The following is a 57,671-nucleotide window of genomic DNA, read 5'->3' as shown; positions in this document are numbered from 1 at the left end:
AAGTGTTGGGGTTACGTTTTCGTCCACAGCATCCAATTGACATATTTGTCGCAGATTTTTATTGTCATCCTGTAAAATTGGTAATTGAAGTTGATGGTGGAATCCATAAATCAAAAGAGCAAAACGAATACGACATAGGAAGAACTGGAGAATTGAATTATTGGGGAATTGAAGTTATTCGGTTTACGAATGAAGAAATTGAGGAAAACATATACAAAGTAATAGAAATAATAAAACAGAAATGTTTGATACGCCAATCGGAGATACGAACAAGTCCCCTAAAGGGAATTTAGGGGTAAAAAGTAGCTGGCAAAACTGGCGGGCAGCAACCCGCAATCCCGTCGAAGCTCTCCGATACGAATAGGGAGAAAAAAGCTTCTGACCTCTCGTTGATGGAGGAGTAAGACATATTAATTAGTTTAATACTGATTTTGATTATACAATAAAAACCGATGAAACAACTGATCTTAATTTTGGCGTTTATTTGCTGGGGATTTCCTGGTGAAGCTCAGCAACTAATGCCGGTTTGTAAAAACGTTGGAAAGACAAAAATTGAAGTAGACCCTCGTATGGAATTGTTGTGCGTTGTGCAGAATATTGCCGGTTATCCCTATTTGAACCGGGAGTTTGAATACAGCAACGAAGTAATGCAGTTTTTTGAAAAGGATTCAGTAGCAGAAACTGTTCGCCTTACCAGGTATTTGATGAAAGAACACGGTTTTGTACAGGATGCCCCGCTCGATTTGATTTTGCGTTTATCCGAAGTACCTGAATTAGAACAAACACATCCTTTTACTCCCCGAACAGTTGAACGCGCAGGCAGTGAGGAGAACCTGGAGAAATATCGTCTTGCTCTGATGCAATTTGCATCCGACAACAATTTCGCTGAGTTTTGGAAGGATCATTTGTCTTATTATGAAAGAATGGTGGAATACACAGCCAATGATCTGGAGGGCTACGATCCTGTTACCACAATAAATGCCTATTACAACGAATCGAAAAAAAGCTATACGGTTGTTTTATCGCCCATGTTGTACGGCGGTTACGGGATGCGCGTAAGCGATCAGCAAAACAACATGGATATTTTCGGGTGTTTAAGTGCGGATAAAATAAAAGAGGGAATTCCGTATTACAGCAAAGACGGTTTGTCGAATTACCTGTACCACGAGTTCAGTCATTCCTTTATCAATCCGCTAACCGACAATCACCTGCCGGTGGTTGAGGCGACTTCAGCTTTGTTTAGCCCGATTGAAAAAGAAATGAGCGCGATAAGTTACGGACGATGGATCACCTGTATCAACGAACACATTGTAAGGGCTGCTCATATCTGCATGCTTTATTCGATGGGAGAGAAAATAGCTGCTGAAGATCTTTTGGAAATGGAAAAATCGCGTCGTTTTGTTTACATCGAACCAATTCTGAAAAAATTAAAACAGTTTGAGCAGGAGCGGGATACAAAGAATAGTACGTTCACTCAATTCTATCCTGAGCTGATGGCTGTTTTTGACTCACTTTCCCGTTCAAACAACGAAGACCTGATCAATCCTGTTTTTACTGGCCCTATTCAGGAGGTGTTGGGCAAGCGGGATATTGCAATCATTTATCCGACGAGTGGAGCGGATGCGTCTGGCTTGCAAAGTGTTTTTGACTACACATCAAGGATATGTAAAATGAAAGGAGAACTCGCCGTTTTGTATCCTGATACAACGGCTTTAAAAACAGATCTTTCGAATAAATGGATCATGGCTTACGGCACAATGGAGAGTAACTTGTATTTGAAAACGCATCGTACTTTATTTCCCTTTCAAATTGAGGCCGATACGATCTATACCGATCAAAAATTTGTGGGCGAAAATTTGCGTTTGATTACCTGCGTTCCAAATCCGCAAAATAGCCGTCGCGGAATGCTGATCAATACCGCGATTCGCAACCAGAACCTAAAAGGAGTAATGATTCAGGAAAAAGCAGATTACCTGGTTTTTGAAGATATAGACAAACTTCTTCAGGTGGGTTCGTACGTGAAAAATAAAGAACAGTGGGAGTTCCCTGCCAATTAAAACAATAACGAAGGAGAATATGGCCAGAGTGGAAGATTTTGTTCCGATTGGTTTCAGAATAAAGGGAGAACCGCAAAAGAGGTAGGTATCCGGTGCTGATTAAGAGAAACGGGCTCAAAGCCTCTTTAAGGGATTTAGGGGTTAAAACCAGTGGAAGGTTGGTTGTCACAAAGGAACTTTAGACCATATTTTAGAATAAACTTTTAAAACCTAAAAATTATGATCGGCTATAATCTGAAAATGATGCTTCGTAAAATGGTGAAAGAACCTCTTTTCACCTTAGTCACAATTTTAGGGCTGGTGATTGGTATTACTTCGTTTCTGATGCTGTTTTTGTATGTGGCCAACGAAAAAAGCTACGATAAACATTTTGCGAACTATCAAAATATCTACCGGGTGATTTCTGTTCCGGAAGGAACCGGCGATCCCTGGGCGCGAAGCATGGGGATAGTAGGCGAAGCTGTCCGAAATATCCCGGAAGTGGAACAGTCGACACAATTTTCGCACTGCCCGGTAGGTAACATAAAAATAGGGGAAGATGCTTTTCAGCAAAACGATATTTTGGCCGTAGATGACGGCTTTACAAAAATGTTTGAGGTAAAGTGCCTGATCGGTGACTTGGCAGATATCAATCGACCGAACGTTGCTTTTGTTTCAGAAAGCTTTGCTCAAAAGTATTTTAAGGGCGTGAACCCGGTGGGGAAAACGATCGATGTTCAGGCGCTTCAATATATACGCGACCTGGGAGAATACGAGATCAGGGGAGTGGTAAAAGATACGCACCCCAAAACACACTTTAACTATGAAATACTGCTATCTCAGAAAGGAAGTCTCGCAGAGCGCTTTACTTTGTTGCCCCATCGTAAAATTCAGTGGGTGTACAATTATGTCACTTTGAAAGAGGGGGCATCTCCGCAGAAAGTGGCCGAAGAAGTTCTTGCGTTTTTCGATGCCAGTGAACTCAAACAAACGCGTGGACCCAAAGACTACAGTTTCAGTTTGACGCCATTGCAGCATATTCATCTGAAATCGGATTACCGCTTTGAGTTAAAGGAAAACTCCAGTAAAATCAACATCGGACTTTTTATGACCGTCTCGTTTGTTATTCTGTTGGTTTCGATGCTGAATTTTATCAACCTGACAGTTGCACGACTGATAAAACGATCCAAAGAACTGGGCCTGAAACGAACCGCGGGGGCTGCAAAAAGCCAGTTGACGGGACAGGTGTTGGCCGAAGTTTTTTTGTTTAGTAGTGCCGGAATTGTTCTGTCTCTTTTGATGGCTGAGGGTTTAAAACCCTTCATCAACAAGTGGTTCGAAATTGAGTTTGATATTTACTACTCCGAACCTGTTGTAATCCTCAGTGTTATGGGGGTGCTGCTTGTTTGTTTGGTGCTGGCCGCCGTTTTTGTGGGCTTTTTTCTCATCGGAAAATCATCGCCCACCACTTTAATGCAACAAAACGCCCGGTATTCCGAAAGTTTTGTATTAAAAGCGTTATTGGTGGGGCAGATCACTGTGGTAATCGTCTTGCTCTCTTCCTCTTTCCTGGTAAATAAACAGATGAATTTTATTCAGCAGAAACCTCTTGGATTTGATAAAGAAAATGTAGTGGTTCTTCAGATAAAAGATCTGGCTAAAGACCCGTCGGTATTTGCTGCTGAGTTAAAGAAACAGAGTCAGATACAGTCGGTGGGGTTTACCGCCCAGCATTTTGGTTACCCGGCTCAAAGCCATAACCTCGAAGGTTTTGGAATTGACGGTACAGCTGAATTTGTTTTTGCCAACTACGACTATTTGAAGACCATGCACATTCAACTGTTGGAAAACTGGATCAATACCTCGGCAGATACAGTTGAAGGACTGATCGTTAACGAACATCTTTACAGACGCTTGATGGAACGCCACGGAAGCATGGAGGCGCTAAATACCTACACGCATAGCCAGGAGCTGGAGCCCGATCAGACCCGGGTTGAGATTGTGGGTGTGGCCAAAGATTTTAATTACAGCTCGGCACACGAGGCCATTGGCGATTTTATGTTTTTGCTAGGCGAATCAAACACTCGCGCACGTTTTACGCACGTTCGTTTAAACAAGGGCGACATAAAAGAAGCGATGACTGCTATTCGTAAAGTATGGAATAACTACTATCCCGGGCAGGAGTTTACCTACTTTTTTCTGGATGAAAATATTGCCAGTCAGTACAAGGCCGAAGTTATTCTGGGACGGATTTTGTCAACCTTCTCGCTTCTCGGGATCCTGATCAGCATGATCGGGTTGAGCGCGCTTTCACTGTACATCTCGCAGCAACGAACCAAGGAAATTGGAGTGCGAAAAGTAAACGGAGCGAAAGTTTCGGAAGTACTGGCACTTTTGAACAAAGACTTTGTCAAATGGGTGGTCATTTCATTTCTGATCGCTACTCCTCTGGCCTGGTATGCCATGCACCTTTGGCTCGAAAATTTTGCATACAAAACCAACCTAAGCTGGTGGATTTTTGCGCTCGCAGGGTTACTGGCTTTGGGAATTGCCTTGTTAACCGTTAGCTGGCAAAGCTGGCGGACAGCAACACGAAATCCGGTGGAAGCTCTCCGCTACGAATAGAGGAAAGTGAATTTCATATTCGTTTTTCTATTGGGTATTAATTGGAGTGTTACTGGTCAACAAGCACGAGAGAGTTACTCTCCATGCTTTTTTGGAAATTCAGAACAAAAATTGAACGACAAAAATTTATACAGTTCCTGTCCATAATTAGTACAATAAGAAGGAAAGAATCTTTTTATTAGTCTGATTTTATGTAAAGTAATAAAAGGGCATTATTTTTGAACTAAGGCTTTAGTTGAAAAATAAAATTATACCTTCTATGAACTTAATGGATCTAAAACTCGCTTTTCGAAACATTCAGAAAAACAAAACAGAATCCGGAATCAGTATTCTGGGTTTGGGAATTGGACTGGGATGCATAATGATTTTAGGAGTATTGTTTATTCACGAACATTCATTCGATAAGTTTATTCCCAAGCATCAGTCAGCTTATCGGCTGCTTGATGAAACAGACCCGCGGCTGCCTTATCCCATGGCTCCCGCGCTTAAAAACAATATACCAGAGATCGCCGATTTTTTCAGGTTTTACCAAACAAGCAATGTTAAGATAAAGACCGTGGATAACCGGATTATCGCAGAAGACTTTTTTGCATTTGCTGATGCTAATATGTATTCACGCATGGGGATCGGGTTCAGATACGGAGTTCCCGCAGTGTCGAATGCTGAGATTGCTCTTTCGGAAGATATGGCCGAAAAATATTTTGGGTCAAGAAATGCGCTTGGATCAACTCTATTGCTAAAACTACAAGATGAATTTCGGACGCTGACTGTTTGCGGCGTTTACAACAATTTTCCAGGTAATTCTACGCTTCGGCCTGAATTTGTGGGAAACATCGATCTTTCAGAAGAGGTTTTTGGCCTTTCTCAACGTATGTTCGGCGACTATCGTTCCAATCAAGACGATTACCGTAACTGGGACAATCGCTCTTTTTACGTTTATCTTTTTTTACAACCCAATGCCGATCCCGAAGTGCTTGGTGCAAAAATCAAGGGGCACATGGTATCGCTGGATACTGAAAAGTACAAAGACAAAACTTACCGGCTTCAGCCCGTTGCCGATATTTATCTGGAGTCAGCCGGCTTGTCGGGAAATCTTTACAGCCGGGCAGGAAACGCAAACGAACTAAAATACTACATGGCCATTGCTTTTGCCATTTTACTGATAGCCATTACCAATTATGTTTTTCTTACAAAAGCAAAAATCCTGAACCGGCTTACCGAAATGGGAGCTAAAAAAGCCTTGGGAGCATCTAATGCAACCATTCAAAAACAGGTGTTACTCGAATCAAACCTGGTTTCTTTTTTAAGTCTGCTGCCAGCTGCCATTGTGGTAATCGTGGGTATTCCGTTTGTAAATTCAACACTTGGCAAAACAGTGGGGAGCGAAGTTTTTAGTCTATGGCAAACCTGGGCGGTTCTTGCTGTCCTTCTTTTTCTCACCGGAACTATTTCCGGAATATCAATTGGCAGTTCTGTGTCGCGAACATCAGTGGTGGTTTTACTAAAGGGAAAACTAAATCGCAGTCCCGGAAAATACAGCTTGAGCCACTCGTTTCTAAGTTTTCATTTTGCCATCTTCATCATTCTCATTGTAAGTGTCTTCACCTTCAAAAAGCAGATCAATTACGGATTGACCAATTTTAAAGCCATCGATCCAACGAATATTCTGATTTGCGAGCTGAATACACCGGAATTGCAGAAACAAATTAGGATGCTGCAAAATGAGCTGGATAAAAATCCGAATGTGGTAAAAACTGCCGGCTCGTCTTTTATCCCACCTTTTGATTCGTTTCTTCCGGTGAACCTGCGTACAGAAGACGAAAGTGTTCGTTTTGACGGGCTGATAATGGGACAGGGGATGATCGATCTGCTGGGCATGGAATGGATAGACGGGGAATGTTTTGGCGAGTTTCAGGCAGATAACCGGACCAATATTATCATTAACGAATCGGCTGCTTTGCAGTACAAATTAAAAGCAGGGGATTTGCTCAATGGTTTTACCATACGTGGAATTGTGAAGGATTTTAGCGCACATTCCATTCACTCGCTGATTCAGCCAATGGTGATTTTGCAACAGCACCCTGAGAAAATGAGCTTGCTGGCTATAAAAACCAATGGATTACACGATGCTGAAATCATTGGCGAAACGGAACATCTTATCCGGCATATTTCGCCCGAGTCCCTTGTCAGCATCCGTTATTTAACCGACCAGATCAACCAGTTTTACACCGGTGAACAAAACCAGGCAAAGCTGATCACCGGTTTTTCATTTCTTGCCATCGTTTTGGCTGTTATGGGATTGTTTGGTATTGTGTTGATTACGATCTCCAAACGCACCAAGGAAATTGGAATCCGAAAAGTAAACGGAGCCCGCGCAACCGAAGTTATTGAGATGTTGAATAGGGATTTTCTGAAGTGGGTATTTGTGGCGCTTGTACTGGCCACGCCTGTAGCCTGGTATGCCATGCACCTTTGGCTCGAAAATTTTGCATACAAAACCGAACTAAGCTGGTGGATTTTTGTGCTCGCCGGGTTACTGGCTTTGGGAATTGCCTTGTTAACCGTTAGCTGGCAAAGCTGGCGGACAGCAACACGGAATCCGGTGGAAGCTCTCCGCTATGAGTAGAGTCTGGAACTATGATTTAACTGATGAAATGAATACTTTGATTGAAACAAAAATGCCAGGCAATGAAAGTTAGGCTATTGATGAACTTTGGAAGCAAAAACCTGCAATTTAAAAGGGTGATGGACAGCAAACATCAAAGTCTATCATGAAATCATAAAAATCAAAGTTCCGGACCAATGACAGCAGATGGTTTGACAAATAATTATACACGTTTTGTCAAAAAAATGGACACCTTTAAAAACTGTGTCTTTTGTAAGGGGTTGGTAATATGGTTTTTGTAGGAAAGGCACCGCTTTTGATTTAATTTTCCTGGAAAGAATATACCGACAATTTATAGCGCACCGGTCAAAGAAGTCAAAAAGTGCTTTTTTGATAATTTAGGGGTGAATAAAACTAAAAGCAAAAAAAAATATGCTGTTTCAGTTTGTAGTTAGAAATTTTAAAAAGCGGCCGTTTCTGAATTTTATAAAAGTGCTGGGTTTGGCGCTCGGATTAAGTGGCATTCTGTTTATCGCCCTTTTTCTGAAAAACGAACTTACCTATGATGCTTTTCATTCGAAGGCCGACCGTATTTACCGTTTCACGGTGACCAATCCGACGTATTTTGGCAACAATCATTTTGCCCGGGTTTATAACTCGGAGCAAGTACCCGATCTGGCCGATAACTTTTCGGGTATTGAAAATTATGTACGGCTGGCGCCGATGAGGGGAGGCGTGGTGATGCACAACGAACAGTATTACTCCATTAACGAGGCCTTTGTTTGTGACAGCACCTTTTTCGAGGTGTTTGATGCAACGCTGCTGGTGGGTGATAAAAACTCGGTGCTGGAAGAGCCCGGTTCAATGGTGATCACCCGGTCGTTTGCGCAAAAAGTATTTGGAAAGGCCGATCCGGTTGGAAAAACCATTTCGTTGCCCGCCGGACAGTTCTACGCCGATAGAACCGATTTTACGGTAAAAGGCGTAATGAAAGATTTCCCGCAAAACAGCCATTTTCATCCCGAATTGATTACAACTCCTGCGCAGGGCGAAATCACTTGGTGGGCCTTTACATATTTGCTGCTGAAACCCAATGCCAGTCCCGAACCCATTTCTGCCGGTTATGCGGCGTTTTTAGCCAAGGTGAGCGGGCAGAACGAAAACGAAATTAAGTCGACCGCTTTTCTGCAAAACATTACCGACATTCACTTGCACTCGGATAAACTGCGCGAAATAGAGTCCAATGGCAATATGACCAATATTTACGTGTTGGCGATTGCGGCTCTTATTTTATTGCTGATTTCGATGAGTAACTACGCCAGCCTGAACCTCGGGATGTCGGGCTTTAACGCAAATTTTGTGGCGATTAACCGTGTGTTGGGTTCTACTCCCCACATGAACCTGAAGTATTTCTTTGCTGAAAGCCTTTTTATTGTGCTGTCCTCCGTATTCATCGCTTTTCTGCTGGCTGTTCCTGTAAACGCCATAATTTGGAAAAACTTTGGGATGAATCTCTTCCACGGCAATTCAGTGCTGATGGTCGTGGTGGTGGTTCTTTTCAGTGTTCTTGGTGTTTTGGCCGGGCTCCAGCCGATGCTGCGGCAAAGCATCGAAAAAATGTACCGTCCCGACAGGAACCTTTTTCAACGCAACAATATTTCCGTTAGCCGCGGAATTATAATCACCCAATATACCTTTGCCATTGTTTTGATTGTTGCCGTGATTGTGATTGCACGGCAAACCAATTTTGCACTCGACAATTCGATGGGAGCGCAGGACGACAACCTGATCTGTTTTGAATCGGTGCACGCGAGTGTGCAGGAAAAGTTTGAATTGTTTAAAGAAGAACTGCTCAAACATCCGGCGATCGAATCGGTGTCAGCCATGATGGAGCCTCCCGGGGGAGAGGCCAACGATATGTTTGGCTATGAGTTGGAGGGACTGGAACCTTCAGACGATCAGCAGCAAAGCAGGATTGGCGTTTTTCCCTGCGATTATTCGTTTGCTGAAATTTTTAAGCTCGAGTTTCTGGGAGGACAGAATTTCACGGATAACAATGCCGATGTGGAAGGATCGGGTGAATACATTATCAACGAAACGGCCATGCATTTGCTGAAATCGACTTCTGCTGCCGATATTGTTGGTAAAAGTTTCCGGCTGAATTCACCCAATCCGGGTATACAGCTACCTGCCGGAAAAATAACCGGGGTGGTAAAAGACTTTCACCTTTCGAGTATGAAAAAGAAGGTGGGGCCGCTGGTAATGTTTAAGCGCGATAAGCTTTGGCTGCTCAATTTTGTGGTTGCCTACCGGCCCGGCATGCGCGGGGAGGCTTTGGCCGATGTGCAGTCGGTATGGAAAGACCTGTTTCCGGCTTACCCGTTTTCTTACGAGCACGTAGGCGCACTTTACCGGAATGTGTACCGCACAGAATTGTTACAGGCCCGGCTGCTCAGCATTTTTACGATCATTTCCATTTTTATCAGTTCGATGGGATTGCTGGGAATTTCACTGCTGGTAGCACAGCAACGTGTAAAAGAGATCGGTATACGCAAAGTGAACGGTGCACGCGTAAGCGAGATTCTTTCGATGCTGAACCGGAGCTTTGTAAAGTGGGTGATCATTGCGTTTGTAATTGCAACACCGCTTGCCTGGCTGGCGATGGATAAATGGCTCGAAAGTTTTGCCTATAAAACCGGGGTGAGTTGGTGGATTTTTGTGTTGGCAGGGTTGCTGACTTTGGGAATTGCATTGTTAACCGTGTCCGTTCAATCGTGGAAAGCTGCTACCCGAAACCCGGTGGAGGCTTTGCGGTATGAATAAATTGTCTGTACTATGATTTGAATGATGGATTGAAAACTACGACTATTGGGTAAAACAATTAGGGAGAAGGCGAAAATCTTCACGGGAACTTATGAAAACTAAAAAGAAAGCTGATGTTTAGAAATTACATTTTTACGATAATTCGCAATTTTGAGAAAAGCACAAGCATTTCTCTAATAAAAATAGGTGGACTTGCTGTCGCTTTATCGATCGTTTTTCTAATCTATATCTACATTTCTTTTGAAAATAGTTTCGACAATTACCATGAAAAAGGGAAACGCATCTTTAGGGTAGCATATCACATGGATTCGCCACGTTACGGGAAGTTTGATAATGCCCGAACTGGCAATAGTTTAACTGCAATGTTGGAGGAGTCATTTGCCGAAATTGAGAATACTACTCGCATTGCATGGATGGGAAATGTTTCAATTTTACATTGTAACGAACGCATAAAAGAACCAAAGTTTCTTTTCGCCGATCCGGAAATTTTGCAAATGTTTTCATTCGCTATGCTTGCAGGAAATCCAGATGTGGCATTGCATGAAAGTAATTCTGTCGTAATTAGCAGCCGGATTGCCCAAAAATATTTTGGAAACGAAAACCCCTTGGGAAAATTTCTGGATGATAACCACCAATTGATGGTTAGTGGAATTATCGATATCCCGGATAATTCCCATTTTCGTTTTGATATCCTTGCTTCGTATGATGCAATAAACACTTTCTTCCCACATTTTGATGAAAACAATACAGGATTGTTTGATGAAAACATCTATAGCTATATCATGCTTCGGGAAGAAGCAGCCCCTTCAAACACTGAACAGAAGTTGAAACAATTTTCCGAGAAAAATATTCCACTTGGGCCCTATACATCTGTTGAGCTATTTTTAGAACCGCTACAAACAATTCATTTCGAAAGTACCTCGCAAGCCACTATTGGCGAACCTAATTTGTCAAAATTTACAAAGCCGGTTATTGTTTTGTTTAGTATTCTGGGTGTGCTAATCGTTATGATTGCCTGTTTTAACTTTATTAACATTGCTATAGCTCAAATGAGCGAGCGATTTAAAGAAATTGGTGTCAGAAAAATAATTGGGGCTAAACGAAATCAGTTGTTTGCTCAATTTGTATTAGAAAACTGGTTGTATTCATTAACCGCAGTGTTTCTTTCAATTTTGATCGTACAGATATTTCTTCCTTATATAACAACTTTGCTTGGAAGACAAATGCAGATTGATTTTTTTAGATACATTGTTGCAGCATCTTTTGTCCTTCTGCTAGTAACGTCTTCGCAGGAGCTTATCCAGCCTACATTGTAGCCGGAATAAACCCCGTTGATGCAATTAACCGAAAAATAAAAGCGGCAAACGACAAAATATTCAGGTCATTTTTAGTTGTTTCGCAATTTACTGTATCAATAATACTGGTTCTGGTTACTTTCCATATTTCAAGGCAAATCGATCATTTTACAAGTATGGAAATGGGGATGAATACCCATGATTTACTCTTGATAAAATTAGAAACTCAGGAAGCTAATAATAACTATCAGATTCTAAAAAGTGAGTTTGAAAAAATTGCAGGAGTTATTTCTGTAACTGCCTCTTCTAACATACCAGCAGTTTCAGGTACAGGCAGTATAAACCTAGGTATTGGGGAGCGGGAAATTGTACGATATAACTATATTTCAATTGATACTAATTTCCCTGAAACATTTGGTATTGGTATGGTGGATGGAAACTCTTTAACTCGAAATCATGGATCAGGATTTTTACTGAACAAGTCTGCAGTTGAAGAATTAGGACTAAAAAATCCCATTGGAGAGAGCATTACTTTGTACTCAGGTGAAAACGGGAATTTAACTCCCAGTTCAACGGGAGTTGTCGTTGGTGTATTAAACGATTTTTCATATCGCCCCAATTATGACAGTTCCAAAGGAGCAATATTCAACGTTAATCCCGCTGATTTTAATGCAATGTTTGTGCAGATAAGTCCAGCAGACCAGCCGAAAACAATACTTGAACTGGAAAAAACAGGGAAGGACTTATTTGATGATATGCCATTATCAATTCATTATTTGAATGAAGAGATAGAAAATGATTTTTTTATTCAGAAATTATATAAAATAAGGAATCTTATTTTGGTAACATCAATTTTCAGCTTTTTGATTGCGCTTTCCGGACTTTTGGGTATTTCAATTCTTACTATCCGCAAACGTGTTAAAGAAATCGGAATCCGGAAAGTTAACGGGGCATCTTCAGAGAAGGTACTGGTTCTTGTTAACGGAAAACTACTAAAAACAGTACTTGTCTCCGTTTTGATAAGTTTTCCCGTGTCTATCGGTATCGGTCACATTATTAAGAGTAACCAAACAAATGGAATTGCATTATCATTTCTTGATTATAGCATCGTATTTATTACGATAGTTACAATAATTGCTGTGACCGTAAGTTGGCAAAGCTGGCGGGCGGCCACACGAAACCCGGTCGAAGCACTGCGGTATGAATAGGAGCGGGCGAAGATCCTAACTGCCCGTGGATGGAAGCGCAGCGATATGAGTAAACATCCTGGGGAATGATTAAACTGATGAAATGAATACTACGATCAACAACCAAAAAGAATTGAAATGAACTTCCTGTTTTTAAAACTCTGGCTGCGCAAACTGAAGCGGAACAAAATCTATTCGCTGGCCAATGTGCTGGGGCTCACCCTCGGGTTTACTGCTTTCATCCTGATTTCACTTTTTGTGCGCTTTGAATTAAGCTGGGATAAGAGCCACCGGAATTACGACCGCATTTACCGGGTGCAGCGTCACATGGAAAAAGCGCTGTATGCCAACAACGGAAACGATATCTCTCCCCATTCAAGGCCGGCTACAGCCCGTTTTATCGAGGATAAATTCCCTGAATTTGAGAAAGTCTCCGTGATTCGCGAGAACGGAAGTGCTTTCCTTTTTGCGGAGGCAGAACACCCTGTTTTCAGCGACAAAGGCATTTATGCCGACAGCTGCTTTTTTGATGTTTTTACCTATCAGTTTATGGCGGGGAACCCAAAAACAGCCATGGCTGAACCTTATTCTGTTGTTCTTTCGGAAAGCATGTCGAAGAACCTTTTCGGTGAGATGCCGGCTCATGGCAAAACGGTATTGCTGGATAAAAAATACCCCTTGAAAGTGGCAGGTGTTTACCGCGACCAACCTTATAATTCGAGCGTACGACCGAGCTATATTATTTCGTTTTCGACTTTGCAACCGCTAAAGAATATTTCGAGAGACGATGTTTGGACAGGCGACTGCATGACCTACGCAATGCTGAAAACCGGCGTCAGCGCGGAACAGGCAGCAGCAAAGATTCGTGATTTGTTTGGAGAGTACGAAAACATCCGGAACGAAAAACTGGAGTTGTGTCCGCTTTCAAAAGTATACCTCAATTTTAACGACCGCAACGATTACCTGTTTGTTTTGAGGTTGTTTGCCCTGATCGGGCTATTTATCCTGGTAATGTCCGGATTCAATTACATCAATCTTTCGCTGGCAAAAGCTTCCATGCTGGGCAAGGAAGTTGCGGTAAAGAAAGTGATCGGGAGTAACCGTAAATCATTGATCTTTCATTTTCTGGGTGAAACCATTGCGGTATCGCTCTTTTCGTTGCTGGTTGCATTTTTTATCGCTGATTTGCTGTTGCCTGTATTTGCAAATGTGGTTGACAAACAGCTGGATTTGAATCTGAGGAAAGATTGGCTGTTTATAGTGGGAACAATCTGGATCGCCGTTTTGACCGGGATCTTCTCGGGTTTGTATCCGGCACTGTTTCTGGCCTCGCACAAAATTACCGCCTTGTTTAAAGGCAGTTTCTTCAACAAAAAGCGCGAATCATTCAGTTTAAAAAAGGTGCTGATAACTTTTCAGTTTGCCATCTCTTTGTTTCTGATTGTATTGACACTTTCTTTTGCGATGCAGATAAAATACGTGACTGGCAAAGACCTGGGATTTGAAAAAGAGGGGCTGTTGTATGCCAAATTAAATGTGTCGGAAAACGAAGTGATGTTTGATCAGCTAAAAGACCGGATTTTGCAACATCCTGAAATAAAAGAGGTCTCAATGTCGCGAAACCTGCCGTTTGTTAGCTTTGGCGGTGGAATGACGAACTGGGAAGGCAACGATCCGGAGGAAAAAATTACCTGTCGCTTTAATCAAATCAGTTACGATTATTTGTCGGTTTTGAAGGCCAAAATAATAGCCGGCCGGAATTTCTCTCCCGATTTTCCGGGAGACCAGGGAAAAGCCTGTATCATAAACGAGTCGGCGGCCAAATGTTTTGGCTGGGACGACCCGATCGGGAAGCGAATCAGTGATAACCGCCTGACGATAGTGGGTGTGGTAAGCAACTTTGTTTACCAGGATATGCACAATCCAATCGATCCGGCTGTTTTGCTGCTGGCTCCGAATACAATTTCGGGTGAATGGATACTGGCTTTCAGGGTGAATGAACAGCACCAGGTAAAGGCGCGTGAAATTCTCACTGCCAGTCTTGGTGAAACCTTTCCAAACGATCCGTTTGAGATACGTGATGTGCCTACAGCTTTTAATTCCGAGAACGCTTTTCAGATCTACCATTCGGTAAACAAAACACTTTACTTTTTTACTTTCCTGAATATTTTGCTGGCCATCGTCGGAATGTTTGGACTGGTGTCGTTTTCGGTATCGCGCCGTACTAAAGAGATCGGTATTCGGAAGATTAACGGCAGCTCTCCGCTTCGCATTTTTAACCTGCTAAACAGCGAGTACTTTTTGCTGATCGTTTATTCGCTGGTGATTGCTTTTCCGTCGGCGTGGTTTGTGTACAACCAAATACCCAGCGCCAATAAACTACCGGCACAGCCCTGGGTGTTTGCTCTTGGTGCGGTGGTGTTGGTGCTCATCGTTTTAGTAAGCACAAGTTATCTCACAATTAAAGCAGCCACAAAAAATCCGGTGGAGGCGCTGCGGTATGAATAAAGAAAAGTATTGTTTTCCCGAAAACAACTTAAGAAAGAAGAATCACTTAAATTAGTATCCTAAAAACTATGAAGCTATGCGAATAAAGTTATTGTTTTTTTCGGTTCTGTTTTTGGCTTACTTGGCAAAGGGTCAACAGACCAACGAACGATTTGTAGTTGATATAGATTATCTGCTTTATATGCCGGAAGGTTATGAAAACGATACTACGGTACAATGGCCTTTAATGATGTTTCTTCATGGCGCGGGGGAACAGGGAATCGATCTTGAAAAAGTAAAAGTCCATGGACCTCCCATGATGATTGAACAAGGACATAAGTTTCCTTTTATTGTTGTTTCACCACAGGCACGGCGGGGATGGAATACGGATATGCTCTACAAACTCATACAAAATATGATAAGCACCAAACGGGTTGATCCTGACAGAGTTTATCTGACTGGCTTGAGTATGGGCGGTTTTGGAACGTGGAAACTGGCAATGGAACATCCTGAAATGTTTGCGGCAATCGCGCCGATTTGTGGAGGCGGAAATGCAGAAGATATTTGGAAATTAAGACATATGCCTGTTTGGTGTTTCCACGGAGCTGACGATACTGTTGTCCCCTTAAGTTCGTCAGAAAAGATGGTGAATGCTCTTAAAAACTATAACAAGACCGTGAAGTTTACTGTTTATCCTGGCGTTGGCCACGATTCGTGGGTAAAAGCTTATGACGATTCTCTACTTTATGACTGGCTTCTTCAGCAAAAAAGATTTCGTTACAAGCAGGTGGAGATTGATACAGTCATATACCAGGATTATGCCGGGGAATACCTGTTGCGCGAAGGAGGAGTAGAAACCCCATTTAATATTCTGGTCGAAAACGGGAAGCTGATTGCCCGGGTAAATAACAGAAATCATGAGTTAAAACCCGCATCGGAAACCATATTTTTTCTTGATGAGAATCAACCAATCGAATTTCATTTTAACAGAAATGAGGAAGGGAAGATTGACCGGATTAAATTATTTGAGGATAAAATTATCGAGATAGAAAAAATAAAATAATCAGGGTGAATTTTTTGCATCTGTTTTATTATGCTTATTAGTTAAAACATAACGAGCTTCTTCTTTTCTGTTTTTATACATCGAAAACAATAAGGCTGGCGGCGGGCTGCTATTCGACATCGGGTGGAAGCTCTCCGCTACGAGTAAGAGCATTGTAAAAAAATTATACATATTTTGTCAAATATTTTTACATTCATTGTTCCTGTTTGTTCGGAATGCTTCTGATTATCTTTGTTTTAGCAGAAAGGCACTGAAGTTGGTACACGAAGGAAATTGCCCGGAACTCATTCTTCCGGAGTGCGCTCAGAAATAATAGAAAAGTGTATGATCAATCTTAAAAACATCGACAGGTATTACGATTCGCGGTTTCAGCGGACATTCATTCTAAAAGGAGTTAACCTCGAAGTAAAACAAGGCGAATTTGTTTCGGTAATGGGGCCCAGTGGAGCCGGCAAGTCTACTTTGCTGAACATTATTGGTTTGCTGGATGAGGCAAGTGCCGGAGAGTACTATTTCTGGGACGAACCTGCACACCGCATAAAGGAAAAACAAAAGGTACAATACCACCGCAGTCACATTGGTTTTATTTTCCAGGCATTTCACCTGATTGACGAGCTGAATGTGTATGAAAACATTGAAACCCCGCTCGTATACCGCGGAGTGAAAGGGAAGGAGCGAAAAGCGCTGGTGGCCGATTTACTCGATCGTTTTAATATTGTGGCCAAAAAAGATCTGTTTCCGAGCCAGCTTTCGGGGGGGCAGCAACAGCTGGTAGCCATTGCCCGGGCCATTATCGGGAACCCGAAATTATTGCTTGCCGACGAGCCAACGGGCAACCTCCATTCGGAACAGGGCGAAATGATCATGAAACTGTTAAAGAAGCTGAACGAAGAAGGGATGACGATTATTCAGGTAACTCACTCCGAAGAAAATGCACAATACGGAACCCGCATTGTAAAATTAATTGACGGTCTGGTGGAGGAAGATTTCCCGGTAGTGAACCGAAAATAGGCTTTTCGGCAATTTAGTCCCACACAAAGCGCCACATGCCATCTGCCTGTTTTTTCCACACGGTATGGAAAACACCTGTGTCGCGTTGGGCTACACCCGCCGAGTCGATAAGGGTATAAATGTATTTTCCGTAGGTATAGCCCAAATCGCCGGAAGCTGAAACGTCCACAAAATCGGGAGTCCAGCTAAGTGCTACATTGGACGATTTAGCCGGAGAACCGGCAAAGCTTTTTTGCAGGTTTTCTTTGCCAATTATCAGATGATTGTTTCGTAACAGAACAGCATCGTCGGCTGCATAGGCAACAAATGCGGCCGGAATTCCTTCACTCGCTGCCATCGCTGCAAAATCCCGCTCGGTATCCAGAATTTCCTGTTTCCATTGTTCGGGCGTACCTTTCTGAGTGCTCGGTTCACATCCGAAGAAAACCGTAATACCCATCAGAAAACAAAACAGGACTGTATTTTTCATTATTACCGGATTTATTGTTTTTGCAGAATTGATTTAAACCGAACGCAGTGCCCCAACCACGATAAAAAAACCAAGTAAGGCCGCCAAACCTGTCAGCACGGTTAAAGTGCGGGCCGTTTTCCTGTTTTTCCATTCGAGTATCATCGACGGAACTGCCAGTATTCCTGTCAGCAGAAAACTCCAGTAGGCCGGCAGCAACATTGCTTCCAGCGGGACTTCGTTGGTCACGATTTCTTCCAGTTCTTCACTGGCAACTTCTTCCGGACTTAAGTAGTGTGCCGCTGCCAGGTAGTCGCCCAGCAAAACAACCAGGGCAAAAATGCCCAGTAAAATGAAAATTCCGTGCCCCGTTAACCGGAAGACCTTTTTTCCTTCCACCCATCCGTAAATGATTACAAACAGTGCGGCAAACACCAGCCATTGAGGAAATGTGTACAAAAATACTTCGTTCATTGAATGTTAAGTTAAGAGGAACAAAGTTTAAAAATTTTCTGAAATCTTAAAACACTATCACTTACCGATGTTGAAAAGTTTAATTTCGGGACTTTGAAACTGCATAAAAATGGAAAAGAAACTGGAAATATACCCGGGTACGAAAGCCCTGATTTTTGACTTAGACGGCACTTTGGCCGATAACATGCCGATTCACTTTTTGGCATTCCGGAATGTGCTGAAAGAATACAAAGTGGATCTGAAGCCTGAACTATTTATGTCGCTGGCAGGTGTTCCGGCAGTGGAAACCATAGCGCATTACAATGAAATCTTTGGCGTTCAAATGGATCCCGAAAAAGTAGGGCATCAGAAAGAGGCTGAATACGAAAAAATAATGCATAAAATGAAACCCGTGGAACCGGTGGTGGCTTTGCTAAAAAAATACCACGGGAAATTACCGATGGCGGTTGGTACAGGCGGCTATCGCAGGCTGGCTGAAAGAACCATGCAAATTATCGGGATCGACCAATATGTGGATATCCTGGTTTCAGCCGACGATGTTCAACATCCGAAACCACACCCTGAAACATTTCTGAAATGTGCCGAAAAAATGGGCGTTGCCCCTGAGTTTTGCCAGGTATTTGAGGACGGCGAACCTGGCATGCAGGCAGCGCGAACTGCCGGCATGATGGTTACTTCCGTTAATGACTTTTATGAAATGGACTTCAGCCTGGTGTAATTACCAGCCCAGGTCGTCACAAATATTTTGTTCAAATTCGTGGATGATTTTTATTCTCACCCGGCCATCTTCAAGCAGCATGGAAGATATACTTGAATCGGTGTTGTTGAGATAGTTGCCGTTGGCATCAAATTCAGTTATAAAACTTGAACTTTCCCAGGCATCTTTCCAAAGGAAGCGGAATTCGTATTCCTGATCGGGTTTGGCAAGAACGTTGGCAACGCCGCCTTTCATGTCAATTCCCTGCCACGGATCGTTGCTGTTTTTGATGCGCATTTCACCGCTGTAAGTCGGCGCAACGGCCACCGAAAGATCATCGGGGCAAATGGCTTTTAAAACCACTTCGTATTCCACATAACCATCGGCTGCATCCACATCCACTTCGTAGTTTCCGCTGCAAAGGCTCGAAACTTCCAGTGGCGCAATTTCTTTGAAAGCCGGGTTGTTGTTTCTGAAAACCAATCTGGCTGCTACTTCCGGAACATTTTCCAGTACAAAGGTTTCCGGGAAATTTCCTTTGAAATTATTGGTACGGATCAATTTTCCCTCGGCATCATAAATGTCGGCGTCAACCGAGAAACTGGATTTGGAATTGGACGCGAATTTTATGCTGGCCCCCGAACTGCAAAGCGCATCGGTTGAAGCTTGGACCAGAACATAGGAAATATTGAGCGATGTATGGTTGACCGGCTCAGCCGAAATGTTCCAGGCGTTGTTCTGAAATTGTGCAAAACCAAAAATCTCAGGTTCAGGTGTTCCGGTGTAAGAACAAAGCTGGGTAATCACGCCGCCGTTTAGGTTTTTAACGGTGTGCCCGTCGATTGCCAATGAAACTACGTTGCCGGTTTCAAGTTTGCTAAACAGGGCCAGTGTTGCTGTTTCGTTGTTCCAGATCTTCTCGGCAGTGGTCGGGAAGCCGGTTTTTATATCCACTGTCAGTTGAAAGAAGCCGGAAGGGTTTTGCTTGTAGGCAGCCATCAGTTCGTTCTCCGAATTAAATATTTTCTGACCACTTGCATCCGTAAATTTCACCATGTCTTCTTTGGTAACAGAATAGTTGACCCGGTAAGGTTTTTCTGATGCAATTGCGGCTGATTTTGTAGGCATCACCGAAAAAATGATCGAGCCGCCATCTTCTTCGCCGTCCAGTACATCTTCTTCACCTCCGGAAACGGGAGATAACACGAGTTCGAATGTTTTTTTGCCTTCGCTGTTGAGCTGAATATTCTGGGTGAAATCTTCGTAGCCTTCTACCTGCACATGAACAGTAAAATCGAGCGGAGAAGACGCTGAGAATTCCACGTTCGGATCAACGGTAAGTTCAAGTTGTCCCTGCGATGTCAGGTGTTGCGCTTCTTTTTCCCCGGCAAATGTTACAATGTCGCCGGCGTTTGGCCCGGTAAAAGTAATTGTCGCCTCCTGGGTAATCAGTTGGTTGTTTGTTACATCCATAAATTTGAAGGACATGCGGGTGGTAAAGAAATTAAAATCCACGATCAGAATGTTAACGTCTTCGCCGGTTTCCTTGTCTTTGAACGGATCGTCAAACATTTCGCCGCAGGCGCCAAGCGACGCGAAAAGAACCACTACGAGCGAAATTTTTAAAAGTGTATGTTGAATGAAATTTTTCATGATCTGGTAAATTTTAGCAGGTTAAAAAAGTTTGACAGCTAAATTAAACTTCAGGATGGGGTAAATTTTATACGCATCGAATTGGCTTTCGAGGTATTGTTCGTGCCCCAGTGCCGGATCGGCAGTAGGCGAAAGCAAACCATCGGCCTGAATTGTAAGATCGGGAGCTCCCATGTAGTAAAAGCCCATCTCGTAGCTGAAAACCACACGGTTGGCTTTGCCCAAAAATGCCTGGTAACCTGCGCCAACATAGGGAGCAGCTTTTAACTTCGGCTCAATTTCAAACTGAAATGTGCCAATGTCTTCTGCCGGAATGGTAATGTCTCCAAACTGGTAATCGCTGACCGCAAAACCTTTTACTTCAGGATTAAAGGAAGTAAAGATAATTCCGGCAGAGATATACAGATTTCGGGTATAATTGAAATCGGCAAGCATCAGAATGCCTCCTGTTTTATAATCCAGTGTGGCATCGTAATTAATTCCGTATTCCTCAAAATCAACGTCAAAGGAAGGCGAAAGCGTTTCGTAGCCGGTTTTTAGCGAAAACCAGTTGTTAAACACATAGCGTGCAGTACCTCCAAATCCGTTGGTCGAAGCTTGTCCTCCAAGGTACAGGCCTCTGGTGTCTGGTTTTTCATACGTACGTACAGTTCCTTCCTGTCCGGCTGCCGAATAAAAAAGCAAAACGAGCAGCGCGCAAGCAGAGAGGTTAAGAAAATTTTTCATAAAAAAGAGTTTTTAAAGCGTCCAACAAATAACGAACATCTGGTGTTCATATGCAAACTTATGAAAAAGCATTCAAAACAGCACTGCTTAATTTATTTCGAAAATCAATTTGTAAGTTTGCAGGATGGATTTTAAGGTAGTAGCAGATTATCAGCCAACTGGCGATCAGCCCGGAGCAATTGTGCAACTGGCTGACGGTATTACAAGCGGCGAGCGCTTTCAGACTTTGCTGGGGGTTACCGGGTCGGGTAAAACGTTTACGGTGGCCAATGTCATCGAAAAAGTGCAAAGACCCACCCTGATTTTGAGTCATAATAAAACCCTGGCAGCGCAATTGTACAGCGAGATGAAACAATTCTTCCCGAACAACTCGGTGGAGTATTTTGTGTCGTACTACGATTACTACCAGCCCGAAGCTTATTTGCCAACTACCGATACGTATATCGAGAAGGATCTCTCGATCAACCAGGATATTGAAAAGCTTCGGCTGAGTGCGACTTCTGCGCTTCTGTCGGGGCGCCGCGATGTAATTGTGGTTTCGTCGGTGTCGTGTCTGTACGGTATCGGTAATCCCGAAGATTTTCATGCCAATGTAACCACGGTGAATGTGGGGGAGAAGGTTGCCCGGAATGCCATGCTCCGACAACTGGTAGATGCCTTGTATTCGCGCAGCGAAGCCGAGTTTCAGCGTGGAAATTTCAGGGTGAGAGGCGACAATGTGGATATTTACCCGGCTTATGCCGATGTGGCTTACCGCATCACTTTCTGGGGTGATGAGATTGAAGAAATAAGCAGTTTTGACCCGGCTGACGGTTTAACCATTGAACGGCTGGAACAGGTAACCATTTATCCCGCCAATATTTTTGTGACTACCAAAGACCGGATGAAAGCGGCCATTCATCAGATTCAGGATGACCTGGTGAAGCAGGTTGACTTTTTCAAGGAAATTGGGAAACCACTTGAAGCCAAGCGGATACTGGAGCGCACCGAATACGATATGGAAATGATGCGTGAACTGGGCTACTGTCCGGGTATTGAAAATTATTCACGTTATTTCGACGGAAGGGCCGCGGGTACAAGACCTTTCTGTTTGCTCGATTATTTTCCGGATGATTTTCTGACAGTGATCGACGAAAGCCATGTTACCATTCCGCAGATACGGGCGATGTATGGCGGCGATAACTCGCGTAAGGTGAATTTGGTGGAATTTGGATTCCGTTTACCGGCAGCCATTGATAACCGGCCTTTGCGTTTCGAAGAATTTGAGGGGCTGGTGAACCAGGTAATTTATGTGAGTGCTACCCCGGCCGATTACGAACTGGTAAAAAGCGAAGGTGTGGTGGTGGAGCAGATCATTCGCCCGACCGGCTTGCTGGACCCGATTATTGATGTGCGGCCCAGTGCCAATCAAATCGACGACCTGATGCACGAAATCAACCTGCGGGTTGAAAAGGACGAGCGGGTGCTGGTAACCACGCTGACCAAACGGATGGCGGAAGAGCTTTCGAAATACCTCCTGAACATGGGCGTGAAAACGCGTTACATTCACTCGGATGTGGATACGATGGAACGGATCGAAATTATGGAGCAACTTCGGAAAGGTGAATTTGATGTGCTGGTTGGAATTAACCTGTTGAGGGAAGGGCTCGATTTGCCCGAAGTTTCGCTGGTAGCTATTTTGGATGCCGACAAGGAAGGGTTTCTGCGCTCCGAACGGTCGCTTACCCAAACGGCGGGGCGTGCGGCACGTAACCTCAACGGGATGGTGATTATGTATGCGGATAAGATTACCGTCTCGATGCAGAAAACCATTGATTCGACCAATTACCGGCGCGAAAAACAGCTGAAATACAACGAAGAAAACAATATTACGCCCCGGGCGATTGTAAAACCAACGCGCGAAATCATTGGCTACGAATACCGCAGCGACAAACAACCTCAATACGATGGTGGAATGGGACAGCCCGATATTGCGGCCGATCCGGTGGTGCAGTACATGAGTATCGACGGGTTGGAAAAAGCCATCGACAAAACACAAAAGCAGATGAAAGCCGCTGCCAAAGAGCTCGATTTTATTGAAGCCGCCCGTTTGCGTGACGAAATGTTTGCCTTGCAAAACATCCTTCAGGAGCGGAGAAGAGAGCTGGAAAAATAAAGAGCTACCTGTATGAGAGGTGGAATGTACGCTGTGTGGCTGTTCTTAACGCATCACTGTCGATCGAAAAATTTCCTAAATTTGATAGAAAGTGTAATTTTGCAGCAAATTTTCAGGGATGGAATTCTCATTTTCAAACATAATTGCCCAGGTGAAAGAACTGCTGTTTACTCCAAAAGAGTTTTGGCAGGCACAAAAAGACAAGGAAGAGAGCGGCGCAAAACTGTGGCTGACATATATGTTGCCCATTGTGCTGGCGGTAGCAGTGGCGGTTTTTATTGGCGAGTTCTTTAAAAGAACCGATTTCTTTATCGAATACCCGCTGCTGAAAGCCATTCGCGAAATCATGCTTTTTGTGCTGATGTATTTTCTGGGGGTATTTTTTACCACCGAATTAATGAAAACTTTCGGCGGAGAAAAGGATGCTGCGGCAGCCCGGAAGCTGGTGGTTTATTCCATGACTCCCATTTTACTGGTGTCGCTGCTTACCGGAATGTTCCCGTTTTTATATGTTCTCGACATACTGGGAGTGTATAGCTTTTACCTGTTTTGGGTAGGAGCCCGCAACCTGTTAACTTTACCCGAAAACAAGGAAAGCAGTTATATATTAATCACCATTGTGGTTAACTTTTTTGTATTCAGTTTTTTAAGTGTGTTCTTGTCGAAGCTGCTGAATGCGTATTATTAATAAGGATAATGCAGACCACCAACACGTAAACTAATAATTAAAAAATGGCACACGCACCAAAGCAAAATATAAGTATCAAAAATAAGAAGGCCACCTTCGAATACGAATTGGTGGAGCGCTTTGTGGCGGGTATGAAACTGGTGGGAACCGAGATCAAATCCATCCGCGGAGGAAAGGTTAATTTAACCGATTCGTATTGCCAGTTTGTGCGCAACGAGTTGTATGTGATCAACCTGCACATTTCAGAATACGAACTCGGAACCTGCAACAACCATATTGCCAAACGCGACCGCAAGCTGCTCCTTAGCCGGAAAGAGCTGGATAAGCTGGCCAAAAAAGTAAAGGAATCCGGATTCACCATTGTGCCGGTTAAGTTGTTTGTGAACGACCGTGGTTTGGCAAAGCTCGAAATTGCACTGGCACGCGGTAAGAAAACCTACGATAAACGCGAAACGCTAAAAGAAAAAGACGCCAAACGCGATATCGACCGGATGATGAAATTTTAATCCTTTCATCGGATTTCATTTCAGAACAGAACCAGCGTATTTCTATGCGCGGAGAATTTTCTAATAATTAATAACAGATATCTTGGGATTATTAAACCGGATCCGAAGCCACTCGTTTATTTTGTTATTCTCTTCGTGAATTTGATTCCCTGCAACCGATTCTTTGTAATTCACAAGTAACGTAGGGATGGTATCAAAAACAAGCGAGTCTTTTCTTGAACTTAGTTGTGTTATTTCGGCAAAAGCAAATTTGTCGATATTACTGAAATGAAATTTTAACTCCGTGTCAATTTGCTGAAAAGGGAAGGTGTCGCGTTTGCTTAAGCGCAATACTTCCTGCTCCAGCAGCCTGATTTTTGTTTCCTTGTCCTGCACGAGTTGTTCATTTTTGGCATAAATATCTTCCAGAATTTTTAGCCGGAGATCAGAACTCAAATCCGCCATTTTTTGTTCGAAAGCCGCGCTGTTGTCTTTGTCCTGGTGAACTCTTACCTGTGTTTTTTTGGTGATTGAAAAGTGTTTTTGCCCGCTTAGACCATAGTTGGCGAGCATGTTTTGCAGAAAACTTATTTTCTCATCCGAAATCTCCTGCCCGATGTAATACAGGTCGATCGTGGATAAAGAATCGGAGTAGGAAATTTTCTTGTTGATAAGCTCACTGCCTGCAAAAACGGCTTTTTCTTTAATGAAATTTTCCGAAGCAATATTGAAACGGGTTTCCTGTATCACCTTGTAAAAAATGATGGCGCTGGGAATAATCGTCACGATCAGAAACGAAACGGATATGTTCCGGTATTTTTTTATCCTTACCGGATCGATGTACGAAACAACCGGGAATTTTAGGTACCTGACTACCAGGAAGGTTGCAAGACTGATAAAGACAGAGTTGATAAAGAACAGGTAAAAAGCTCCGAGAAAATAACTCATCTTCATGGTAGCCAGTCCGTAACCTGCGGTACACAAAGGAGGCATCAGGGCGGTAGCAATGGCCACACCCGGTATTACGTTGGTTTTTTCCTTTCTCGAACCTGCCACAATCCCGGCAAAGCCGCCAAACAGTGCCACCATCACATCCAGAATGGTGGGTTCGGTGCGCGCCAGCAACTCCGATTGCTCAATGTTCAGCGGGGTGATCATAAAATACAGAGTGGAAGTTATCAGCGATATGGAAACCGCAATCCCCAGGTTTTTTAAGGAACGAATCAGTGTTTCAATATCGTTGGTACCGATGGATAAGCCAATTCCGAGGATCGGTCCCATTAGGGGTGAAATTAACATGGCGCCGATAATAACGGCTGTTGAGTTGACATTCAGCCCGATGGACGCTATGAATATGGAGAAAATGAGAATCCAGGCGGTTGGGCCTCGAAAACCTATATCGCGTTTAATTCCTGCAATGGTCGATTCTATATCGGTCCCGTCTTTTATATTCAGAATGGAACGCATAAAACGGCGTACAGCAATCGTTAAATGGTATAGTTCGCTCTTTTTTGCCATTGTTGGTATTGTTTATTGTACTTGGATCGAAATGTAGAAAAAATCAGAATGTGCGATACACTATGGAACGTACAAATATCTTTTTCTGTGATAATTTTAACTAATTAACAGCTAACATTCCTGTGGAGTTTAGCGGAACAGTGGATTTCTGTTGGCCGGTCAATCATTTATTTAAAACGAAACCTGGCAAATGGACATGTTTTCCGTGTCACCAAGCTTGTTTGTGTAATCAAACGCTTTCCAGGTTTTCGAACGGAATAATGGGGTCGCCTTTGTATTTCAGCAAAAGGTTGGCCACCGCCAATGTATCCTTTTCGCAGTACTGAATAATGCGGTCCACATCTTTGTCTTCCCAGTAAACCTTGGCTACCTGGCTTCCGTCAATATCGTCTTTCGGCGTTGGAATGTTAAAGAGTTCGCAAAGCAACGACAACGAAGTATAATGTTTGTAATCGCCAAATTTCCAAAGTTGGAGGGTGTCGATCAGCACATCTTTTACTTCCCAGGGTTTGGCCCCGGCAATATCGAGCACTTTCGGAAGGTTGATGTTGTTGACCAAAGCGCGGCGTGCAATGTATGGAAAGTCAAACTCCTGCCCGTTGTGCGCACAAAGTCTGCGTTTCCCGGCTTTCGAAAAGCGGTTTAAGGCATTGAAGAAGTTCTGAATGAGCAACTTCTCATCTTCATGGTAAAACGACTTCACCCTAAAATAAGGTTCTCCTTTTTTCTGCACCACGTAACCGGTTGAGATGCACACGATCCGGCCAAATTCGGCATAAATACCTGCCCGTTCATACAGCGCATCTGCGGGTTCTCCTGCGCTTATCTGAAACTGCATTTTGTGTGCCCACAATTCCTGCCAGCGTTCGGTAAGCTCGGTATATTCAGGTGCGAGAGGTACTGTTTCAATGTCGAGGAATAAAATCTCTTCGATGTTTAAATTGTGTAACATCACTGATTTTTTAATGTTTGCAGAATGTGGTTGGTCAGAATTTGTATGGCGATTTTATTTTTTCCACCCTGCGGAACAATAATATCAGCATACCTTTTGGTTGGCTCGATGAATTGAAGGTGACTCGGGCGAACGGTTTGATGATAACGGGTCAGAATCTGCTCCACATCACGGCCCCGTTCCTCCATATCGCGCTGAATTACTCTTGCCAGCCGAACGTCGGAATCGCAATCCACATACACCTTAATATCCATCAAGTCGCGCAGAACTTTATTGGTCAGGCACAATATTCCTTCGATAATAAGCACATGTTTGGGCTCAACGGGATTGGTTTCTTCCTGGCGGGTGCAGGTAATAAACGAATAAACCGGTTCATTGATCGCTTGTCCGGCTTTCAACTTTTTTACATGCTCGATCATCAGCTCGAACTCGATGGAGTCAGGGTGGTCAAAATTCTTTTGGCGGCGTTCTTCCAGTGCTAAATGGCTGTTATCGTAGTAATACGAGTCGTGCGATAACACGGCAACCTCGTTTCTCGAGAATTGCTCACTTATTTTTTTTACCACGGTAGTTTTTCCCGATCCGGTTCCACCGGCGATACCAATGATCAGCATGGTCCTCTAATTAATTGTTATCTTTCCCAAACACAGCAGAAAGATTAAATTTTTGTGCTAAGAAAACACTAATTTCGCAGCATTGAAAGCACAATTTACAAAAAATAGACAGCAATGATTAACCATGTCGTTCTTTTTAAACTGAAAGCATATCCTGCCGAAGAGAAGAGTCAGATAATTGCCAATGTCAAGGCGATGTTGTTGGGACTGAAAGGAAAAATTGACGAGTTGAAGTACATCGAGGTAGGAGAGAACTACGAGTTGGATTCAAAAAGTTTTGATCTGGCGCTGATTACACATTTCGAAAGTGTGGAAGGACTGGACGTTTACAGGGTTCATCCCGAGCATGTGAAAGTGGCCGCTTACATTGGCGGAGTTGTAGAATCCCGGGCCGCTGTCGATTTCAATTTCTAATTTTTTTAATCCGGATGACTGGCCGCCATGGGTTAGTTTCCTATAAAAACAGTTAACATGAACAGTTTATATCCAATAAAATTTACACCCATATTTCACGAAAAAATTTGGGGTGGTAACCGCATGCGTACCATCCTGAATAAAGATTACGGCGATTTGCCCAATTGCGGCGAGAGCTGGGAAATTTCGGGTGTGGAAGGTAATATTTCGGTGGTAAGCAATGGTTTTCTGGCCGGAAACGACCTGAACGAGATCATCGAAATTTACATGGGCGACCTGGTGGGCGATAAAGTATACGAGAAGTTCGGACAGGAATTTCCGTTGCTGATCAAGTTCATTGATGCACAGGATGATCTGTCGATCCAGGTTCATCCGGATGATAAACTGTCGAAAGAGCGGCACAATGCCTACGGAAAAACAGAAATGTGGTACGTAGCCGGTGCCGAAGACGGCGCTTTGATCAATTCAGGCTTTAACCAGCCAGTGGATCGCGAGAATTATCTGAAAGCCTTTAATGACGGAAAACTTACCGACTTGCTGCATTACGACAAGGCTGAAGTAGGCGATGTATTTTTTATTCCGGCGGGGCGTGTACATGCCATTGGAAAAGGTTGTTTGGTAGCCGAAATACAGCAAACATCGGATGTTACCTACCGTATTTTTGATTACAACCGCAAAGACGACAAGGGAAACGAGCGTGAATTGCACACCGAGCTGGCGCTCGATGCCATCGATTTTTCGTATTCGAGCGAATACAAGGCAAAATACCAGGCCGAACTAAACAAGGCTGTCGAAATTGTCAGCTGTCCGTATTTCACCACCAACGTTGTTGAGTTCGACCGTGAACTTGAAAAGGACTACAACGACATTGATTCGTTTGTTATTTACATGACTATGGAAGGAAGTTTCGAGATTGTGTCGGAAAGCGGAAGCGAAACCGTTGAAATGGGAGAAACCGTTTTGATTCCGGCCAGCCTGGAAGAAATACGGTTAAAACCCAAAAACGGGAAAGTGAAACTGCTGGAAGTTTACATCAAATAGCAGAATAATTTATAACTTCAGGAATCATTCAAATATATCTTTATGGAGATCAAAGAAGCTCAGTTTGTAGTAAGCAATACTGATGTCGAAAAATGTCCGGCAGGTAATCGCCCGGAGTATGCTTTTATTGGCCGTTCAAACGTGGGGAAGTCTTCTTTGATCAATATGCTGACCAACAAGAAAACATTGGCCAAAATATCCGGGAAGCCTGGTAAAACACGCCTGATCAATCATTTTCTGATCGACCAAAACTGGTACCTGGTCGATTTACCCGGGTACGGTTATGCGCAGGTGCCCAAGGCCGAGCGGCTGAAATGGGAAAAAATGCTTCGCAACTACATTCTGAAAAGAGAAAACCTGTATTGTCTGTTTGTGCTGATCGATTCGCGTCATCCGGCACAAAAAGTCGATCTCGATTTTATGGAGTGGCTGGGGCTTAGCCAGATTCCTTTCAGTATTATTTTTACCAAGTCGGATAAACTGAGGCCGGTGGAACTGGAAGCCAATCTGAAAGCTTACGAAGAAAAAATGTTTGAGACCTGGGAAGTGATGCCTCATTATTTGGTATCATCCTCTGAAACAGGCCTTGGGAAAGAAGAAATACTAAGCTATATCGATAGTGTGAACAAAAATGCCGGGAATATTTAATGGCTGAATGTGTCAAAACTGTTTCCGGATAAAACAGATTGACCCGAAAGTTATAACTTTGCGGCATATTCCTCATTGGATTCAAATAAAAAACTATAGGGAATGAAAAATCACCCACTAAAAATTTTCACCGGAAGAACCACCCGATATTTAACCGAAAAGATTTGCGACAGTCTGGATGTTGATTTGGGACATTCATCGTGCCCGGTATTTGCCGATGGCGAGTTTGAACCCTGTTACGAAGAAACCATTCGCGGATCGCATGTTTTCATCGTTCAGTCAACACCTCCTTCAGCCGATAACCTGTTGGAATTGTTGCTGATGGTTGATGCCGCCAAGCGGGCAAGTGCCTACAAGGTAATTGCTGTGGTTCCGTATTTTGGTTATGCACGCCAGGACCGCAAAGACAAGCCAAGGGTTTCGATTGGTGCCAAACTGGTTGCCGATCTGCTTTCAACGGCAGGTGTCGACCGGTTGATAACCATGGATTTGCATGCCGACCAGATTCAGGGATTTTTTAATGTCCCTGTAGACCATCTGTATGCTTCCACCTTGTTTGTTCCGTTTATTGAAAAAATGGGCTTGAAGGATGTGATAATTGCTTCGCCCGACGTGGGTGGAACCAAACGTGCCAATACCTACGCAAAAATGCTGGAAACCGGCATCGTGATCTGTCATAAAACCCGTGCGCGTCCGAACGAAGTGGGAAACATGACCGTGATTGGCGAGGTAAAAGGCAAGGATGTGATTATTGTGGACGATATCATCGATACAGCGGGTACCATTACAAAGGCAGCTAACCTGATGAAAAAAGAAGGAGCGCGTACCGTGAGAGCTTTTGCTGCACACGGGGTGCTTTCAGGACCGGCTGTTGAACGCATTGAAAAATCGGAACTGGAAGAAGTGTATTTTACCGACTCGATAAAACCCAATGCCGGAAGCAGTAAAATCAAGTACATCTCCACTGCCGATGCCTTTGCCGAGGCCATTCGCAGGGTGTATAAAAATCAGTCAATAAGTTCGTTATATTACAAATAATTCCTATTTTTGCACCGCTTTTTCCGAAAGCAGAGGCATAGTAGTTATGCATGCTGTTTGTCCGTCAGCTGACGGAAGGGCTGAGTACCATAATTATTAAATTAAATTATTACAATGAAATCAGTAGCAATTAAAGGGGAACTGCGTACTTCCCTTGGAAAAAAAGATTCCAAAAAACTGCGCGCAGAAGAGAAAGCTCCAGCTGTATTGTACGGTGGCGAGACTCCAATTCATTTCGCAGTTGATTTTGCTGAAATGCGTCAGTTGATTTATACTCCTAACGTATTTTTGATCGATCTTGAAATTGATGGCAAAACATACAAAGCAATCATGCAGGATATTCAGTGGCATTCGGTAGAAGAAGTTATTCTTCATGTCGATTTTCTTCAGATTGCTGAAGACAAGCCAATTAAAGTGGCTGTTCCTGTTAAAATCTTTGGTCACGCAAAAGGTATCAGAGTAGGGGGTAAATTAAATACCAACCTGCGTCGTTTGAAAGTGAAAGCATTGGCTGCCGACCTGCCGGATACAATTGATATCGATGTTACCAAATTAGGTTTGGGACAGAGTATTAAAGTAGCCGACCTGAAATCGGATAAAGTGGAGTTTCTGGATCAAAAATCAAACGTAGTAGTTAGTGTAGCAATCACAAGGGCTGCAAGATCAGCTGCTGGTGCTGCTTTGGCAACAGGTGACGATGACGAAGAAGAAACTTCAGAAGAAGCTCCTGCAAGCGAAGAATAAACCTTTAAAGATACTTGTGTGAAGTACTTAATTGCCGGTCTCGGTAATATAGGACCAGAATACAAAAATACTCGCCATAATATTGGCTTTCAAATATTGGACGCACTCGCTGAGGCGTCCAATATTAGTTTTAACGATGGCCGTTACGGGTTTGTATGTGAATACAAATTCAAGGGCCGTACTTTTGTATTGCTAAAACCCACCACTTACATGAACCTGAGTGGCAGAGCAGTCAACTACTGGTTGCAAAAAGAGAACATCGACATTAAACACCTGCTGGTGCTGGTCGACGATCTGGCTTTGCCCTTTGGAACCATTCGGGTGCGTGCCAAAGGTGGCGCAGGCGGTCACAACGGGCTCGAAAATATCAACCAGGTGTTGGGGCGCAACGACTACGCACGCCTGCGTTTTGGAATCGGCGACGGTTTCCCGAAAGGATTTCAGGTGGATTATGTGCTGGGCGACTGGAGCAAGGAGGAGCAGAAAGAACTTCCTTTTAAGTTTATCGACTGCATCGAAATTATCCAGAGTTTTGGAACCATCGGGGTCGATCGCACCATGAATGTGTATAACAAGAAGTAGAAAGAATGGCAGGCGGAGTCAGGATAGACAAATGGTTATGGGCTGTGCGGATATTTAAAACCCGCAGTCAGGCTACCGAAGCATGCCGCAAAGGACAAGTTTCGGTGGGTGACCAGCAGGTAAAACCTTCGCGCGAAATCCACAAAGGTGAAACCGTGAAGGTCCGGAAGTCGCCGATTACCCGGTGGTTTAAGGTACTCGACCTGACGGAAAAACGCATGGGAGCCAAACTGGTGTTTGATTTTGCAAAAGACGTTACGCCGCAGGAAGAGCTCGACTTACTCGAAATGCAAAAGCACATGCGCTGGAGCGTACGGGATAGGGGAACCGGCCGACCTACTAAAAAGGACCGGCGCGACCTGGATGAATTCTTCGACTGGTGGGATGAGGAGTAGGAATTGAAGGATTGAAGGACTGAGGGATTGAGGGAGAGAGAGTGCTTGAATGCTAAAATTAGCTGTGAGCCATGAGCTTCGAGCCGCGAGTTTTTCGGTACGTAGTTTCATAGCAACTTTGAACACTGAACACTAAATTTTTTAAAACAGAACTCAAGATATGCTGGTAGCCAAACAAAAAAGAAAAGAAAACATAGTTGAGTACATTTTGTACCTGTACCAGGTGGAAGATTTGATCAGGGCATTCAAACTGGATATGGAACTGATTGAACAGCGCCTGGTAAGTGGTTACAAAGCCGACGAAAAAACAAAAGCTGCCATTACCGACTGGTACGCCAACCTGATTCTGATGATGGAGCGCGAGCAGATCAGGGAAAAAGGCCACCTGCAATTCTTGACCAACCTGATTGCCGATGTGAATGAGTTTCATCTGAAACTGATGGAAACCGGAAAAGATGCAGGCTATACACAAACATTTAAAACCGTTGCCGGCCTGATTCAGGAACTTAGCCAGAAAAACCCGGAGGCAAAAAGCGATGTGGAGATCGGTATTACCGCTGTATATGGATTTCTCTTGCTAAAAATGCAGCACAAGGAAATATCGCTTGATACTACGGAAGCCATCCAACGAATCAGCAAATGGCTGGGCGGGTTGTCGAAACTTTACCGCGATTTTGAAAACGACGAATTCAGTTTTGAATAATACGGCAGTTCTCTCTTTTTCCAAACCACCGGTAGCGGTTTCGGGCAACCCACCGGTAAAGACCGTCTCTCCACCCCCGCGGAAGAAATCGCAATATGGACAGCCATTTCCACGGCACGGGCAACATACGGGCTATCTCAATGGCTGCCTCTGATTCAGTAAATACTTTCGTGTTTCTGATCAGAATAACCGAGTCGGTATCCAGGGATATCCGGTAGTGTTCCACCAGCTTTTTTCCTTCCTCCGATTGCAGCGAAACATAGTAGAACTGCTTTTGCCTATCCCGTTTCAGCACAAAATCTACCGAGTAGTTGCACAAATTGCAAACCCCGTCAAAAAGGATTATATTTTTTTCGAATCTCATATTTACTAATTATAACAGCGTTGAATATTTTGAGTTTATTTTAACTCAAAATCATCTTATTATTATGATGAATATATGTTCGCTACCGGTAATTTTTTAGTTAATTTACATCTCTTTCGTTGTGAAAAACTGATTGTATGCGAGTTTTCAAAAAGTTCAGGAATTATCTTCATCCAACCCTTATCTCTTTATTGATTTTTATTTTACTGGCGGCCGGTATTTCCGCTTTTACCAATTACAAGCTGGGGCTGTGGGAAAAAGATATAAGGGCAGGTTTGTTCGATGTTGTTTCGGGGAAAAAGTCGAAACTTGAAAAAGCCTTGTATTCCCGCATTTTTTATACCCGTGGGGTAGCTGCCTATGTTTCACTGAATCCTGAAATTTCTCAGGATGAATTTGCGGAACTGGCCAAAGAATACATTAAAAACGATACGGTAATTGGCACGATGTCGCTGTCGAAAGACTGCATCATCACTGATATTTACCCGGTGGAGGGGCACGAGGAAGCCATTGGTCTTAATTTGCTGGAACATCCCGAGCGTAAAAAGATCGTGGAAAAAACCATTGAAACACATCTCACATTTATTGCAGGTCCCGTGGAACTGGTCGAAGGAGGTACTGCTTTCATCAGTTATACTCCTGTTTTCGATAAAACGACGTCAGGGCAGGAGCGTTTCTGGGGAGTTACAGATATTGTGATAAAGCAAGATGAACTCTTAAATGAGGCGGATTTGAATACCACTGAGAATGGATTTAAGTATGCGCTGAGGGGAGTAAACGGCGATGGCTATGACGGAGACGTATTCTGGGGAGATCCTGCCATTTTTGATCAGAACCCGGTCACTATTTCGGTTGATCTGCCCATAGGTAAATGGATACTGGCTGCCGCTCCTGTATCCGGATGGAGAAAGTATGCCGATCAGGATAAAACCATGTTTCTCGTATTGTTATTCAGCGCAATCATCATCAGTATTCTTATCTGGCTTTTTGTGAATGCTTTGGCAAAAATCCGTAGAAATGAAAAAGAACTAAAGGCCATTTTTGCATCGCTGGACAGTTTAATTATTGAACTGGATTCGAAAGGAAAATACCTGAAAATTGCAGCAATAAACGAGGTCGATTTAATCTTGCCCCGGGAAGAATTGATCGGCAAATATATTCACGAACTTTTCGATCAGGAAGAAGCGGAATACATCATGCAGGCCATAAAAAAGTGTTTAAAATCAAAGGAGCTGCAAATTGTTGAATACAGGCTTGTTCTGAGAGGGAAGGAAAAATGGTTCTCAGCCAGAATAAGTTACAAAGGTCACAACAGCATTATTTTTAACGCAAACGATATAACCAAAGCAAAGGAACGGGAAAAGCAACTACAGGAATCGGAGCAGCAGTTAAAAGAATTAAACGCATCGAAAGATAAATTCTTCTCAATTATTGCGCACGATTTGCGCAGCCCCCTGGCGGGACAAAAAGGCGTGATCGATATTCTGATGGCTGAGCATGATCAGCTGGATGAACCAACCAAAAGAGACCTGTTGAAGAGTGTACAAACCTCGGCAAATCAGTTGTATGTTTTATTGGAAAATTTGTTAAAGTGGGTGCTGTCGCAATCGGGAGGAATAAAACCAGTATTTTCCAAAATAGATTTTAAATCGACGTATGGAGTAGTTTTTCATCGTTTTGAAACCAGCGCCCGTTTAAAGGATATTCGGCTGGAAGATAATCTGGAAGAGGGAATTGATATCACAGCAGATGAACAACTGACGGATACTGTACTTCGGAATCTGGTATCGAATGCTATAAAATTTACACACAAAGGCGGTAAAGTTAGTGTGCAGTCAGAAGTTGTTACCCGAAATGGCAGGTCGTTCTGCAAAGTGAGTGTGGCAGATACCGGGATAGGAATAGCACCCGATGCGCTAGCCAGGCTCTTTGTTACCGGAAATACTATGTTTTCAAACGGTACCGCCAACGAAAAGGGAAGCGGTCTTGGCTTGTTGCTGTGCAAGGAATTCGTTGAAATTCAGGGAGGCGAAATATGGGCAGAGAGCACGGTTGACAATGGCTCTGTTTTCTCTTTCACACTTCCTGTTGCCGAATAGATTCTCCTTTTTCCTGTTAAAATAAATCCGGAAAGGAAGTGTGCAGGTCCAGCGGATCATCCATTTGTTTTTGCTGCTCTTTTAGGCGGGAAATCAGTTGTGCTTTTATTTCCTGAAATTCCGGCTGCTCCGATAAGTCAACAGTTTCCAGCGGATCTTTTTCGAGGTCAAACAGCAGTATTTTCGGAACCCGCGGGTACACAATCAGTTTGTAGCGGTCGGTTCTTACCATGCGCTGCAGGTTGATGTAGGCGCCGTATATTTCGTTGTACGGGCTTTGTTTTTCGTTATTCACCAGCGGCATCAGGCTGTTAAAATCAATGTATGCGGGCTTTTCAATTCCGGCCAGATCGAGGGTGGTAGCCATTATGTCTTGCAGGTAAACCTGCATGTCGCGTTTCTCATTTTCCGGAATATTGGGGCCAACCACAATCAGCGGCACTCTCATACTGGGATCGAACATGTTTTGTTTTCCTACCAGGCCGTGGTGCCCAACAGCAAGGCCGTGGTCGGCACTAAAAAGGATGTAGGTGTTTTTGTCCTGCCCGGTTTGTTTTAAATGCGAAATGATTCTGCCGAGTTGATCGTCCAGATGTGTGATAATGGCGTAATACTCCTGGCGGTGTGTTTGTATCGAATATTCAGTGCGGGGGAAGGGCGCCAGTTTTTCGTCGCGGAGGCCGGGACCACAGCCAATGCTGTCTTTGTAAGGATACAGCTCCAGGTAATTTTCAGGCACTTTTATGTTTTCCACCGGATACATATCCACGTATTTTTTCGGCGACTGGCGGGGATCGTGCGGAGCATTAAAAGCCAGGTACATAAAAAAAGGCTTTTCGCTCTCCTGCGCCTGATCCAGAAAATCGATGGCATTGTCGCCCACCACTTCGCTCCAGTGTTTGCCGCCTTCCCAGTAGCCGCCGTATTGCGTATGCCACGGCAACCAGGTGGTGTCAGCCGGCGAAAGCGGCCGGTTGTAAGCTTCCGGGACACTTTTGGGCATCCCGGGACGAATGTCTCTTACGTGCATAAACAGGCTGTCGGCCGGAATCGAGACATGCCATTTGCCGGTCATGTAGGTTTCGTAACCGGCATTGGCCAGCAGCAGGCTCCAGAATTGCCCCTGGTCTTTCATGGGCTGGTAGTTGTTTTGTGCCGCCTGCGCTCTCCACAAAAATCTTCCCGTGTTTAACATGGCCCGGCTGGCCACACATATCGCCCCGTTCCAGCCTCCCATGTTGTACGAATGCGTGAAGCTGACTCCCGCTTCGCTTAGCTTGTCCAGGTTGGGGGTAATTACCTCGGGGTTACCGTGGCTGCGAATGCCTTCGTAAGTCATGTCGTCGGCAAAAATAAACAGGAAATTGGGCCGGTCTTTTTCCGGCTGGTGCTGGCTGCACGAAGTTGCCAGGGCAAAAACAAGGAGTAGAAGCGGGAATAGTTTATTCATAACCTCAGATTTTCCTCTAAAAGTAAAAAGAATAAACAGGTTTATTGTGCATCATGTCCGGCTAAAAACAAAACTGCCAGCTCCCATGTTGCAAAACACATTGTGGGGCACGCAACCTTTTGGTACGTTTAAGCATCTGTTAATCAGATCGACCAAAAACAACCACATTATGAAAAACGACCCGTAGCACAACTCTTCCAGATCCGTTAAAAGGACAAAGCGCTTAGCGGTTTGAATCCGCTTAGCGCGTAATACCGAATCTATCGACTCTTTTGTCAGTAATTACGGGATCTAGGCAACAAAACAGTTAGAAACTACCAAATCAAAGCTAATTATTAAAAACTAAAAAAATGAAACTAAATATTCTCAAGTTAAGCTCTATAATTCTGTTTTTGGCTTTTGTAGGCACAGCATGTAACAAAAACGATGAAGATATTTACGGGGAAATTGCAATTAAAGACTTTAATTATGTTGGCTGTAAAAATGAATCCGAGAAGTCAGCACCTATCGAAACACTAAAATGCAAAGCAGAGGGGAACTACCTCTTTGTAAAACATGAAAACACACTTTTTAATTGCTGTATTGACGCACTGGTTGTCGAGGTAAGCCAGGATAGCTCTTCTGTTATTCTTACCGAAAAGGAAACCGGAGCGTATTGTGATTGTATTTGCAGGTATGACCTGGAATGTAAAGTAGGCCCTTTGGAATATGGTGAATATGTGTTTGTATTGAAAAGAGACTCAAGGACCCATGCCGAGTTTAAACTTTATTTCAGCTCTACAACGGATAGCCTGTTTATTATAAAGTAATCTGTGTAGCGACGAAGAAAACTCACGTTTAAAAACAACCAAAATGAAATTAAAGAAAATAAGAATGCAAACAATTCTTCTGCTCCTGCTGCCCCTTTGTGTGATTTTACTTGCGATGGGTTGTAAGGATGATAATGAGTATTCCGATCAGGTAGAAGGTTATATTGTTGGTTCTTTCATTGCGGATGAATTTAATACAAAAGGAGAGGCCACCGGAAATAAAACAGAAAGAGGTTACTGCATATTACTTGAAGGAAGTGAAAATAACGCAATGAACTTTTACTCATTTAATATTCCTGAGGGTTTGTTTTCTTTCCCGGATGAAATTCTTACTCCGGATTATAATGGAGATAATTGCGGCCCTAGTTTTTTCCCCGATAGTTTGAAATACGCTTATAAAATTAGCTTCAAATACCAAATTGTAAGTACACAGGACGAAGTTCCGTTTGTTACCGGGGCTTGCCGTGCCATGTTAGCCTCTTTTCCATGGGAAAATTATGATCAGGTAATGGTAACTGAAACATCTAAAAGCGAACCATAATGTTTGTGAAATTTAAAAGGTTAAAACGATCTGCTCTGCTTTCCCGTGCGGTTGCATCGCCTGGTTTGACGGAAACTCACCTTTAAACTTTAAACATGAAATCAAAAAAAATAAAACGAATTATCCCTTTACTGCTTTTACTACCGCTTTGTGTGGTTTTGCTGGGGACAGGGTGTGATGATAAAGAACAAGACCCTCTATGCTTCCAAGGAAAGGTAGTGAACCTTAATCATGGAGATGGATGTCAAAATATCATAGAAATTTCTGAGCCTCCCGAGAATAGTGAGCTTCCAGTGGGTGCAACAATAGCATTTAATTCTGATTTGTATGATGGGATATTAAATGAGGGTGATATTGTGTATTTTAAGGTTCTTCAATATGAAGAATTTGGGAATCATTTTTCGACCTGTATGCTATTCCCTGAGTTTGCAGCATCTATAGAATTTTGTAATAATTAAAAATAAATGATGACAAAGCTATCGGGACAAAGCTCGTAGCTCGAAACTCATCGCTCCCGCGCGATTGTATAGCGGGGTTTGACGGAAGAAACTCACCTTTAAAAACTATAGAAATGAAAACGTTAACCTCAACATGGGGCAAATTAAAACTACTCTTTATCTTTTCATTCTTTCTTATATTCCTTGGGACAGGATGCGAAGACAAAGAACCTCAATACGAAATTTATGAAAATCACGAGATTTCCGCTTGCGGAGTGGAGGATCCTTTGGTGAACCTTGAATGGTTAAAACGAATTAAGGATGAAATTGCGCTGAATAAAACAGATATTCATTCCAGTTTCAATATTGATCTATACGAAGAAAGGGAAACAAAAAACCATGTTATTCTTATCCCATACTCTCCGGATAAAAAAACATACGATTATCCCGTATATAATTGTTCCGGAGAATTGACTATTTATCATGCAGGACCAGGAGGCGAGATACAGGGAGTGCCCCCAGCTTTCCCGTTACATTCATACTGTACATTTGTTGGTACGCTTTGGTCTGTAACAGTTAAATAAAGATGAAAAAGACAATATTGACACCGCGTTCCCGCGCGGTTGCATCGCGTGGTTTGACGGGAACACAACTTTTAAAACCCAAAAAATGAAATTAAAGAAAATAAGACTGTATACAATTCTTCTGCTCCTTTTTCCACTTGGTGTGGTTTTGCTAGGGGGAGGGTGCGACAATGACGAACCAGACATGCACATTTCTGAGGACATAGGTGATTTAATAAGTGTGTTTGAACTAAAATATGGTGAGTCGAGAGAAATTGTCTACCAAGGAGAAAGAGTAGAACTTTCTATTAAAAATGTTGAAGATAGTGTTAACTTGGATTGTGCCCTGGTAGATTTTGAGGATAACCAAAATGGACCTTTAGCTTTGAGGGTTTACTCCTATTTACAAATAGGTAATCAGGGCAAAACAGTAAAAATAGCCTCAAAACCATGTGGGGCCTTATTCTATGAAAATAACGGGCATGATATAGAAGATGTAAATGATTTGATCAGCGATATGGAATCGGCTCCGGCTAATTTAAACGACGATTCCTATTTTGCAGATGCATTCATTAACCATTTTGGAGAGGGGGCGTTCATTTCAAATACTTCATTCCGGATTTTCATGGCAAAAGCGTCACCAACCAATTATAATCAGCCCGATGCAGATATTGAAGATTATCAATTTATATTCATTGTAACAGCTAAAAACTAGACTTTTATGGAAGCCCCTGCCCCCGCGCGATTGTATCGCGTGGTTTTAAAGTGCAGCAGCATAGTCAATAAAATAGTAACCTTTAAATTCTAGCTATTATGAAAATAAATAACTTTAAAAATGGACTAATTACGATTGTAATTGCCGGCGTCAGTTTATTGCTTGTTTCCGGCTGCGAGAAAAATCAAGAAGAAAACTGGATAATCGATTCCGACAAATGTGTTTTTATTGACCATCATGTAAATACAAACGGTGAGCTAATCGAAGGAAATTATATTGAAGGCCCGCAAGTAGATTTTCCTACTTATACGTTTAATGCTGAAAATGAAATTTTATCGGGAGATATCGATTTTTCAATCAATAAATCATTGAAAGTAATTTACGGAAATGGCATTAGTTTAAGTGGTTTAGCTGGTGGAGGTGCTGGAACCGGACTTACGGGGATTTATGAATTGCCGTACGAACAAGGTGCATTTAAGATAACAGATGTGGAATCAAACGGAACCGTTCACCTATTGTATAAGGATTCTTCGATTGTATTAAATGTGGATGAAGAATGGATAAATGTCACATCAAGAATTGACACCCAGGATTTTGGCGAAGGAGTTGCCAAAGCAAACCTGATTACAACTGACAAGTTTGTCAATTACGGAATCATCGAAAAGTCGAATATCGAGAAGTGGGAAGAAGATTAAAATCAAAGTTTGATTGAAAAAACAACAAATCCCCTGCTCCCGCGCGATTCCATCGCGTGGTTTACAAAATCCAACTTATAACAATGCCACACGAGGCAATCGTGCGGCAGCGGCGGCAGCCTTTCTTCGCCCGACGATATAGCTTTTCAAAACAGCGGGGCCTTTGCGTTGCCGGTTGAGATAACTTCTCGGATGGGAGAAGCCTTTGCGACGTGCGTCCGTGTTACTACGCTGAATGGAGGGAGGTTTTCGTCGCCCGACAATGTTACTGCTCCGGTCTGCGGCATACTTTCGTCGTTCGACAATGTTAGCATGCTCATCTGCGGCGGCTTTGCAACCGGCGACGCATTAGGTTCTCCGAATTGCGGCACGGTATTGTCGCGCGACAATGTTGCTACGCTCGAGTGCGGGAAGCTCTTGTCGCGCGACAATTTGATTACTCTCAACTGCGGCGGCTTCTTTAAATCAGTTAGTTAGCTGTTTTTTGTGTTGGCGTGTGTAGGGTAGCCTTCCCGCTAAGCCGCAAATAAAAGAGGCTGTCCAAAAAGGCAAGCTGTTTTAAAAGAAACTTACAATTTATAATCGACTTTCATTTTACCCCTCCAAACCTCTCCGTCAGCTGACCGAAGGCTTAAAGTCCCCTACAGGGGATTTAGGGGTGAAAACCCTGGTGGTTACTTCCAAATTGTAACATCAATCTAACACAAGAGAACTTTTGAGACAGCCCCTTCTATTTTACAGGCCGGTGCCTTATTATTTATTGGTTTTAAAATCCTGAACCAGTCCTTCGTAGAGCCAGTTGGCCAGTGCCTGGCGGTTGCCCGACATAATCAGTCGTTGGATGTCGCGCTGGTGGTTTACATTTCCTAGCTCGATGTAAACTGCTGGTGGATAGGTATTTTTTACCACATACAGGTTTCTTTCTGTTACGGTGCCCCCGTATCCTCGCCCCGGCTGGTGCTCGCGGTATTTTTTTGCAAAGGTTTCCAGCAATATTTTGGCGGCTTTTTCGCCGGTTTCGCTTCGTTTATCGTGGTAGAAAAACACATCGATGTTTTCGGCCCTGCTGCGCGAATCCACATGAACGGCTATCATACGCTGAAAAGAACCCCGGTGTTTAACATAGAGTTTATTCACGGCATCGGAACGCTGGCGCAGGCGTTTGATCTGGTTCAGCGGAATGGTAAGCCGTGGGTAGCAAACCTCGTCTTTGTCCACTTTCAGGTAGCTATCGTCGCGGATACCGTCGTTGGGGTCGATGGTGATCATGTAAACCGTGGCCCCTTCCGAAATCAGGTTGCGGGCCAGTCTCAGCGTCACATCATAGGCATATTCGTCTTCGGCCACCAGGTGGTTGTTGTATTTTCCCAGCGCTCCCGGGTCGGGGCCTCCATGCCCTGCCATCAGGTAATAAACAGCGCCTTTCAGCTGTTCGCTTTCAATCACTACATTTTCGTATTGCTTGCCAAATATTGGGTAGCGTTCGGTTCTGAGACCGGTTTTTGCTGCCACCGGCTGTTCTGTAACACTGGTAGCGGCAGCAGCCACATCCGGAAGTTTGTATTTAACCCCGGCAATCAGCGTGTTGTCTTTGCCCAGTGCCTCCTTGTTCAGCGAAATAAAATCCTGTAAATAATCGGTGGCCGAAATTCCGTGGCGTTTTAAAAGCCGGTAAATTCCATCGCCTTTCTCCGCTACCACCTCTTTTGTTTGTGCGCCTGCATCATACGGCAGAAAAGCGGTAACCAAAATTATTAAATAGATAACCTTAACAAGTGATTTTATATGTAAGTTTGCCTTAAACATATGAAGTTTATTTCTGTTTACAGTAAACGACTTTCATGCTAAAATAAAGGTAACGCACATAAATTTCTTTTGTTTATGCGACATTCTATCAGCCACGCGCTGTTAATAACTCTATTGACGTTTGTCATATCCTGCCAGAACCCCGTAGTACAAACCGGGGTGGAACTGAAGAACATTCCGGTGGCCGAAGAAACCAACCCGCTGGATAGCAATATTGTTCGCTTGTATCTTCCGTACAAGAATATGCTGGATAAAGACATGAACCGGGTGATTTCTTTTTCGGAAGAAGAGATGGAAAAAGACAAGCCCGAAAGTTTGTTAACCAATTTTCTGGGGGATCTTTTGCTCGAAGAAGCCGCAAAAACTGATGTGGCCCGGCAGGAAAAGATCGTTCCGTCGGTTTCGTTTTTTAATTACGGCGGAATCAGGACTGCTTTGCCCAAGGGGAATATAACCGTGGGGAAGGTGTATGAATTAATGCCCTTCGAAAACGAACTGGTTTACCTGGAACTAAAAGGCAGCACCCTAAAGGAATTTTTAAATTACGTGGCCCGCAAAGGTGGCGACAGTGTGGGGGGCGTCCGATTTAAAATATCAGGAGAGAAGGCCGAGAATATACAAATCGGCGGACAGGATTTTGACGCCGACAAAACGTACTGGCTGGTAACCAACGACTACGTAGCCGGTGGCGGCGATGGCCTCGATATTTTGAAAGAACGTTTACAATATGTGAGCCCGGGAATATTGATCCGGGACCTGATTATTCAACACCTGGAAGAAAAACAAAAGAACAACGAGCATTTGCAGGTAAAACTGGATGGGAGGATCAGCCATGAATAGAAGACATTTTATCCGGAATGTGGCAGCCGGTTCGGCGGGCATCGGTTTGGCCCTTACGCCTTTTGATTTGCTGGCCAGCGACGATTTTGTAACCATCAGCATTTTGCATACCAACGATTTGCACTGCCACATCGAGCCTTTTGGCGAAGGCAACGAACGCTATGTCAACAAAGGTGGGCTGGCACGTATTTCAGAGTTGGTGAAACAGCAACGCGCTGTTAATCCCAACACGCTTTTGTTCGATGCGGGTGATATGTTCCAGGGAACGCCGTACTTCAACTATTTCAAAGGCGAGCTGATGCTAAAGGTAATGAGTGCGGCCGGCTACGACCTGGGGACCATTGGTAATCACGAGTTCGACAACGGCTTGAAAGGCATTGCCGATCCGCTGCCCAATGCAAAATTCCCGATCATTAGTTCGAACTACGATTTTTCGGATACGATTTTAGCCGGGAAATTTGACCGCTACAGAATATTTACACGCAACGGCATTAAAATAGGCGTTTATGCAGTGGGCATCGAGCTCGAAGGGCTGGTGAGCAAACGCAATTACGGGAATACCGTTTTTAACGATCCGGTTCGGGTGGCGCTCGAGATGGAGTCGTTTTTAAAGAATGAAAAGGAATGTGACCTGGTGATCTGTTTGTCGCACCTTGGGCTGAAATACAAAAGCAACAAAGTGAGCGACCTGGTGCTGGCTGCCGAAACATCAGCCACCGACCTGATCATTGGCGGGCATACACATACTTACCTGGAAGAACCGATGGTGGAGAAAAACAAAGCCGGAGAACCGGTGATTGTGAACCAGGCGTGGTGGGGTGGTTTAATGGTTGGTAAAATTGATTTTGTGTTCGACCGCAACCAAAAGCATAAAAAGCAACTCTTTTCTAAAAACCTTGAATCATAAATCAACCAATGAAGCGCACTCAACGGTTACTTTTATCACTTTTTTCCGGAGTTTTGTTAAGTCTGGCCTGGTTGGGATTTCCCGGTTGGATATTGTTTATCGCTTTTCTTCCGCTGCTGGTCATCGATAAGTTTTTTGTCGACCGAAAGGAAGAATACCGCAGTGTGTCTTTCTGGGGGCATGCTTTTCTGGCTGTCTTTACCTGGAATATTCTCACTACCTGGTGGATCATGCATGCGACCCTCGTTGGTGCGGCCATGGCCATCATTACCAATTCCTTTCTGATGTCGCTGGTGCTTTGGCTGGCGCACATGGCACGGCGAAAATTCCGCTCAAACCTGGGGTATATCTGTCTGGCGGTGTTCTGGATTTCATTTGAATATTTCCATTTTCACTGGGACATTGAGTGGCCCTGGCTACAGTTGGGCAACGGCTTTGCCAACAACGTGAAAATGATTCAGTGGTACGAGTTTACCGGAACTTTTGGCGGTACTTTGTGGGTACTGGCTATGAACATTCTCATCTTCAAGCTGCTGGTTCAGCTACAGGAGAGGATTGCCAACCGCGAGCGGGTGATTTCGCTGGTAAGCATGGCGGTGGCGCTGTTTGTGCCGCTTATCATTTCATGGAGTATGTATGCCGGTTACAAAGAGGAAAGCAAGCCCAAACAGGTGGCGATTGTGCAGCCCAATGTGGATCCTTATTCCGAAGAATACGATATGCGGGCCGAAACAAAAAAGAGAGACAATTTCCTGAAACTGGCCGCCAGCGTGACGGATAACAATACCGATTTTATTGTAGGTCCCGAAACGGTTTTTGAAAATCCCGGCTACTGGAACGAAGCCGAATTGAATAGTAATGGCTTTGTGCACAGCATGAAGGGCTTTATGAACAATTACGATCATGCCGAGCTATTATTCGGGGTGTCTTCCTATAAAGTTTACCCCAACAAGGCCGAGGCTACACTCACCGCGCGCACTTCGCAGGACGGAACCAGTTACGACCGATTCAATACGGCCATCTTCCTGGATCGAAACGGTGAAGAGCAGATCTACCACAAATCGAAGCTGGTAGTGGGGGTGGAGAAAATGCCTTTTATGAAATACCTGGGTTTTATTCGCGACATTGTGATCAACATTGGCGGAACCACCGGAAGCCTGGGGCGACAGGAAGCAGCCAGCAATTTTGTTTCGGCTGATGGAACAATGGTAGCGCCTGTTATTTGTTACGAGTCGGTGTTTGGCGAATACGTGACCGACTATGTGAAAAAGGGCGCCGAACTCATTTTTATTATCACCAACGACGGCTGGTGGAAAAATACGCCGGGTTACAAGCAACACATGTCGTTTGCGCGTTTACGGGCCATTGAAACCCGCCGGAGTATTGCGCGGTCGGCCAATACCGGTATTTCGTGCTTTATCAATCAGCGGGGCGATGTCAGCCAGCCAACTCCCTGGTGGCAGGAAGCGGCCATATCGGGAAGCATCAATGCGAACAGCGAATTGACGTTTTATGTCAAACACGGAGACTATATCGCCCGTGCGGCTTTGTTTTTAAGTGTTTTGCTGGTATTGCTTTTGGTGGTGAAACGGTTCAGGTAAGGACACAAAAAATCCGCATCAATTCATCATGTGTAAAACCCCTGTATAACAGGATTTGAGTGCCCGGTTGATCAAACTTCCATCGGTCAGAAGACTCACCCCGAATACTCGGGACTACAAGGCCTGTTTTAGCAACCATAAAGAGCGTCCTCGGTTTAATTTTTTCTGTTGAGTTTACCAATTTTTGAATTAATGCGGACAGTATCTTAATCTATTTAAAGAACTCGTTTTGTATGTCTCAAATGTAGCTGTAACCTTTGGTATATGCAAATTTTAGATGTTAATTCTTACCGGTTTCAATGTAATGCATTGCTGGCTAGTTTATTAAAAATGGCCCGGATATTCAAGCCCTGAAACGGCATTTCACAATAAGAATTATTATGATGACAGGACCTAAGGATTTGAAAAATAAGCGGGTAAGCCTTGGCGAAATAGGGCATAAAAAGATTTTCCCGGGGAAAGGCTAGACTATGTGGAAAAGCAAAGAAAGAAGGTAAAAACAGGTCATTACAGGATGACGATTCGCATCGGGAGTTCTAAATTTGTATCAAATATTCAAGTAAAAAATTGAAACAAAATGAGGAAGCTTAATACCAGATGGATGCACCCGCGCGACCAGATTACCATGATTATTGACAAAATCTACCGAAGCGGCTTGACAACTACTTCGGGGGGTAATATTTCGATTATCGACGAAAACGGCGATGTGTGGGTAACCCCTTCTGCTATCGACAAAGGAACCTTGCGTCCTACCGATATTGTTTGTGTAAAAAGCGACGGAAGTATTGAAGGCAGACACAAGCCTTCTTCGGAATATCCGTTTCACATTGCCATATACAAAAGCCGCCCCGACATTAAAGCGGTGATCCACGCGCACCCGCCGGCACTTGTTTCGTTTAGCATTGTTCGGGAAATACCCAATACCAATGTTATTCCGCAGGCAAAACACGTGTGTGGTCCCATCGGATATGCTCCCTACGAACTGCCGGGTAGCGAAGAACTGGGAACTGTAATTGCCCGTGAGTTCGACAAAGGATTCAACTCGGTGATTATGGAAAACCATGGTACGGTGGTTGGCGGGCGTGATTTAAGTGATGCGTACCAGCGTTTTGAAACCATGGAATTTTGTGCCCGGACGTTGATCAACGGTAGTACGATCGGAACCCCCAATTACCTGACCGACGAGCAAATCAACGAGTTCGAAAGCCAGATACCGCGTCTTTTGCCCGAAATGGACGAGGTGGAACATCCATCAGATGAAAGAGCCATTCGCGAACAGATCCAGCGCATTGTATTGCGTGCCTGCGATCAGGGATTGATGATCAGCTCTTACGGAACGGTTTCGGTTCGCTGGCGTGGAAACGATTTTCTGATCACACCTCCCAATGTGGCCCGCTGGGACATTCAGTTGAAAGACATTGTTCAGATAAAAGACGGGAAACGCGAACCCGGGAAAATCCCCAGCCGCTCTACCTGGCTTCACCAGGAGATTTACAAACGCAATCCGCATGTCAACTCCATCATTCTTACGCAGAGCCCTTACCTGATGGCTTACAGCGTAACCGGCGAGAAAATGGATGTGCGTACCATTCCCGAGAGCTGGATTTTCCTGCAGGACATTCCGAACATGCCTTTTGGCTCGCATTTCGCCGGGCAGGAAGCCATTTTGAATACTTTGTCAGTAAATACGCCGGCCGTAATTATTAATAACGATTCAGTTTTGGTAACCGGTGATAAATTGCTTGGCACTTTCGACCGGCTGGAAGTGGCCGAATTTAGCGCCAAGTCGCTGACAATGGGAGCATCGCTGGGCAAGTTGGTGCCTATTAACGACCAGCAGGTGGAAGCCCTTCGGAAGAAGTTTTTGTCGTAACAAACGATCAACGGTTTTCGGAGAAAGCCATAGTTCAAAAACGAAAAGGAAACCATTTTTGGGTGTAGTTGGTTCGGTTTTAACGGAGAATAGAAATCAGTTGAAACCGGACTAACTATAACTTTTAAAAGAATGCGGATACGGATTCCCCATTATCCTCTTGTACTCAAGCACAAACGACTGGTACCTGATCAGCGCCTCTTCATTCATTTTCAGCCGTTGCATAGCCTTTACCTGGTACGCAAATGCTGTATCGTTTAATGGATCAATATTGAATATAGCTTCAGCAATCTTGATAACAGAGCGGAACGATTCCGCCTCAAAACATTTTTCCAGTTCAAGCAGCAATACCGGCTCCAGCTTTTGTTCCATTGTCTCTTTAAACGAATCGTAAAGCGGATGATCCGAAAGTTTCAGAAATTTACCACGGGTGATCAGCGATAACAATTCATCGCGGTATTGTTCTGTATTTTCCGCAGAAATGATCTGAATGCAGCGGGTATAATCGCAATAGAACTCTTCGGTTTGTACCATCTTGAAGCATCCTTTTTCGTAAATCAATTCGATTCCATCGAGTTCGCTCAAAGCCTTGCGCAGGTGATTGATGGTTACGCCTCTCGAATTCTTTACCTTGGAGGCGGGCCTTCCGGGCCATAAAATGTCGCTTAAACGTTGCGAGGTGATCCCGTCGTCTTCGGCACTGTGTTGCAGGATCAGGCAAAATGCCTGTTTCAGTTTTTCGCTGAACAGGTAGGTAATATCTTTGTTTTTCCGGTCGCGTACTTCAAAATCGCCAAAAAGACAAATGGAATTGGCCCGGGCAGGCATGTGGCTTTTGAGCCCCGAATCGCGCGAAATTGGTAGTCCGTACTCATCGGTTTTCTGCATTTGCTTGCGTCGCTGGTACAAAAGGTAACTTATGCCAATGACTGCCCCCGAAACAAGAACGATTAAAAGCAGCGCGACATTACTGCTTTTACTCTTCGAATAGCTTTTAAGCTCCTCGGCAGTAATGGGTGGGAAAGCCAGCGAATATACTTTCAGGTTCGACGAAATATCGTCATCAAATTCCTGAACTGTGGCATACAGGTTATTCAGACCCGCATCGTAATAAAGATTGGCATTGGTGGTAATTTTGTCGGAATGAATCGGGATGGAATCTCCCAGTACTTCATAGCTGCCATCGCTCATCGAGAAGCGGTAGAGCTTCAGAAAAGAATCCGAAAAGTGCTCGGGATAACACAGGGTGTAGAAACACGAATCATTCAGTATCACCATTCCTCTGACTGGGACCACATTGTCTTCTTGCCATTGAATTTGCCAAAGCTTTGAAATTTGCTTTGTATTCAGATCTATCCGGTATAAATCGTAGTAGTATTTTCTTCCAACAATTTGTTCGCCCGACTCGTTGCCCATGCCGCCAAAGATGTAGATTGAATTGTTCTGCTTCAGGTAACCTACCGAAGAAAAATAACGCGGCGACAGGAAATCTCCGGGTATTTTGTCCAATACATTCCACCTACTCGTGTTCAAATCATATGTAAAGAAGTTTCTACTGTAATGCATACTGCCAAAACCTCCGAACAGCGTGTATTTCCCGGTCGACGGATCGAAATACGCACCGTGGTGATGCAGTTGGGTCGGCAACTGCTCCTTGCTTTCTCCCGTCCATTGGTAGGTGTTCAGATCGAGACTGGCTACCGTTGAACCTTCGTAAGGCGCTTCATAAAACACTTCATAGGTATACAGCTTGTTGTTTCCCGGATCAAGGAAATTGGTACCCAATATCAGTTCAACAGGACATTTTTCATCAAATACCTTTATTTCGGTGTGGCCCGATCGTACATTGTATATATGTATCGAGTCGCGGTTAAAATAATAGATCTCTTTTTTTAGCGAGTTGTAATTGGCCCCGGCAACCAATTTCGATTGAAACGAAGTTTGATAGCGCCAGTGATAGGCGTCGTTAATCAGCCATTCCGGGTTGGAAACTTCTCCAATGTCTTTCCCTTTTTGATCGTGAACGATGTTTCCCTCGTTCTCTTTCAGCGGGAACAGGTATTTTTCTTTGTTGCCCACAGAAAGGTCTTTTATCGCGAATGTGGGCACATCAATTATAAAATCACTTTTCCCGAAAAGGATAACCGGACTGCAAGGATTGGGAAGACTGCCATTGCTGGTGCCAAAGGTTTTGTCATGAATGGCGAGCGTTATCGAATCGCGTTTCAGGTCGAATGATAGTTTCATTTTAAACCAGTGCATGTTCAGCAATTCTTCCTTATCCATATTGGCGGTAATCAGGTTGTTCTTGCCCTCTTCGTTAAATTTGAATGAAAGCTCGCTGCCTTGTCCGTCAAAAAAGAGGTTGTAGATCGTGTTGTTTTCCTGGTTTTTGATGCGGATGATGTACCCGATTTGGGTGGTGGGATAAAGAGACAGGTTAAAATCAATAACAAAGCTGTCGGTAAATGTTACCTGATTATCGCCAAAAACATTGTACGAAGTTCTTTTGTCGATGGGCTGTTCGCCACCGCTAAACTTCAATCCTCCCAGAAATGATTTCTGAACCCCTAAAAGAGTGAAAAGTAAAAGTATGTAGCAATGTAGTTTTACTGATACAAGCATAGTTTCAAATATTTCCTTTGTTGGAACTTATTTCTTTAGGATTAGAAAATGTAATTGTGCGGCAAAGATATGAAAATTATGACAGCACAAGCCCAACGAGGTTTGCCCCAAGTACCTCAATTAATTATAGCGTAAGAAACACTAACACGCTGATAGATTAATAAGTTTTTTGGGAAACTAACCCTGTTTTAACCCAAATTTTAACCACTTCCGCCAACATTTGTCCACTCACAAAAAGTATGTGCTGATTGTGAACGTGGATTCACAATGAAACAACAGGTTCAAATGAACTGAACAAGGTTTTTAACTTATTTAAATGTATTCTAATAATGAAACTAATTAAAATCTCACGGACCCTTGTGTTCGCTGTGTTGTTGGGGACGGCCTTGGCCTTTTTAAGTTCCTGCGAAAAAGATGACGAGTCGGTAGATATCGGCTTGGGTACTGTTAGCGGAACCGTTACCGATGGTGACGGATTGCCCGTTTCGGATGTTTTGGTTACGCTTTCGGGAGTGAATGAGGAGGAGGCGACCGCAACCAGCGATGCTGAAGGAAAGTATTCCTTCGAAAATGTATCGGTAAAAACGCATGCAGTTAAGTTTTCGAAAGACGGCTGGTTGACTGTTAGTGTAACAGTTACCGCCGAAAAATTTGACGAAGCCAACGTGGCTACCGCCAATGTGACCATGGTAAATGCTTCGGCAAAAATTATGGGAACAATTAGCGATGCCAAGAACGGGGGAGCGCCTCTTGCCGGTGTAACGGTTAGTGTTGGCCCGGCCGGTACGGTTACAAGCGATGCCGATGGTATGTATGTAATTGGAAACCTGGTGGCAGACGATTATACCCTGGTATTTTCCAAAACCGACTATGCAACCATCACCAAAGAAATTGGCAAAGACGATTTTGCAGACGGAGTGGTGACCATCGATATTCAGATGGGAAGCCAGGAATTGTTGCGTGGTTTAACGGCCGACGATCTGGCTGAAGCCGATAAATGGTATTTCAACGAATATCGCGGCGGACGCAATGCCGATGCTTACCCGCACTGGGACTGGGCATGTAACTATATGTGTACGCTCGATTTCCAGGGAGCATGGCAAGAGCAAAATGAAGGTACTACCATTCAAATTCGGAATAACGGTGACGAACAAAATAATCCGGCTGATCTGGATGTATTTGATTCGTTTGTATACGGAAGTAAGCTCATTACCGAAGACAACAAAATACTGTCGTTAAGATTGCGTACACACAATGCCGATGAAGCTGCGCCTGCCTATTTTGGTGTGCAGGTAGTAGATCTTTCGGCCGCACAGCCTGCCGCAGTAAAAATTGGCGAAACCAAAACCTATGGTTCAGGTAACTATACTGATTTTGAGTTCGATCTTAGCGACTACGTCGGAAAAGAAGTGATTGTAGCCGTCGGTATTTACCGTCAGCAAACCGGTGATTATTGGAAACAACTGGTTTTACGTGCCATTCGTTTTGCCGACCGGAAAGTGGAAAATTGGGATTGGCTGCCAGGTACAGAAGTAGTTGAAGGCTGGAAATTAACCGTAGAAACAGCCCGTTCTACCATGGCGCACACCAAATCTTCTTTTACCGGTATCAGCCCAATCAGCGGTAACCGCGATAACTATGTTGATGCTTACCGTGCATGGCGCGATGTCGCTCACATTGCGGCCGAGTGGTCGTTTGTGCCGCTCAGAAAAGACCCGGAAGTATTCCCGTCAGAAGGATACATCATCAAAACCCGTAATACCCCGGATGTGGATACAAAAGTGCCGGAATCGTATCTGTATGCCAAGTTTGACATTGCCCCGGGTAGCAATCAGTTGAATTTCAGTACCCGGAATTTCGGCGACAACTATACCTATTTCAAAGTTACAGCCATTCAGGACGACGGAACGGTTACGCATTTGTCGCCACAGTCGAACACTGCGCAGGAGGCCAGTGCCGCAGAAGACGGATGCTGGAAATTCAAACACGGAGAAGGTGGTGCCGACAACCCGGAAGCCTACGCATCGTTTGTGTACGACCTGACGCAGTTTAACGGTCAGGGTGTAACCATTGCCATTGGCGTGTACAACGGCGCAGCCAATACCGGTGAGAATAAGCTGGTTCTGCACAGTGTTAACATGAACTAAAAAAGTATATGATGAGAAAATTTAGCACAATATTCTTTATTTGCTGTCTTACGTCTTTAATAACCATTGCCTGCAGTAAATCGAGCAGCGACGACGGTCCGGTCGATCCTCCGCAGGAGGTGAGCCTTGCCGAGCAGAACCTGCTTCGGGCTATGGAACTGACAGATGCCGCCATTGAATCTCATTTTACCGGAGATGGAATGGCGATGGCACGCTACTACAATCCGTATACGGATGTTCGTTCCGAAGAAAAGGGAAGTGTATGGATGTACACCAGCGCCATTGAGGCGGTTAATGCAATTCTTCACGGGCTGAAAGCTCAGAAAGCGAGTGGAAATGCTGCCCTTTACGATGCGAATTTTAACCGGTATGCTGAATTGTTGTACCAATTGTACGATAACGCAGCTTATTACATGGGAACCTTCGAACTGGTTTCTTACACCCAAACCAAAGAATGGTCGGTGTACGGTGTAAACCGCGGAGCTTCGAAAGGTTCGGCTAAAGTAGAAGGAATCGAAAACGTTTACGACGATCAAATGTGGCTCGTGCGCGAGTTTCTGGAAGCTTATAAGCTCACCGGTAATAACGAATACTTGCAAAAAGCCGAATACCTCACAGAATATGTTCTGGACGGATGGGATTGCACCCGCGATGCCAACGGAGAGGAAATCGGAGGTATTACCTGGGGACCGGGCTATGTTACCAAACACTCGTGCAGTAACGGGCCGATGGTGAGTCCGTTGGTGTGGTTGCACGAATTGTACAAGGACAAAAACGATGAAATAACGCATCGCTACATCGACGCTACCGACAAAAAGACCCGCAAAACGGCTCAGGTGAAGAAAAGCGATTATTACCTCGATTTTGCCAAAAAGGTGTACGATTGGCAAAAGAAATACCTGTTGCGTTCTGACGGTGTTTACGACGATATGATGGGAGGATGTACGCCCGGAAATCCACAAACGGAAGTGATTAACGGGGTAACTTACCGCAAAGGAATTTCCTGCCGCGACCGGGTGGGGCCTGCCATCACTTACAATAGCGGAACAATGCTTTCAGGAGCTGCCGACCTGTTCAGGGCTACCGGTGATAATGCTTACCTCAGCGATGCCCAAAAGCTTTCGGACGCCAGTTTTTCCTATTTCGCCCGCTTGGGTGAAACGAGACCCGGCTATTATACATACGATATTAAAGGGTTCTGCAATTGGTTCAATGGTGTAATGATGCGTGGCTATGTGGATGTATACCCTGCCTGGGAAAACGTGGGCGAATACATCGAAAGCTTCCAGAAAAACCTTGATTTCGGCTACGAAAACTTCTTATACAACGGCATTCTGCCTACAAACTTGCTGGTAGGGTGGAATCAGGACAAGGCCCGGAACAACTCCGAAGGGATGTTCAGCTTTGCTTTTGCTGCCGAGTATGCAGTGCTGGCACGCTACGAACTGGAAAAATAAAACGAAATAAAATTTATTCTTATGATTGAAAATCGATATGCAAAAGTTACGCAATTGCTGCGTATGATTGTGTTCCTTATGATTTTTGTGCCCTTCTCATCGTGGGCACAAAATACTACGGTTTCGGGTATTGTTACTGACAACAACAACGAGCCGATTATCGGAGCTACGGTGGCCATCAAAAACACCACGGTAGGTACGATTACCAATATTGACGGTGAGTATACCATTGAAGTGCCGCAGAATGGTACGCTGGTATTTCAGTTTCTGGGATATACTACCAAAGAAGAAAGTGTGAACGGACGCACCAAAATTAGTGTTCGGCTGGAAGTTGATGCACAAGACCTGGAAGAGGTAGTGGTTGTGGGGTACGGTGTTCAGAAAAAAGTGACCCTAACCGGATCGGTTGCCGGGGTGAAAGGTGACGAAATGCGCCAGACCAAAAACGAAAACCCGCAAAACATGCTGGCCGGTAGGGTGGCCGGTGTGCGTGTATGGCAAAAAAGTGCCGAGCCGGGGGCTTTCAACAACAGCTTTGATATTCGCGGTTTGGGTGCTCCCCTGGTGGTAATTGACGGGGTTCCGCGTACTACTGCCGAATTTCAGCGTTTGAACTCGAACGATATCGAAGATATTTCGGTGCTGAAAGATGCTTCGGCAGCTATTTACGGGGTACGCGCCGCCAACGGTGTGATTCTGGTTACTACCAAAAAAGGTTCCAGCGAAGGAAAAGCAACGGTTTCGTATAACGGTTCTTTTACGTTCCAGAAACCTTCAGGAATGCCGGTGCTGGCCGATGCTTTTGAAACCATGACGCTTTACAACGAGAAAGCGATGAACAATATTGAAGGAGGCAGCATCATTTACGACGAACAGGACTTTGAGGATTTCCGAAACGGAACACGTCGTACAACCGACTGGACTTCATTGCTGTTCTCTGATTATTCTCCGCAAAGCCAGCACGATGTTAGTATTTCGGGCGGTACCGACAAAACCCAATACTATGTTGCAATGGGCTATTTTTTCCAGGAAGGCTTTTTCAAATCAGGCGATTTGAACTACGAAAAGTACAACCTGCGTTCAAATATCAGTACCGAAATTGCCAATGGTCTGAGATTCGATCTGAACCTGAGTGGTATCAACGATAACCGCAACAATCCTTATTCAAGCGCTTCGGATATTATCCGCAACTACTGGCGCCAGGGGGTGTTGTTCCCGGCTTATGCCGATCCTGAAAACACAATGCTTAACTACGAAGGATTGGATCTGGAAGAAAACACGGTGGCAAAAATGACCTCGGACATTTCAGGTTACCGCAAATACAACCAGAAATATTTCCAGTCTTCCGCAGCCTTGAATTTCGACTTCGGAACTGTTTCGCACGCATTGACAGGTTTGTCAGCCAAGGCATTGATAAGCTACGACTACCGGTCTGACGACAACAATATTTACCGGAAAGAATACTATCAGTACGCCTATAATTCGTTAACAGATTCGTACGATTCAAAACTGTACAACTCAAGCTCGCCCAACCAGATTCGCCGCGAAATGTACAACAAGCAGCAGGTGTTGGGACAGTTTATTCTGAATTACAACAATACCTTTGCCGATGTTCATAAACTAGGTGGTTTGTTGGGCTGGGAAACGCAGAAACGAACAGGAGATAACTTTTATGCACAACGTAACCTGGCTTTTGGTATGGAGTATCTTTTTGCAGGTACCGATGAAGACCAGATTGGCGGGATGCACAGTGGTTTGAACGATATTTACGAACTGGCCAATTCAGCATTGATCGGAAGGTTGAATTATGCTTATTCCGATCGTTACATCGCCGAAGTACAATTCCGTTACGACGGATCTTCAAAATTTGCCAAAGGTCACCAATGGGGATTTTTCCCTTCGGCATCGGTAGGTTGGCGTGTGTCCGAAGAGTCTTTCTTCCAGTCAATTTCATCTTTGTCGTTTGTTGACCAGTTAAAACTGCGTGCCAGCTATGGTGTGTTGGGCGACGACGGTGCCCTGCAATACGACTGGGCAACGGGTTACACGTACCCGGCGGTAAGCGGCAATGCCGAAAACGGTTACTACAACCAGTATGCTCCCGGTTATGTATTCGGAGGCGATTTTGTGTACGGCGTTTCAACGCTGGCGCTTCCCAACGAACTGATTACGTGGTTTACTGCACACACATTCGATATTGGTGTTGACTTTGAAGGCTGGGATGGACTGTTTGGCTTCTCGTTCGATTATTTCGATCGTCGCAGAAAAGGACGTTTTGCCCGCCGTTCAGGCGATCTGCCAACCGTTGTAGGTGCAACGGCTCCCAGGGAAAACCTCGATAGCGACCGCCACTTTGGTATGGACCTCGAGCTTTCTCACCGGAACAGAATTGGCGATTTCCAATACAAAGTAAAAGCCATCGGAACCATTACCCGTCAGAAATACCTGACAGCTTCGGAAAAAGGCCCTTATGGAAACTCATACGACCAGTGGCGTAACAACAACTTAGGCAACCGTTACCAGGGGATTCAGTTTGGGTATGAATCGGCAGGACGCTACGAAAGCTGGGAAGACATTTGGAATTATGCGATTTACAAAGAAAGAAATGTACTGCCCGGCGACTATAAATACGTCGACTGGAACGGCGATGGACAGATTGACGGCCTGGATGAACATCCGATAGCTTTTGACCAGACTCCTTGGCTGAACTTTAGTTTGAGCTACGAAATGTCTTACAAAAATTTTGATATGAACCTGCTTTTCCAGGGCTCTGCACTTGGTTCCATGGAATACAAAGAACCGCTGTACTCTATCTGGGGAAGCAACGGTGGCGGAACACTGGAGCAATACCTCGATCGCTGGCATCCGGAAGATCCGATGGCCGATCCTTACGATCCTGAAACTAAATGGATAAGCGGCTATTATGGTTTTACCGGAAACTACCCGCGCGGTAACTCCGAGTTTAACCGTGTGAGTACTGCCTACCTGCGTTTGAAAAGCGTTGAACTGGGCTATACCCTGCCAAAGATTAAAGCGCTTTCGACTATGAATCTGCGCGTATTTGCCAATGCCTACAACCTGTTCACCATTACAGGGGTGAAATTTGTGGACCCCGAACATCCGGATGATGATTTGGGCCGAATGTATCCGCTTAGCAAAACATTGACCTTGGGCGTATCGGCAACATTTTAATTCATTGAAACAGGAACTTACGAATCAAGAAATTTGATGACAAAATGAGTTACTTAAAAAATAAACAATATTAAAGGAATGAAAAGGATAAATATATTAGCGCTGATTGGCCTGTTGTTCTTCTCCGCTTGTATGGATTTGGACATCCCGCCCAAAAACATCATTAGCGACGACGATTTACTGACGACCGAATCGGGCATGGAGATTTACATGGCACGAATGTACAGTAACATGCCTTTCGAAGATTTCAAATACATGGCCCAGTGGGGAGTTGAATTTAACTCCTGGCTTGGTGCTCTTGGTATCGAAGGAACCGGAGAAGCGCTTAACCGCGACGGAATCTGTTCCGCTTTTACAGGCGAACGTACACCCTATTGGGGAAAAGCCTTTACGCTTTTGCGCGATGCCAACTATTTGCTGGAGAACTTGCCAAAATACAAAAG

Annotated in this window: 49 protein-coding genes (2 of these 49 running past the window's edge); 37 read left to right on the top strand and 12 right to left on the bottom strand. The window is 44.1% G+C overall.

Translation table 11 applies throughout. The annotated features are described in order from the left end of the window. From D1614_RS10930 to D1614_RS10885, 10 genes are all read left to right on the top strand, one after another. On the top strand, window positions 1-293 hold the 3' portion of the coding sequence (locus D1614_RS10930) for an endonuclease domain-containing protein (RefSeq protein WP_119437969.1). 127 nt of this gene lie to the left of the window's left edge; the window shows 293 of its 420 coding nt (coding positions 128-420); the start codon falls outside the window, past its left edge; the stop codon is at window positions 291-293. A gap of 159 nt (window positions 294-452) precedes the next feature. Beyond that, a complete protein-coding gene (locus D1614_RS10925) occupies window positions 453-2,057 on the top strand; it encodes a DUF4932 domain-containing protein (RefSeq protein WP_119437968.1) in 1,605 nt (534 codons plus the stop codon). 219 nt (window positions 2,058-2,276) lie between these two features. Then, window positions 2,277-4,661 carry an ABC transporter permease gene (locus D1614_RS10920; protein WP_119437967.1) on the top strand — a complete coding sequence of 795 codons (2,385 nt, stop codon included), beginning with the start codon at window positions 2,277-2,279 and terminating at the stop codon, window positions 4,659-4,661. A gap of 259 nt (window positions 4,662-4,920) precedes the next feature. Then, window positions 4,921-7,287, top strand: coding sequence for an ABC transporter permease (locus D1614_RS10915; protein WP_119437966.1), 2,367 nt, complete (start codon window positions 4,921-4,923; stop codon window positions 7,285-7,287). A 411-nt stretch (window positions 7,288-7,698) separates the two neighbouring features. Beyond that, entirely contained in the window at window positions 7,699-10,089 is a 2,391-nt protein-coding gene (locus D1614_RS10910) for an ABC transporter permease (protein WP_119437965.1), read from the top strand. Window positions 10,090-10,202: 113 nt separating this feature from the next. Further along, complete coding sequence (locus tag D1614_RS10905) at window positions 10,203-11,405, top strand: ABC transporter permease (protein WP_119437964.1); 1,203 nt, start codon at window positions 10,203-10,205, stop codon at window positions 11,403-11,405. A 161-nt stretch (window positions 11,406-11,566) separates the two neighbouring features. After that, window positions 11,567-12,592, top strand: a complete 1,026-nt coding sequence (locus tag D1614_RS10900) for an ABC transporter permease (protein ID WP_162304471.1) — start codon at window positions 11,567-11,569, stop codon at window positions 12,590-12,592. A 117-nt stretch (window positions 12,593-12,709) separates the two neighbouring features. After that, window positions 12,710-15,079 carry an ABC transporter permease gene (locus tag D1614_RS10895; protein WP_119437962.1) on the top strand — a complete coding sequence of 790 codons (2,370 nt, stop codon included), beginning with the start codon at window positions 12,710-12,712 and terminating at the stop codon, window positions 15,077-15,079. Window positions 15,080-15,155: 76 nt separating this feature from the next. Beyond that, on the top strand, window positions 15,156-16,121 hold the full coding sequence (locus tag D1614_RS10890) for a carboxylesterase family protein (RefSeq protein ID WP_119437961.1): 966 nt from the start codon (window positions 15,156-15,158) through the stop codon (window positions 16,119-16,121). A 324-nt stretch (window positions 16,122-16,445) separates the two neighbouring features. Beyond that, window positions 16,446-17,132, top strand: coding sequence for an ABC transporter ATP-binding protein (locus D1614_RS10885; RefSeq protein WP_119437960.1), 687 nt, complete (start codon window positions 16,446-16,448; stop codon window positions 17,130-17,132). A 13-nt stretch (window positions 17,133-17,145) separates the two neighbouring features. Here D1614_RS10885 and D1614_RS10880 read toward each other — a convergent pair whose 3' ends face one another. Together D1614_RS10880 and D1614_RS10875 are read right to left on the bottom strand one after the other, a co-directional pair. Beyond that, complete coding sequence (locus D1614_RS10880) at window positions 17,146-17,601, bottom strand: YybH family protein (RefSeq protein WP_119437959.1); 456 nt, start codon at window positions 17,599-17,601, stop codon at window positions 17,146-17,148. 33 nt (window positions 17,602-17,634) lie between these two features. Further along, window positions 17,635-18,054: a hypothetical protein gene (locus D1614_RS10875; RefSeq protein ID WP_119437958.1), complete on the bottom strand. Its 420-nt coding sequence runs from the start codon at window positions 18,052-18,054 to the stop codon at window positions 17,635-17,637. 109 nt (window positions 18,055-18,163) lie between these two features. Here D1614_RS10875 and D1614_RS10870 point away from each other — a divergent pair, with 109 nt between their 5' ends. After that, window positions 18,164-18,772: an HAD family hydrolase gene (locus D1614_RS10870; protein ID WP_119437957.1), complete on the top strand. Its 609-nt coding sequence runs from the start codon at window positions 18,164-18,166 to the stop codon at window positions 18,770-18,772. Here the strand turns inward: D1614_RS10870 and D1614_RS10865 are convergent, their stop codons facing one another. Both D1614_RS10865 and D1614_RS10860 read right to left on the bottom strand, forming a co-directional pair. Next, the gene (locus D1614_RS10865) at window positions 18,773-20,404 is read right to left on the bottom strand and encodes a hypothetical protein (RefSeq protein WP_119437956.1); all 1,632 of its coding nucleotides are present in this window, start codon (window positions 20,402-20,404) and stop codon (window positions 18,773-18,775) included. Between the two features lie 21 nt (window positions 20,405-20,425). Then, window positions 20,426-21,130 carry a hypothetical protein gene (locus D1614_RS10860; RefSeq protein WP_119437955.1) on the bottom strand — a complete coding sequence of 235 codons (705 nt, stop codon included), beginning with the start codon at window positions 21,128-21,130 and terminating at the stop codon, window positions 20,426-20,428. Window positions 21,131-21,254: 124 nt separating this feature from the next. Between D1614_RS10860 and uvrB the strand changes: the two genes are divergently transcribed. The 3 genes from uvrB (at window position 21,255) to smpB (ending at window position 24,479) form a co-directional block, all read left to right on the top strand. Continuing rightward, complete coding sequence (gene uvrB / locus D1614_RS10855; protein ID WP_119437954.1) at window positions 21,255-23,285, top strand: excinuclease ABC subunit UvrB; 2,031 nt, start codon at window positions 21,255-21,257, stop codon at window positions 23,283-23,285. A 118-nt stretch (window positions 23,286-23,403) separates the two neighbouring features. After that, on the top strand, window positions 23,404-23,973 hold the full coding sequence (locus D1614_RS10850) for a Yip1 family protein (RefSeq protein WP_119437953.1): 570 nt from the start codon (window positions 23,404-23,406) through the stop codon (window positions 23,971-23,973). Window positions 23,974-24,017: 44 nt separating this feature from the next. Then, a complete protein-coding gene (smpB, locus tag D1614_RS10845) occupies window positions 24,018-24,479 on the top strand; it encodes an SsrA-binding protein SmpB (protein WP_119437952.1) in 462 nt (153 codons plus the stop codon). A 60-nt stretch (window positions 24,480-24,539) separates the two neighbouring features. Here the strand turns inward: smpB and D1614_RS10840 are convergent, their stop codons facing one another. The 3 genes from D1614_RS10840 to udk all read right to left on the bottom strand — a co-directional run bounded on the left by D1614_RS10840 (window position 24,540) and on the right by udk (window position 27,542). Further along, window positions 24,540-25,976 (bottom strand): DUF389 domain-containing protein, encoded by a 1,437-nt coding sequence (locus D1614_RS10840; RefSeq protein ID WP_119437951.1) that lies wholly within the window; start codon window positions 25,974-25,976, stop codon window positions 24,540-24,542. A gap of 229 nt (window positions 25,977-26,205) precedes the next feature. Further along, a complete protein-coding gene (locus D1614_RS10835; RefSeq protein ID WP_119437950.1) occupies window positions 26,206-26,928 on the bottom strand; it encodes a ribonuclease H-like domain-containing protein in 723 nt (240 codons plus the stop codon). After that, a complete protein-coding gene (gene udk / locus D1614_RS10830; RefSeq protein WP_119437949.1) occupies window positions 26,928-27,542 on the bottom strand; it encodes a uridine kinase in 615 nt (204 codons plus the stop codon). Before udk ends, D1614_RS10835 begins: the two co-directional genes overlap by 1 nt. A gap of 114 nt (window positions 27,543-27,656) precedes the next feature. On the opposite strand from udk, the gene D1614_RS10825 reads away from it, so the two are divergent. From D1614_RS10825 to D1614_RS10790, 8 genes are all read left to right on the top strand, one after another. Further along, complete coding sequence (locus D1614_RS10825; protein ID WP_119437948.1) at window positions 27,657-27,956, top strand: Dabb family protein; 300 nt, start codon at window positions 27,657-27,659, stop codon at window positions 27,954-27,956. A 57-nt stretch (window positions 27,957-28,013) separates the two neighbouring features. After that, window positions 28,014-28,997 carry a type I phosphomannose isomerase catalytic subunit gene (locus D1614_RS10820; RefSeq protein ID WP_119437947.1) on the top strand — a complete coding sequence of 328 codons (984 nt, stop codon included), beginning with the start codon at window positions 28,014-28,016 and terminating at the stop codon, window positions 28,995-28,997. 42 nt (window positions 28,998-29,039) lie between these two features. Further along, window positions 29,040-29,645 (top strand): ribosome biogenesis GTP-binding protein YihA/YsxC, encoded by a 606-nt coding sequence (gene yihA / locus D1614_RS10815; protein ID WP_119437946.1) that lies wholly within the window; start codon window positions 29,040-29,042, stop codon window positions 29,643-29,645. A 102-nt stretch (window positions 29,646-29,747) separates the two neighbouring features. Continuing rightward, a complete protein-coding gene (locus D1614_RS10810) occupies window positions 29,748-30,683 on the top strand; it encodes a ribose-phosphate pyrophosphokinase (RefSeq protein ID WP_119437945.1) in 936 nt (311 codons plus the stop codon). Window positions 30,684-30,797: 114 nt separating this feature from the next. After that, on the top strand, window positions 30,798-31,427 hold the full coding sequence (locus tag D1614_RS10805; RefSeq protein ID WP_119437944.1) for a 50S ribosomal protein L25/general stress protein Ctc: 630 nt from the start codon (window positions 30,798-30,800) through the stop codon (window positions 31,425-31,427). Between the two features lie 18 nt (window positions 31,428-31,445). Continuing rightward, window positions 31,446-32,009: an aminoacyl-tRNA hydrolase gene (pth, locus tag D1614_RS10800; RefSeq protein ID WP_119437943.1), complete on the top strand. Its 564-nt coding sequence runs from the start codon at window positions 31,446-31,448 to the stop codon at window positions 32,007-32,009. Between the two features lie 5 nt (window positions 32,010-32,014). After that, window positions 32,015-32,404 carry an RNA-binding S4 domain-containing protein gene (locus D1614_RS10795; protein WP_119437942.1) on the top strand — a complete coding sequence of 130 codons (390 nt, stop codon included), beginning with the start codon at window positions 32,015-32,017 and terminating at the stop codon, window positions 32,402-32,404. Window positions 32,405-32,564: 160 nt separating this feature from the next. Continuing rightward, window positions 32,565-33,107 carry a DUF4924 family protein gene (locus tag D1614_RS10790; protein ID WP_119437941.1) on the top strand — a complete coding sequence of 181 codons (543 nt, stop codon included), beginning with the start codon at window positions 32,565-32,567 and terminating at the stop codon, window positions 33,105-33,107. Here D1614_RS10790 and D1614_RS10785 read toward each other — a convergent pair. After that, the gene (locus D1614_RS10785; RefSeq protein WP_119437940.1) at window positions 33,094-33,471 is read right to left on the bottom strand and encodes a thiol-disulfide oxidoreductase DCC family protein; all 378 of its coding nucleotides are present in this window, start codon (window positions 33,469-33,471) and stop codon (window positions 33,094-33,096) included. The genes D1614_RS10790 and D1614_RS10785 overlap by 14 nt on opposite strands. 137 nt (window positions 33,472-33,608) lie before the next feature. Between D1614_RS10785 and D1614_RS10780 the strand changes: the two genes are divergently transcribed. Continuing rightward, window positions 33,609-35,570 carry an ATP-binding protein gene (locus tag D1614_RS10780; protein ID WP_119437939.1) on the top strand — a complete coding sequence of 654 codons (1,962 nt, stop codon included), beginning with the start codon at window positions 33,609-33,611 and terminating at the stop codon, window positions 35,568-35,570. Window positions 35,571-35,586: 16 nt separating this feature from the next. Here the strand turns inward: D1614_RS10780 and D1614_RS10775 are convergent, their stop codons facing one another. Next, window positions 35,587-37,020 carry a sulfatase family protein gene (locus D1614_RS10775; protein WP_119437938.1) on the bottom strand — a complete coding sequence of 478 codons (1,434 nt, stop codon included), beginning with the start codon at window positions 37,018-37,020 and terminating at the stop codon, window positions 35,587-35,589. A 350-nt stretch (window positions 37,021-37,370) separates the two neighbouring features. Here D1614_RS10775 and D1614_RS10770 point away from each other — a divergent pair, with 350 nt between their 5' ends. From D1614_RS10770 to D1614_RS10745, 6 genes are all read left to right on the top strand, one after another. Then, window positions 37,371-37,829: a hypothetical protein gene (locus tag D1614_RS10770; RefSeq protein ID WP_119437937.1), complete on the top strand. Its 459-nt coding sequence runs from the start codon at window positions 37,371-37,373 to the stop codon at window positions 37,827-37,829. A gap of 43 nt (window positions 37,830-37,872) precedes the next feature. Beyond that, window positions 37,873-38,370: a hypothetical protein gene (locus tag D1614_RS10765; RefSeq protein ID WP_147384161.1), complete on the top strand. Its 498-nt coding sequence runs from the start codon at window positions 37,873-37,875 to the stop codon at window positions 38,368-38,370. Window positions 38,371-38,465: 95 nt separating this feature from the next. Beyond that, a complete protein-coding gene (locus D1614_RS10760) occupies window positions 38,466-38,828 on the top strand; it encodes a hypothetical protein (RefSeq protein WP_119437935.1) in 363 nt (120 codons plus the stop codon). Window positions 38,829-38,941: 113 nt separating this feature from the next. Next, entirely contained in the window at window positions 38,942-39,391 is a 450-nt protein-coding gene (locus tag D1614_RS10755; protein ID WP_119437934.1) for a hypothetical protein, read from the top strand. A gap of 85 nt (window positions 39,392-39,476) precedes the next feature. Then, window positions 39,477-40,085: a hypothetical protein gene (locus D1614_RS10750; RefSeq protein ID WP_119437933.1), complete on the top strand. Its 609-nt coding sequence runs from the start codon at window positions 39,477-39,479 to the stop codon at window positions 40,083-40,085. Between the two features lie 98 nt (window positions 40,086-40,183). Continuing rightward, window positions 40,184-40,780, top strand: a complete 597-nt coding sequence (locus tag D1614_RS10745; protein ID WP_119437932.1) for a hypothetical protein — start codon at window positions 40,184-40,186, stop codon at window positions 40,778-40,780. Between the two features lie 146 nt (window positions 40,781-40,926). Here D1614_RS10745 and D1614_RS25655 read toward each other — a convergent pair whose 3' ends face one another. Then, window positions 40,927-41,100 (bottom strand): hypothetical protein, encoded by a 174-nt coding sequence (locus tag D1614_RS25655; protein WP_155523336.1) that lies wholly within the window; start codon window positions 41,098-41,100, stop codon window positions 40,927-40,929. Between the two features lie 433 nt (window positions 41,101-41,533). Further along, the gene (locus D1614_RS10735) at window positions 41,534-42,586 is read right to left on the bottom strand and encodes an N-acetylmuramoyl-L-alanine amidase family protein (protein ID WP_206609984.1); all 1,053 of its coding nucleotides are present in this window, start codon (window positions 42,584-42,586) and stop codon (window positions 41,534-41,536) included. A 75-nt stretch (window positions 42,587-42,661) separates the two neighbouring features. Between D1614_RS10735 and D1614_RS10730 the strand changes: the two genes are divergently transcribed. From D1614_RS10730 to D1614_RS10715, 4 genes are all read left to right on the top strand, one after another. Next, the gene (locus D1614_RS10730; RefSeq protein WP_119437930.1) at window positions 42,662-43,426 is read left to right on the top strand and encodes a 5'-nucleotidase C-terminal domain-containing protein; all 765 of its coding nucleotides are present in this window, start codon (window positions 42,662-42,664) and stop codon (window positions 43,424-43,426) included. Further along, window positions 43,419-44,333: a bifunctional metallophosphatase/5'-nucleotidase gene (locus D1614_RS10725; protein ID WP_119437929.1), complete on the top strand. Its 915-nt coding sequence runs from the start codon at window positions 43,419-43,421 to the stop codon at window positions 44,331-44,333. The genes D1614_RS10730 and D1614_RS10725 overlap by 8 nt, the downstream gene beginning before the upstream one ends. An 8-nt stretch (window positions 44,334-44,341) precedes the next feature. Further along, complete coding sequence (lnt, locus tag D1614_RS10720; RefSeq protein ID WP_119437928.1) at window positions 44,342-45,934, top strand: apolipoprotein N-acyltransferase; 1,593 nt, start codon at window positions 44,342-44,344, stop codon at window positions 45,932-45,934. A gap of 577 nt (window positions 45,935-46,511) precedes the next feature. Continuing rightward, window positions 46,512-47,807, top strand: a complete 1,296-nt coding sequence (locus D1614_RS10715; RefSeq protein WP_119437927.1) for a class II aldolase/adducin family protein — start codon at window positions 46,512-46,514, stop codon at window positions 47,805-47,807. Window positions 47,808-47,918: 111 nt separating this feature from the next. Here the strand turns inward: D1614_RS10715 and D1614_RS10710 are convergent, their stop codons facing one another. After that, a complete protein-coding gene (locus tag D1614_RS10710) occupies window positions 47,919-50,432 on the bottom strand; it encodes a Kelch repeat-containing protein (RefSeq protein ID WP_119437926.1) in 2,514 nt (837 codons plus the stop codon). Window positions 50,433-50,761: 329 nt separating this feature from the next. On the opposite strand from D1614_RS10710, the gene D1614_RS10705 reads away from it, so the two are divergent. The 4 genes from D1614_RS10705 to D1614_RS10690 form a co-directional block, all read left to right on the top strand. Continuing rightward, window positions 50,762-52,579 carry a carboxypeptidase regulatory-like domain-containing protein gene (locus D1614_RS10705; RefSeq protein WP_119437925.1) on the top strand — a complete coding sequence of 606 codons (1,818 nt, stop codon included), beginning with the start codon at window positions 50,762-50,764 and terminating at the stop codon, window positions 52,577-52,579. A gap of 11 nt (window positions 52,580-52,590) precedes the next feature. After that, complete coding sequence (locus D1614_RS10700; protein WP_206609983.1) at window positions 52,591-54,036, top strand: glycoside hydrolase family 76 protein; 1,446 nt, start codon at window positions 52,591-52,593, stop codon at window positions 54,034-54,036. 21 nt (window positions 54,037-54,057) lie between these two features. Further along, on the top strand, window positions 54,058-57,228 hold the full coding sequence (locus D1614_RS10695; RefSeq protein ID WP_119437923.1) for a SusC/RagA family TonB-linked outer membrane protein: 3,171 nt from the start codon (window positions 54,058-54,060) through the stop codon (window positions 57,226-57,228). A 78-nt stretch (window positions 57,229-57,306) separates the two neighbouring features. Beyond that, window positions 57,307-57,671: the beginning of a RagB/SusD family nutrient uptake outer membrane protein gene (locus D1614_RS10690; RefSeq protein WP_119437922.1), read on the top strand. The gene runs 1,693 nt beyond the window's last position; the window shows 365 of its 2,058 coding nt (coding positions 1-365); it begins with the start codon at window positions 57,307-57,309; its stop codon lies off the right edge, out of view.

Origin of the sequence: Maribellus luteus (assembly GCF_003576475.1) — a bacterium.
GTDB classification, from domain to species: Bacteria; Bacteroidota; Bacteroidia; order Bacteroidales; family Prolixibacteraceae; genus Draconibacterium; species Draconibacterium luteum.
Note: the sequence above shows the minus strand (reverse complement) of the source record. Positions and strands in the feature narration are given on the sequence as shown.

Excerpts from the sequence above, each read along its gene's own strand:
- D1614_RS10765 (WP_147384161.1), top strand. The coding sequence starts at position 37,873 with ATGAAATTAAAGAAAATAAGAATGCAAACAATTCTTCTGCTCCTGCTG.
- D1614_RS10805 (WP_119437944.1), top strand. The coding sequence starts at position 30,798 with ATGAAATCAGTAGCAATTAAAGGGGAACTGCGTACTTCCCTTGGAAAA.
- D1614_RS10895 (WP_119437962.1), top strand. The coding sequence starts at position 12,710 with ATGAACTTCCTGTTTTTAAAACTCTGGCTGCGCAAACTGAAGCGGAAC.
- D1614_RS10865 (WP_119437956.1), bottom strand. The coding sequence starts at position 20,404 with ATGAAAAATTTCATTCAACATACACTTTTAAAAATTTCGCTCGTAGTG.
- yihA (WP_119437946.1), top strand. The coding sequence starts at position 29,040 with ATGGAGATCAAAGAAGCTCAGTTTGTAGTAAGCAATACTGATGTCGAA.
- smpB (WP_119437952.1), top strand. The coding sequence starts at position 24,018 with ATGGCACACGCACCAAAGCAAAATATAAGTATCAAAAATAAGAAGGCC.
- D1614_RS10905 (WP_119437964.1), top strand. The coding sequence starts at position 10,203 with ATGTTTAGAAATTACATTTTTACGATAATTCGCAATTTTGAGAAAAGC.
- D1614_RS10820 (WP_119437947.1), top strand. The coding sequence starts at position 28,014 with ATGAACAGTTTATATCCAATAAAATTTACACCCATATTTCACGAAAAA.
- D1614_RS10835 (WP_119437950.1), bottom strand. The coding sequence starts at position 26,928 with ATGTTACACAATTTAAACATCGAAGAGATTTTATTCCTCGACATTGAA.
- D1614_RS10875 (WP_119437958.1), bottom strand. The coding sequence starts at position 18,054 with ATGAACGAAGTATTTTTGTACACATTTCCTCAATGGCTGGTGTTTGCC.
- lnt (WP_119437928.1), top strand. The coding sequence starts at position 44,342 with ATGAAGCGCACTCAACGGTTACTTTTATCACTTTTTTCCGGAGTTTTG.
- D1614_RS10780 (WP_119437939.1), top strand. The coding sequence starts at position 33,609 with ATGCGAGTTTTCAAAAAGTTCAGGAATTATCTTCATCCAACCCTTATC.
- D1614_RS10915 (WP_119437966.1), top strand. The coding sequence starts at position 4,921 with ATGAACTTAATGGATCTAAAACTCGCTTTTCGAAACATTCAGAAAAAC.
- D1614_RS10735 (WP_206609984.1), bottom strand. The coding sequence starts at position 42,586 with ATGTTTAAGGCAAACTTACATATAAAATCACTTGTTAAGGTTATCTAT.
- D1614_RS10715 (WP_119437927.1), top strand. The coding sequence starts at position 46,512 with ATGAGGAAGCTTAATACCAGATGGATGCACCCGCGCGACCAGATTACC.
- D1614_RS10850 (WP_119437953.1), top strand. The coding sequence starts at position 23,404 with ATGGAATTCTCATTTTCAAACATAATTGCCCAGGTGAAAGAACTGCTG.
- D1614_RS10710 (WP_119437926.1), bottom strand. The coding sequence starts at position 50,432 with ATGCTTGTATCAGTAAAACTACATTGCTACATACTTTTACTTTTCACT.
- D1614_RS10725 (WP_119437929.1), top strand. The coding sequence starts at position 43,419 with ATGAATAGAAGACATTTTATCCGGAATGTGGCAGCCGGTTCGGCGGGC.
- D1614_RS10700 (WP_206609983.1), top strand. The coding sequence starts at position 52,591 with ATGAGAAAATTTAGCACAATATTCTTTATTTGCTGTCTTACGTCTTTA.
- D1614_RS10795 (WP_119437942.1), top strand. The coding sequence starts at position 32,015 with ATGGCAGGCGGAGTCAGGATAGACAAATGGTTATGGGCTGTGCGGATA.
- D1614_RS10750 (WP_119437933.1), top strand. The coding sequence starts at position 39,477 with ATGAAATTAAAGAAAATAAGACTGTATACAATTCTTCTGCTCCTTTTT.
- D1614_RS10790 (WP_119437941.1), top strand. The coding sequence starts at position 32,565 with ATGCTGGTAGCCAAACAAAAAAGAAAAGAAAACATAGTTGAGTACATT.
- D1614_RS10890 (WP_119437961.1), top strand. The coding sequence starts at position 15,156 with ATGCGAATAAAGTTATTGTTTTTTTCGGTTCTGTTTTTGGCTTACTTG.
- uvrB (WP_119437954.1), top strand. The coding sequence starts at position 21,255 with ATGGATTTTAAGGTAGTAGCAGATTATCAGCCAACTGGCGATCAGCCC.
- D1614_RS10925 (WP_119437968.1), top strand. The coding sequence starts at position 453 with ATGAAACAACTGATCTTAATTTTGGCGTTTATTTGCTGGGGATTTCCT.
- D1614_RS10770 (WP_119437937.1), top strand. The coding sequence starts at position 37,371 with ATGAAACTAAATATTCTCAAGTTAAGCTCTATAATTCTGTTTTTGGCT.
- D1614_RS10870 (WP_119437957.1), top strand. The coding sequence starts at position 18,164 with ATGGAAAAGAAACTGGAAATATACCCGGGTACGAAAGCCCTGATTTTT.
- udk (WP_119437949.1), bottom strand. The coding sequence starts at position 27,542 with ATGCTGATCATTGGTATCGCCGGTGGAACCGGATCGGGAAAAACTACC.
- D1614_RS10755 (WP_119437934.1), top strand. The coding sequence starts at position 38,942 with ATGAAAACGTTAACCTCAACATGGGGCAAATTAAAACTACTCTTTATC.
- D1614_RS10825 (WP_119437948.1), top strand. The coding sequence starts at position 27,657 with ATGATTAACCATGTCGTTCTTTTTAAACTGAAAGCATATCCTGCCGAA.
- D1614_RS10775 (WP_119437938.1), bottom strand. The coding sequence starts at position 37,020 with ATGAATAAACTATTCCCGCTTCTACTCCTTGTTTTTGCCCTGGCAACT.
- D1614_RS10785 (WP_119437940.1), bottom strand. The coding sequence starts at position 33,471 with ATGAGATTCGAAAAAAATATAATCCTTTTTGACGGGGTTTGCAATTTG.
- D1614_RS10695 (WP_119437923.1), top strand. The coding sequence starts at position 54,058 with ATGATTGAAAATCGATATGCAAAAGTTACGCAATTGCTGCGTATGATT.
- D1614_RS10885 (WP_119437960.1), top strand. The coding sequence starts at position 16,446 with ATGATCAATCTTAAAAACATCGACAGGTATTACGATTCGCGGTTTCAG.
- D1614_RS25655 (WP_155523336.1), bottom strand. The coding sequence starts at position 41,100 with ATGAGCATGCTAACATTGTCGAACGACGAAAGTATGCCGCAGACCGGA.
- D1614_RS10745 (WP_119437932.1), top strand. The coding sequence starts at position 40,184 with ATGAAAATAAATAACTTTAAAAATGGACTAATTACGATTGTAATTGCC.
- D1614_RS10900 (WP_162304471.1), top strand. The coding sequence starts at position 11,567 with ATGGGGATGAATACCCATGATTTACTCTTGATAAAATTAGAAACTCAG.
- D1614_RS10810 (WP_119437945.1), top strand. The coding sequence starts at position 29,748 with ATGAAAAATCACCCACTAAAAATTTTCACCGGAAGAACCACCCGATAT.
- D1614_RS10860 (WP_119437955.1), bottom strand. The coding sequence starts at position 21,130 with ATGAAAAATTTTCTTAACCTCTCTGCTTGCGCGCTGCTCGTTTTGCTT.
- D1614_RS10840 (WP_119437951.1), bottom strand. The coding sequence starts at position 25,976 with ATGGCAAAAAAGAGCGAACTATACCATTTAACGATTGCTGTACGCCGT.
- D1614_RS10705 (WP_119437925.1), top strand. The coding sequence starts at position 50,762 with ATGAAACTAATTAAAATCTCACGGACCCTTGTGTTCGCTGTGTTGTTG.
- D1614_RS10760 (WP_119437935.1), top strand. The coding sequence starts at position 38,466 with ATGAAATCAAAAAAAATAAAACGAATTATCCCTTTACTGCTTTTACTA.
- D1614_RS10880 (WP_119437959.1), bottom strand. The coding sequence starts at position 17,601 with ATGAAAAATACAGTCCTGTTTTGTTTTCTGATGGGTATTACGGTTTTC.
- D1614_RS10910 (WP_119437965.1), top strand. The coding sequence starts at position 7,699 with ATGCTGTTTCAGTTTGTAGTTAGAAATTTTAAAAAGCGGCCGTTTCTG.
- D1614_RS10730 (WP_119437930.1), top strand. The coding sequence starts at position 42,662 with ATGCGACATTCTATCAGCCACGCGCTGTTAATAACTCTATTGACGTTT.
- D1614_RS10920 (WP_119437967.1), top strand. The coding sequence starts at position 2,277 with ATGATCGGCTATAATCTGAAAATGATGCTTCGTAAAATGGTGAAAGAA.